This window comes from Roseococcus sp., from assembly GCF_965227005.1.
GTDB lineage: Bacteria > Pseudomonadota > Alphaproteobacteria > Acetobacterales > Acetobacteraceae > Roseococcus.
This window is the reverse complement of the sequence record NZ_CBDDFJ010000037.1, coordinates 1-55,713: the sequence shown is the minus strand read 5'-3', so window position 1 is coordinate 55,713 and position 55,713 is coordinate 1. Positions and strand designations below refer to the sequence as shown.

Annotated in this window: 52 protein-coding genes, 1 tRNA gene and 2 pseudogenes (1 of these 55 only partly in view); 25 read left to right on the top strand and 30 right to left on the bottom strand. The window is 70.6% G+C overall.

Annotated elements, in window-relative coordinates; all coding sequences use genetic code 11:
- Positions 1-696: the end of a murein biosynthesis integral membrane protein MurJ gene (murJ, locus tag ACO057_RS19990; protein ID WP_421994751.1), read on the top strand. The gene continues 834 nt to the left of window position 1, outside the view; the window shows 696 of its 1,530 coding nt (coding positions 835-1,530); its start codon lies beyond the left edge, outside the window; its stop codon occupies positions 694-696.
- Here the strand turns inward: murJ and ACO057_RS19985 are convergent, their stop codons facing one another.
- A complete protein-coding gene (locus tag ACO057_RS19985; protein WP_421994749.1) occupies positions 697-1,170 on the bottom strand; it encodes a protein-tyrosine phosphatase family protein in 474 nt (157 codons plus the stop codon).
- Positions 1,167-2,627, bottom strand: a complete 1,461-nt coding sequence (locus ACO057_RS19980) for an N-acyl-D-amino-acid deacylase family protein (RefSeq protein WP_421994747.1) — start codon at positions 2,625-2,627, stop codon at positions 1,167-1,169. Before ACO057_RS19980 ends, ACO057_RS19985 begins: the two co-directional genes overlap by 4 nt.
- 119 nt (positions 2,628-2,746) lie before the next feature.
- Here ACO057_RS19980 and ACO057_RS19975 point away from each other — a divergent pair, with 119 nt between their 5' ends.
- Complete coding sequence (locus tag ACO057_RS19975) at positions 2,747-4,330, top strand: ABC transporter substrate-binding protein (RefSeq protein WP_421994745.1); 1,584 nt, start codon at positions 2,747-2,749, stop codon at positions 4,328-4,330.
- 50 nt (positions 4,331-4,380) lie between these two features.
- On the opposite strand, the gene ACO057_RS19970 is transcribed toward ACO057_RS19975, so the two are convergent.
- Positions 4,381-5,094 (bottom strand): PEP-CTERM sorting domain-containing protein, encoded by a 714-nt coding sequence (locus ACO057_RS19970; RefSeq protein WP_421994743.1) that lies wholly within the window; start codon positions 5,092-5,094, stop codon positions 4,381-4,383.
- A 257-nt stretch (positions 5,095-5,351) separates the two neighbouring features.
- Between ACO057_RS19970 and trpS the strand changes: the two genes are divergently transcribed.
- Complete coding sequence (gene trpS, locus ACO057_RS19965; protein WP_421994741.1) at positions 5,352-6,353, top strand: tryptophan--tRNA ligase; 1,002 nt, start codon at positions 5,352-5,354, stop codon at positions 6,351-6,353.
- Between the two features lie 69 nt (positions 6,354-6,422).
- Entirely contained in the window at positions 6,423-6,752 is a 330-nt protein-coding gene (locus ACO057_RS19960) for an SMR family transporter (RefSeq protein ID WP_421994739.1), read from the top strand.
- A gap of 12 nt (positions 6,753-6,764) precedes the next feature.
- Here the strand turns inward: ACO057_RS19960 and ACO057_RS19955 are convergent, their stop codons facing one another.
- The gene (locus ACO057_RS19955) at positions 6,765-8,285 is read right to left on the bottom strand and encodes a bifunctional metallophosphatase/5'-nucleotidase (RefSeq protein WP_421994737.1); all 1,521 of its coding nucleotides are present in this window, start codon (positions 8,283-8,285) and stop codon (positions 6,765-6,767) included.
- A 124-nt stretch (positions 8,286-8,409) separates the two neighbouring features.
- On the opposite strand from ACO057_RS19955, the gene ACO057_RS19950 reads away from it, so the two are divergent.
- From ACO057_RS19950 to ACO057_RS19935, 4 genes are read left to right on the top strand one after another with little or no spacing between them, the layout of a single operon-like run.
- Positions 8,410-9,351, top strand: a complete 942-nt coding sequence (locus tag ACO057_RS19950) for a sulfite exporter TauE/SafE family protein (RefSeq protein WP_421994735.1) — start codon at positions 8,410-8,412, stop codon at positions 9,349-9,351.
- Positions 9,348-10,094: a TIGR02186 family protein gene (locus ACO057_RS19945; RefSeq protein WP_421994733.1), complete on the top strand. Its 747-nt coding sequence runs from the start codon at positions 9,348-9,350 to the stop codon at positions 10,092-10,094. Before ACO057_RS19950 ends, ACO057_RS19945 begins: the two co-directional genes overlap by 4 nt.
- Positions 10,094-10,585 (top strand): universal stress protein, encoded by a 492-nt coding sequence (locus ACO057_RS19940; RefSeq protein ID WP_421994731.1) that lies wholly within the window; start codon positions 10,094-10,096, stop codon positions 10,583-10,585. Before ACO057_RS19945 ends, ACO057_RS19940 begins: the two co-directional genes overlap by 1 nt.
- 2 nt (positions 10,586-10,587) lie before the next feature.
- Positions 10,588-11,589 carry a DUF2891 domain-containing protein gene (locus ACO057_RS19935; protein ID WP_421995544.1) on the top strand — a complete coding sequence of 334 codons (1,002 nt, stop codon included), beginning with the start codon at positions 10,588-10,590 and terminating at the stop codon, positions 11,587-11,589.
- Positions 11,590-11,677: 88 nt separating this feature from the next.
- Here ACO057_RS19935 and ribA read toward each other — a convergent pair whose 3' ends face one another.
- A complete protein-coding gene (gene ribA / locus ACO057_RS19930) occupies positions 11,678-12,838 on the bottom strand; it encodes a GTP cyclohydrolase II (protein ID WP_421994729.1) in 1,161 nt (386 codons plus the stop codon).
- 176 nt (positions 12,839-13,014) lie between these two features.
- On the opposite strand from ribA, the gene ACO057_RS19925 reads away from it, so the two are divergent.
- Positions 13,015-13,695 carry a winged helix-turn-helix domain-containing protein gene (locus tag ACO057_RS19925; RefSeq protein ID WP_421994727.1) on the top strand — a complete coding sequence of 227 codons (681 nt, stop codon included), beginning with the start codon at positions 13,015-13,017 and terminating at the stop codon, positions 13,693-13,695.
- A gap of 94 nt (positions 13,696-13,789) precedes the next feature.
- On the opposite strand, the gene ACO057_RS19920 is transcribed toward ACO057_RS19925, so the two are convergent.
- The 7 genes from ACO057_RS19920 to ACO057_RS19890 all read right to left on the bottom strand — a co-directional run bounded on the left by ACO057_RS19920 (position 13,790) and on the right by ACO057_RS19890 (position 20,967).
- Positions 13,790-14,239 carry a helix-turn-helix domain-containing protein gene (locus ACO057_RS19920; RefSeq protein WP_421994725.1) on the bottom strand — a complete coding sequence of 150 codons (450 nt, stop codon included), beginning with the start codon at positions 14,237-14,239 and terminating at the stop codon, positions 13,790-13,792.
- Positions 14,240-14,480: 241 nt separating this feature from the next.
- Complete coding sequence (gene lnt / locus ACO057_RS19915) at positions 14,481-16,004, bottom strand: apolipoprotein N-acyltransferase (protein ID WP_421994723.1); 1,524 nt, start codon at positions 16,002-16,004, stop codon at positions 14,481-14,483.
- Between the two features lie 60 nt (positions 16,005-16,064).
- A complete protein-coding gene (locus ACO057_RS19910; protein ID WP_421994721.1) occupies positions 16,065-16,952 on the bottom strand; it encodes a hemolysin family protein in 888 nt (295 codons plus the stop codon).
- Complete coding sequence (gene ybeY / locus ACO057_RS19905) at positions 16,952-17,377, bottom strand: rRNA maturation RNase YbeY (protein WP_421994719.1); 426 nt, start codon at positions 17,375-17,377, stop codon at positions 16,952-16,954. Before ybeY ends, ACO057_RS19910 begins: the two co-directional genes overlap by 1 nt.
- Before the next feature lie 79 nt (positions 17,378-17,456).
- A complete protein-coding gene (locus ACO057_RS19900) occupies positions 17,457-18,536 on the bottom strand; it encodes a PhoH family protein (protein ID WP_421994717.1) in 1,080 nt (359 codons plus the stop codon).
- On the bottom strand, positions 18,533-19,927 hold the full coding sequence (miaB, locus tag ACO057_RS19895) for a tRNA (N6-isopentenyl adenosine(37)-C2)-methylthiotransferase MiaB (protein WP_421994715.1): 1,395 nt from the start codon (positions 19,925-19,927) through the stop codon (positions 18,533-18,535). Before miaB ends, ACO057_RS19900 begins: the two co-directional genes overlap by 4 nt.
- Before the next feature lie 167 nt (positions 19,928-20,094).
- Positions 20,095-20,967 (bottom strand): lysophospholipid acyltransferase family protein, encoded by an 873-nt coding sequence (locus ACO057_RS19890; protein ID WP_421994713.1) that lies wholly within the window; start codon positions 20,965-20,967, stop codon positions 20,095-20,097.
- A 148-nt stretch (positions 20,968-21,115) separates the two neighbouring features.
- Between ACO057_RS19890 and ACO057_RS19885 the strand changes: the two genes are divergently transcribed.
- Entirely contained in the window at positions 21,116-22,045 is a 930-nt protein-coding gene (locus ACO057_RS19885; RefSeq protein WP_421994711.1) for an NAD(P)-binding domain-containing protein, read from the top strand.
- Positions 22,046-22,169: 124 nt separating this feature from the next.
- Here ACO057_RS19885 and ACO057_RS19880 read toward each other — a convergent pair whose 3' ends face one another.
- Both ACO057_RS19880 and ACO057_RS19875 read right to left on the bottom strand, forming a co-directional pair.
- Positions 22,170-22,820 carry a DUF938 domain-containing protein gene (locus tag ACO057_RS19880; protein WP_421994709.1) on the bottom strand — a complete coding sequence of 217 codons (651 nt, stop codon included), beginning with the start codon at positions 22,818-22,820 and terminating at the stop codon, positions 22,170-22,172.
- Positions 22,817-23,830, bottom strand: a complete 1,014-nt coding sequence (locus tag ACO057_RS19875; protein ID WP_421994707.1) for an NAD(P)/FAD-dependent oxidoreductase — start codon at positions 23,828-23,830, stop codon at positions 22,817-22,819. Before ACO057_RS19875 ends, ACO057_RS19880 begins: the two co-directional genes overlap by 4 nt.
- Positions 23,831-23,919: 89 nt before the next feature.
- Between ACO057_RS19875 and tsaE the strand changes: the two genes are divergently transcribed.
- The 6 genes from tsaE to trxA are packed head-to-tail and all read left to right on the top strand — an operon-like array spanning position 23,920 to position 32,849.
- Positions 23,920-24,357: a tRNA (adenosine(37)-N6)-threonylcarbamoyltransferase complex ATPase subunit type 1 TsaE gene (tsaE, locus tag ACO057_RS19870; RefSeq protein ID WP_421994705.1), complete on the top strand. Its 438-nt coding sequence runs from the start codon at positions 23,920-23,922 to the stop codon at positions 24,355-24,357.
- A complete protein-coding gene (locus ACO057_RS19865) occupies positions 24,354-25,298 on the top strand; it encodes an aminoglycoside phosphotransferase family protein (protein ID WP_421994703.1) in 945 nt (314 codons plus the stop codon). The genes tsaE and ACO057_RS19865 overlap by 4 nt, the downstream gene beginning before the upstream one ends.
- Complete coding sequence (locus ACO057_RS19860; protein ID WP_421994701.1) at positions 25,295-26,020, top strand: nucleotidyltransferase family protein; 726 nt, start codon at positions 25,295-25,297, stop codon at positions 26,018-26,020. The genes ACO057_RS19865 and ACO057_RS19860 overlap by 4 nt, the downstream gene beginning before the upstream one ends.
- Entirely contained in the window at positions 26,017-29,022 is a 3,006-nt protein-coding gene (gene addB, locus ACO057_RS19855) for a double-strand break repair protein AddB (RefSeq protein WP_421994699.1), read from the top strand. The genes ACO057_RS19860 and addB overlap by 4 nt, the downstream gene beginning before the upstream one ends.
- Positions 29,019-32,465 (top strand): double-strand break repair helicase AddA, encoded by a 3,447-nt coding sequence (gene addA / locus ACO057_RS19850; protein ID WP_421994697.1) that lies wholly within the window; start codon positions 29,019-29,021, stop codon positions 32,463-32,465. Before addB ends, addA begins: the two co-directional genes overlap by 4 nt.
- A 54-nt stretch (positions 32,466-32,519) precedes the next feature.
- Positions 32,520-32,849 (top strand): thioredoxin TrxA, encoded by a 330-nt coding sequence (gene trxA, locus ACO057_RS19845; RefSeq protein WP_421994695.1) that lies wholly within the window; start codon positions 32,520-32,522, stop codon positions 32,847-32,849.
- Positions 32,850-32,897: 48 nt separating this feature from the next.
- Here the strand turns inward: trxA and ACO057_RS19840 are convergent, their stop codons facing one another.
- The 3 genes from ACO057_RS19840 to ACO057_RS19830 all read right to left on the bottom strand — a co-directional run bounded on the left by ACO057_RS19840 (position 32,898) and on the right by ACO057_RS19830 (position 35,963).
- Positions 32,898-33,866, bottom strand: a complete 969-nt coding sequence (locus tag ACO057_RS19840; RefSeq protein ID WP_421994693.1) for a Bug family tripartite tricarboxylate transporter substrate binding protein — start codon at positions 33,864-33,866, stop codon at positions 32,898-32,900.
- 76 nt (positions 33,867-33,942) lie between these two features.
- Entirely contained in the window at positions 33,943-34,950 is a 1,008-nt protein-coding gene (locus ACO057_RS19835; RefSeq protein ID WP_421994691.1) for a Bug family tripartite tricarboxylate transporter substrate binding protein, read from the bottom strand.
- Positions 34,947-35,963, bottom strand: coding sequence for a Bug family tripartite tricarboxylate transporter substrate binding protein (locus tag ACO057_RS19830; protein ID WP_421994688.1), 1,017 nt, complete (start codon positions 35,961-35,963; stop codon positions 34,947-34,949). The genes ACO057_RS19835 and ACO057_RS19830 overlap by 4 nt, the downstream gene beginning before the upstream one ends.
- 173 nt (positions 35,964-36,136) lie before the next feature.
- Here ACO057_RS19830 and ACO057_RS19825 point away from each other — a divergent pair, with 173 nt between their 5' ends.
- The 5 genes from ACO057_RS19825 to ACO057_RS19805 all read left to right on the top strand — a co-directional run bounded on the left by ACO057_RS19825 (position 36,137) and on the right by ACO057_RS19805 (position 41,601).
- Complete coding sequence (locus tag ACO057_RS19825; protein ID WP_421994686.1) at positions 36,137-37,897, top strand: glucan ABC transporter ATP-binding protein/ permease; 1,761 nt, start codon at positions 36,137-36,139, stop codon at positions 37,895-37,897.
- A gap of 137 nt (positions 37,898-38,034) precedes the next feature.
- Positions 38,035-38,472: a CBS domain-containing protein gene (locus ACO057_RS19820; RefSeq protein ID WP_421994684.1), complete on the top strand. Its 438-nt coding sequence runs from the start codon at positions 38,035-38,037 to the stop codon at positions 38,470-38,472.
- A gap of 188 nt (positions 38,473-38,660) precedes the next feature.
- On the top strand, positions 38,661-39,629 hold the full coding sequence (locus ACO057_RS19815) for a TRAP transporter substrate-binding protein (RefSeq protein ID WP_421994682.1): 969 nt from the start codon (positions 38,661-38,663) through the stop codon (positions 39,627-39,629).
- A gap of 13 nt (positions 39,630-39,642) precedes the next feature.
- Positions 39,643-40,176: a TRAP transporter small permease gene (locus ACO057_RS19810; RefSeq protein ID WP_421994680.1), complete on the top strand. Its 534-nt coding sequence runs from the start codon at positions 39,643-39,645 to the stop codon at positions 40,174-40,176.
- A gap of 3 nt (positions 40,177-40,179) precedes the next feature.
- A complete protein-coding gene (locus ACO057_RS19805; RefSeq protein ID WP_421994678.1) occupies positions 40,180-41,601 on the top strand; it encodes a TRAP transporter large permease in 1,422 nt (473 codons plus the stop codon).
- 31 nt (positions 41,602-41,632) lie between these two features.
- Here the strand turns inward: ACO057_RS19805 and ACO057_RS19800 are convergent, their stop codons facing one another.
- Complete coding sequence (locus tag ACO057_RS19800; protein WP_421994676.1) at positions 41,633-41,821, bottom strand: twin transmembrane helix small protein; 189 nt, start codon at positions 41,819-41,821, stop codon at positions 41,633-41,635.
- A 177-nt stretch (positions 41,822-41,998) separates the two neighbouring features.
- Between ACO057_RS19800 and ACO057_RS19795 the strand changes: the two genes are divergently transcribed.
- On the top strand, positions 41,999-44,293 hold the full coding sequence (locus tag ACO057_RS19795) for a mechanosensitive ion channel domain-containing protein (protein WP_421994674.1): 2,295 nt from the start codon (positions 41,999-42,001) through the stop codon (positions 44,291-44,293).
- Positions 44,294-44,296: 3 nt separating this feature from the next.
- Here the strand turns inward: ACO057_RS19795 and ACO057_RS19790 are convergent, their stop codons facing one another.
- Positions 44,297-44,599 (bottom strand): AzlD family protein, encoded by a 303-nt coding sequence (locus ACO057_RS19790; protein WP_421994672.1) that lies wholly within the window; start codon positions 44,597-44,599, stop codon positions 44,297-44,299.
- A gap of 3 nt (positions 44,600-44,602) precedes the next feature.
- On the bottom strand, positions 44,603-46,294 hold the full coding sequence (locus ACO057_RS19785; protein WP_421995542.1) for a transglycosylase domain-containing protein: 1,692 nt from the start codon (positions 46,292-46,294) through the stop codon (positions 44,603-44,605).
- A 421-nt stretch (positions 46,295-46,715) separates the two neighbouring features.
- On the opposite strand from ACO057_RS19785, the gene accD reads away from it, so the two are divergent.
- Positions 46,716-47,588, top strand: a complete 873-nt coding sequence (gene accD, locus ACO057_RS19780; RefSeq protein WP_421994670.1) for an acetyl-CoA carboxylase, carboxyltransferase subunit beta — start codon at positions 46,716-46,718, stop codon at positions 47,586-47,588.
- A pseudogene (locus tag ACO057_RS19775) lies at positions 47,588-48,891 on the top strand (bifunctional folylpolyglutamate synthase/dihydrofolate synthase). The gene accD and the pseudogene ACO057_RS19775 overlap by 1 nt, the downstream one beginning before the upstream one ends.
- Here the strand turns inward: ACO057_RS19775 and ACO057_RS19770 are convergent.
- The 8 genes and pseudogenes from ACO057_RS19770 to ACO057_RS19735 all read right to left on the bottom strand — a co-directional run bounded on the left by ACO057_RS19770 (position 48,884) and on the right by ACO057_RS19735 (position 54,663).
- Positions 48,884-49,750 carry an SH3 domain-containing protein gene (locus ACO057_RS19770; protein WP_421994668.1) on the bottom strand — a complete coding sequence of 289 codons (867 nt, stop codon included), beginning with the start codon at positions 49,748-49,750 and terminating at the stop codon, positions 48,884-48,886. The pseudogene ACO057_RS19775 and the gene ACO057_RS19770 sit on opposite strands and share 8 nt — an antisense overlap.
- Before the next feature lie 40 nt (positions 49,751-49,790).
- Positions 49,791-50,162, bottom strand: coding sequence for a DsrE family protein (locus ACO057_RS19765; RefSeq protein ID WP_421994666.1), 372 nt, complete (start codon positions 50,160-50,162; stop codon positions 49,791-49,793).
- Positions 50,159-50,956 carry a HesA/MoeB/ThiF family protein gene (locus ACO057_RS19760; RefSeq protein WP_421994664.1) on the bottom strand — a complete coding sequence of 266 codons (798 nt, stop codon included), beginning with the start codon at positions 50,954-50,956 and terminating at the stop codon, positions 50,159-50,161. Before ACO057_RS19760 ends, ACO057_RS19765 begins: the two co-directional genes overlap by 4 nt.
- A gap of 16 nt (positions 50,957-50,972) precedes the next feature.
- Positions 50,973-51,410, bottom strand: coding sequence for a dUTP diphosphatase (gene dut, locus ACO057_RS19755; RefSeq protein WP_421994662.1), 438 nt, complete (start codon positions 51,408-51,410; stop codon positions 50,973-50,975).
- On the bottom strand, positions 51,407-52,588 hold the full coding sequence (coaBC, locus tag ACO057_RS19750; RefSeq protein ID WP_421994660.1) for a bifunctional phosphopantothenoylcysteine decarboxylase/phosphopantothenate--cysteine ligase CoaBC: 1,182 nt from the start codon (positions 52,586-52,588) through the stop codon (positions 51,407-51,409). The genes dut and coaBC overlap by 4 nt, the downstream gene beginning before the upstream one ends.
- A 20-nt stretch (positions 52,589-52,608) precedes the next feature.
- The gene (locus tag ACO057_RS19745) at positions 52,609-53,445 is read right to left on the bottom strand and encodes a DMT family transporter (RefSeq protein ID WP_421994658.1); all 837 of its coding nucleotides are present in this window, start codon (positions 53,443-53,445) and stop codon (positions 52,609-52,611) included.
- Positions 53,446-53,520: 75 nt separating this feature from the next.
- A pseudogene (gene folD / locus ACO057_RS19740) lies at positions 53,521-54,359 on the bottom strand (bifunctional methylenetetrahydrofolate dehydrogenase/methenyltetrahydrofolate cyclohydrolase FolD).
- A 1-nt stretch (position 54,360) separates the two neighbouring features.
- Positions 54,361-54,663 (bottom strand): YggT family protein, encoded by a 303-nt coding sequence (locus tag ACO057_RS19735; protein WP_421994656.1) that lies wholly within the window; start codon positions 54,661-54,663, stop codon positions 54,361-54,363.
- A gap of 174 nt (positions 54,664-54,837) precedes the next feature.
- On the opposite strand from ACO057_RS19735, the gene ACO057_RS19730 reads away from it, so the two are divergent.
- Positions 54,838-54,913 (top strand) — tRNA-Ala (locus tag ACO057_RS19730).
- Positions 54,914-55,002: 89 nt separating this feature from the next.
- On the opposite strand, the gene ACO057_RS19725 is transcribed toward ACO057_RS19730, so the two are convergent.
- Complete coding sequence (locus ACO057_RS19725) at positions 55,003-55,233, bottom strand: hypothetical protein (protein ID WP_421994654.1); 231 nt, start codon at positions 55,231-55,233, stop codon at positions 55,003-55,005.
- A gap of 58 nt (positions 55,234-55,291) precedes the next feature.
- Positions 55,292-55,576 carry a hypothetical protein gene (locus ACO057_RS19720; protein WP_421994652.1) on the bottom strand — a complete coding sequence of 95 codons (285 nt, stop codon included), beginning with the start codon at positions 55,574-55,576 and terminating at the stop codon, positions 55,292-55,294.
- Between the last annotated feature and the right edge of the window lie 137 nt (positions 55,577-55,713).

Genomic DNA, 55,713 nt, shown 5'->3' with positions numbered 1-55,713 from the left:
GGCGCGGCGGTCGCCACGGCGCTGCTGCCGCTGCTGGCGCGGCAGATCCATGCGGGCCAGCCGCTCTCGGCCCATCGCAGCATCAACCGCGCCATCGAGATCTCCCTCGCTCTGGCGGTTCCGGCGGCGGTGGCGCTCGCCCTTCTGGCGCTGCCCATCCTGGAAGCGCTGTTCCAGCGCGGCGCCTTCGGGCCGGAGGAGGCGCGGCTCACCTCGCATGCGCTGGTCGCCTATGCCTTCGGCCTGCCGGCCTTTGTGCTGGTGAAGGTCTTCGTGCCCGGGTTCTTCGCGCGCGGGGATACCGCCACCCCGGTGAAGATCGGCATCTTCTGCGTGGTGCTGAACCTCGCTTTGAACCTCGCGCTGATGGGGCCGCTGCAGCATGTGGGCGTGGCGCTGGCGACCGTCATCTCGGCCTGGGTGAATGCGGGGCTGCTGGCCTGGCTGCTGTCGCGGCGCGGGCAGCTGCATTGGGACCATCGCCTGCGCCGCGTGGCACCGCGGCTGCTGCTGTCGGCCGCCGTGATGGGCGGGGTGCTGTTCGGGCTGAAGCTCGTCTTGTCGCCGGGGCCCGGCCTCGTGGGCGTGGCGCTGCTTGGCGCGATCTGCGCCGTGGGCGGGGCGGCGTATTTCGCGGCCGCGCAGCTCTCGGGCGGGATGAACCTGCGCGAGCTGCGGCGCCTGATGCGCCGGTAGTCAGACCAGGCCGATAAAGGCGCGCTGCCGCGCCGTCTCGGGATGCGAGCCTGCGGCCGTGACCCGCGCCAGCGCCTCGGCGCGATCCAGGCCCAGGGTCAGCAGCAGGCATTGCGCGGCCATGCCGGTGCGCCCGATGCCGGCGGCGCAATGCAGCACGATCCGCTCGCCCTGGCGCAGCAGCGCGGCGGTTTGCGCGATGCAGGCCACGAAGCCGGCCGCATCCTCCGGCACGCCGAAATCCTCGATCGGATGGGCACGCCAGATCCAGGGCAGATCGCCCGAGGCCAGCAGCGCCGCATAGTCCGGCGCCTTCGCGGCGATCTCCGCGTCACCGGCCAGGCAGAGCACCTGGCCGATCTTCGCGGCGGCCGTCGCCGCCAGAAAATCGCCCAGCGGCGCCGCGCGTCCCGGCATGGCGGAGAGCCACAGCCCGCCGGGAACCTCCGCAAGCGCCACCGGGCGCAGGGTCATGCCGCGACGGGCACGCGCTGCAGCAGGCGCCCGGCCGGCGTGTCGCTCGCCCCCTTCGCATGGGTGTAGACGGACCGCCCGTTCACCCAGGTCTCGACGATGCCGTCGGCGCATTGGCGCGGCTCGGCGAAGGTCGCGCGGTCCTTCACGGTGGCCGCGTCGAACATCACGAGATCCGCATAGGCGCCCTCGGTCAGCGTGCCGCGCTCGGCGATGCCGAAGACCTTGGCGGTGCGCCCGGTCATCTTGTGCACGGCGGTCTCAAGGTCGAAGAGGCCGAGCTCGCGGCTGTAATGGCCGAGCACGCGGGGGAAGGTGCCCCAGAGGCGCGGATGCGGGTGCTTGGCGAGCGGGCCGCCATCGCTGCCGATCATCGACAAGCGGTGCGCCATGATCCGCTGCACGTCGTCCTCGGACATGTTGTGGAAGACGCCGCCGGCCGGCAGCAGCCGGTTCGCCGCCTCCTGAAGGTCCACGCCCCATTCCGCCGCGATGTCCTTCAGCGCGCGGCCGGCCATCTCCGGATGCGGCACCGAGCTCGCGACGGTGATCGGCACGTCCGGGCGCGGCTTGCGCGCGGCGAGCGAGGTGGAGGCCGCCGCGTAAGGATAGACGTCGAAGGCCACGGGATACTTCGCGGCGTGCTGCTCGATCAGCGGCAGGGTCTGCACCGAGCGACCGTGATTCTCCGGCTGGGCGCATTTGTGGTGGCTGATGACGACCGGCGCACCCACGGCGGCGCCGATCTTCAGCGTCTCCTCGATGCTCTCCAGCACATGGTCCGCCTCGTCGCGCATATGGGTGACGTAGAGGCCGCCCGTCGCGCGCAGCGCCTCGGAAACGGCGATGACCTCGTCGGTCGGGGCATGCTTGCTGGGCGGGTAGAACAGGCCGGTGGACAGGCCCGCCGCGCCCTCGCTCAACGCCTCGGCGAGCTGCTTGCGCATGCGCTCGGCCTCCTTGTCCGTCGCCGGACGATCGAGGTCGCGCCCCATGGCGCCCACGCGCAGCGACATGTGCCCGATCAGCGCGAGCGTGTTCACCGCGGAGGGCTCAACGCGCAGGCGCTCGGCATATTCGCCGAAGCTGCCGAAGCGCCACCATTCCAGCTCGCCCACGGAATCCAGCGGGGCGGGCGGGCGCTCGCTCATGGTCACGGGGGAGAGGCTGATGCCGCAATTGCCGACCACGACCGTCGTCACGCCCTGCGAGGTCTTGCAGAGCATGCAGGCCGGACCGCAGAGCACAGCCTGGTCGTCATGGGTGTGCGCGTCGATGAAGCCGGGCGCCACGACGCGGCCTTCGGCCATCACCTCGCGGTCCGCCGACATGGCCGAGAGATCTCCGATGGCGGCGATGCGATCGCCCTTCACGCCGATATCGCCGCGGCGGCGCGGGGCGCCCGTGCCGTCGATCAGGGTGGCATCACGGATGATGAGGTCGCAGCGCAGGGCCATGAGAGTCCGTCTCGATAGGGATTCATGATGATGCGTCGTAGGAAAGCGCGACGAAACCCCTCCCGGGATCGGCCGGCTTGCGGCAGTTTGCCAACGTCAGGCTCAGGAGACCGATCCCCATGACTACCCGCCGCCAACTGCTCGGCGCCACCGGCGCTCTCGTCGCCGCGCCCAGTGTCGTGGGAGCCCAGGGAGCATCCTCGCGCCTGCTGCGCTTCGTGCCGCAGGCCGACCTGACCGTGCTGGACCCCGTGTTCAACACCGCCACCGTGACGCTGGTGCACGGCTTCATGGTCTTCGACACGCTCTACGGCCTCGATGCCAATTACAACGTGCGGCCGCAGATGGCCGCCGGCCACGTCATCGAGGATGACGGCCGCACCTGGGTCATCACGCTCCGCGAAGGCCTGCGCTTCCATGACGGCGAGCCGGTGCGCGGCCGCGACTGCGTGGCCAGCATTCGCCGCTGGGCCGCGCGCGACATGTTCGGGCAGGAGATGCTCGCCAATCTCGACGAGCTGACCGCGCCGAGCGACCGCACCATCCGCTTCCGCTTCAAGCAGCCCTTCCCCCTGCTGGCCGAGGCCCTCGGCAAGGTCACGGCCGCGATGCCGGCCATCATGCCCGAGCGCCTGGCCCAGACCGACCCTTCGCGCGCGGTGGCGGAGATGGTGGGCAGCGGGCCCTTCCGCTTCGTCCCCGAGGAACGCATCTCCGGCACGCGCGTCGTCTATCGCAAGTTCGATGGCTATGTGCCCCGCCCCGACGGCGTCGCCAGCCGCTCGGCCGGCCCGAAGATCGCGCATATGGATCGCGTCGAGTGGCACGTCCTGCCCGACCCCGCCACGGCCGCCGCCGCCCTCCAGCAGGGTGAGGTAGACTGGCTGGAATACGCGCCAAACGACCTGCTGCCGCTGCTGCGCCGCTCACGCAACAACGTCGTGAAGGTGACGGATGACAGCAGCATCAGCGTGCTGCGCTTCAACCACCTCCATGCGCCCTTCAACAATCCGGCCATTCGCCGCGCGACGCTCAGCGCGCTCGACCAGTCGGCCTATATGACCGCCGCCTTCAGCGCGGACAGCAGCCTGTGGCGCACCGATGTGGGCCTCTTCCTGCCCAACACGCCCATGGCGAACGACGCCGGCATCGACGTGCTGCGTGGCCCGCGCGACATGGACAAGGTCAAGCACGACCTCGCCGCCGCCGGCTATAACGGCGAGAAGGTCGTGGTGCTGCAGCCCATGGACATGGCCTATCTGAAGGCCATGGCCGACGTCGCGGTGGACATGTTCCGGCGCGCCGGCATGAACGCGGAGGCCTACTCGGCGGACTGGGGCAGCATCGTGCAACGCCGCGGCTCGCGCGAGCCGGTGGAGCGCGGCGGCTGGAGCGTGTTCATCACGGGCTTCAGCGCGGCGGGGCTGATCAATCCCGTGGCCAATCTCGGCCTGCGGGCCACCGGCAGCCGGGCCTGGTTCGGCTGGCCGACCAGCGAGCCGCTGGAGCGCCTGCGGCAGGAGTGGATGGCCGCCCCCGACCAGCCCGCGCAGCAGGCGGTCGCGCGGCAGCTCCAGACGCAGTTCTTCCAGGACGTGCCCTATATGCCGCTCGGGGAATACTACCGGGTCATCGCCCATCACCGGAGTCTGCTGGACATCCCGGAGGGTCTCTCGACCTTCACGGGCGTCCGCCGGGCCTGACGCCGGCAGGCCGGAGGTTCCCGCCAGGAAACCTCCGGCCCTCTCGCAGGTCAGGCCTTGGTGGCGGCCTTGCGGCGACGAACCCAACCCAGCCCGAACAGGCCCGCGCCGAGGAGCGCCAGGCTTGCCGGCTCGGGGACCGCGACGGTCAGGATCGAGGGCGTGCCGTTCTGGCGGCTGTAGTACAGGGTGTAGTTGCCGCCCGTGAGGGTGAAGAAGTCCGTCACCTGGCTGGTCGGGCCGGAAACGCCGCCGGCCACCTGCACGCCATCCTTGAAGAGGCTGATGCCGTCGTCATGGGTGATCGTCAGATTGGTGCCGGCCGCCATGGCGCCGAGGGTGATCGTGTACAGCGAGCCATAGAGATAGCCGGCGACGCTGCCACTGGAACCGAGGAAGCTGCTCAAGTTGGAGAAGTTGGCGACGGTGACGCCGCCGGAAACGACCGGCCCGCCGCCGACATAGTTGTAATTCGAGATCCCGCTGGCGTTCGAGCCGAAGAACGCGCTGTTGGTGTCGCCCGGGGGATTCGAGGGCGAGTTCTGCGCCGCCGTGTTCACGAAGTTGAGATCGCCCGTATAGGTGAAGCTCGCGGTGGCCGGCGAGCCACTGAAGGGCGTCGAGCTCGGCAGGGTCGAGAAGCCCGATCCGCCCGTCAGGCCGGTCGTCACGGTGAAGGCATAGGACGGCGAGGCCTGGGCAGTGCCGGCATGCGCCACGAAGAGGGCGGCGCCGGCCATCAGGGCCAATTTGAAGGATCGCATTGTCGTCTCCATCGGTGAAAGCCTTTGGAGAGAAAGCAATCGTTATGCCACGTAAATTATCTTTTTAAATCATGGTATTATGTAGGATCATCGCGACGGCTCGCCCGTTCCGTAAAAACAGCCGACATATTTCGCCCGCCGGCTTTGGGTCTCCGGCGATCTCGCCTGAGGCTTCGGCCTTCGCCCGTCCGGCGGGGTTGACGTGGCCGCTGGGGCGCGCAAACCCTGCGCCCCCGCCCCATCACACAGGTTTCGTCATGCAGCGCGTCTTCTCCGGCATTCAACCCTCTGGCGTGCCCACCTTGGGCAACTACCTGGGCGCGATCCGGAACTGGGTTCCGATGCAGGACCAGCATGAGTGCCTTTTCTGCGTGGTGGACATGCACGCCATCACCGTCTTCCAGGAGCCCGCCCAGCTCCTCGCCCAGACGCGCGAGATGGCCGCGACCCTGCTGGCCTGCGGTCTCGACCTCGCCAAATGCACCCTCTTCGTCCAGAGCCATGTGCCGGCCCATGCCGAGCTCGCCTGGATCTTCAACTGCGTGGCGCGGCTTGGCTGGCTGAACCGCATGACACAGTTCAAGGACAAGGCGGGCAAGAACTCCGAGGCGATGTCCTCGGGCCTCTATGTCTATCCGAACCTCATGGCGGCCGACATCCTGGTCTACAAGGCGACCTCGGTGCCGGTCGGCGACGACCAGAAGCAGCATCTCGAGCTCGCCAACGACATCGCCCAGAAGTTCAACCACGATTACGGCGTGGAGTTCTTCCCGCGCATCGAGCCGCACATCATGGGCGTCGCCGCGCGCGTGATGTCGCTGCGCGACGGCTCGAAGAAGATGAGCAAGTCGGATGCCTCGGACCAGTCGCGCATCAACCTCAACGACGACACCGACACCATCCGCAGCAAGATCAAGCGCGCCAAGACCGATCCCGAGCCCTTGCCGGAGAACGTGCTGGGCTTCGAGGGCCGCGCCGAGGCGCGCAACCTCGTCGGCATCCTGGCCGCGGTGACGGGGACGACGCCGGACGCCGTGCTGCGCGAGCATGGCGGCAAGGGCTTCGGTCCCTTCAAGGACGTCCTGGCGGATGCGCTGATCGCCCATCTCGAGCCGATCCGCACGGAGATGCTGCGCTTCCTGGAAGACCTGCCGACGCTGGATGCCGAGCTGCGCAAGGGCGCGGAAAAGGCGGAGGCGATCGCACGGCCGATCGTCACCGAGGCGAAGCGGATCGTGGGCTTCCTGCCGAGGGCGTAGCCCTTCGGCGCTCCCGGGCGCGGCAAGCCGCGCCCGGGGCGGCCCTGACGCGCGATGGGGGAGGCGCCCGTGAACTATCTCTATCTGGCCGTTGCCATCGTGGCCGAGGTCATCGGGACGACCTTCCTGAAGACGTCAGACGGATTCACGAAGCTCGGCCCCAGCCTGGTTTGCGCGGCGGCCTATCTGCTGGCGTTCTTCTGCCTGTCCCTGACGCTGCGGACGATCCCGACGGGCATCGCCTATGCCATCTGGTCCGGCGCGGGCATCGTGCTGATCGCAACGGTGGCCTGGCTTTGGCAGGGGCAGAAGCTGGACGTGCCGGCCATCGTCGGGATGGCCCTGATCATCGCCGGGGTGCTGGTGATGAACCTGTTTTCGAAAAGCGCCGCCCACTGATCCGCCGCGGGCCTATCCACCCAGCGCCCGCTCCACCGCGTCGCTGAGCAGGGGGCCGTCGTCCCTGGCCTCCAGCGCGGCCTCGGCGAAGAGCGCGAAGCCGTCGCCGCCACGGCGGAGGAAGTCATTGGTCGCGACCAGATAGGCGCGCTCGGGATCGAGCGGCTTCCAGCTGCCATCGGCCTCGCGCACCTCGGCGCCCGTCACGCGCTGCCCGACGGGCCGCCGGGCATCCAGCGTGAAGCGCAGCCCGGCCAGTTGCGGGAAGCGCCCCGAGCCATCGGGCAGCCGCGACAGCCCGTTTTCCAGCGCGGCCCGGATCGTCGTGCCGCGCAGGCGCATGCGCGCCACCGAATTGCCGAAGGGCAGCACGGTCAGCAGATCGCCCAGCGAGATCTCGCCCGCCGGCAGTCCGGCCCGCAGCCCGCCGCCGTTCTGCCAGCCGATCTCGGCCTCCACGGCCTTGCGCATGGCCTCGGCCACCATCTCGCCCAGGGCGCAGGGGGCGAGATAGCAGCCGCGATTGTCCAGCGCCTCGGGCAGCCGGCCGATCACGCGCCGGCGCAGCGCCTCCAGCGGCTCGGCGAAGCGCGCGACGATGGCCGCGACGGCCGGATCCTCGGCGATATCGCCCGACATCTCGCGCATGCGCTGCTGGTGCGTGGCGATGCGCCCATCGGCGGCGAGGTCGAGGTCGAAGCGATCGAGATAGCGCCCGAAGGCCTGGGCCTGGGCGATCAGCACCGGCCGGTCCTGCCCGTCGACTACTTCGGGCGGGGCGACCAGCCTGTGCGAATGCCCGCCCAGGATCACGTCCACCCCCGCGATCTCGGCGGCCAGGCGCCGATCCGCGCCAAGGCCGAGATGCGACAGCAGCACCACCGTCGCCGGCCCCTCGCGCCGCGCTTCCCAGACGGCGCGGTTGGCGGCCTCCAGCGGATCGGTGAAGCGGATGTTCGGGCCGGGCGCGGAGAGCGTCGGCGTATCCGGCGTGGTCAGGCCCACGACCACGACGCGCAGGTTCTCGCGCCGGAAGGCGATGGTGGGCGCCAGCTTGCCGGCCAGGGCCGGCTCCTGCGTCACGTCGATATTGGCGCAGAGCACCGGGAAGGGCACGGCCGCCAGATAGGCCGCGAGCTTCTCCGGCCCCAGGTCGAATTCGTGGTTGCCGAGGGTGAAGGCCTGCACCCCCCACTCCTTCTGCACCGCGGCCTCGGCCAGGCCTTCGTGCTGGGTGAAGAAGAGGCTGCCGAGGAACTCGTCCCCGGCCTCCAGCAGCAGCGAGGCGCGTCCCGCCGCCCGTGCCCCCTCGCGCGCCTCGGCGATGGCGGTCGCGATGCGCGCCGAGCCGCCGAAGCAGGGTTCGCCGGCGCGGCAGGCCGCGGCCGAGGCGGCGATGGGTTCGTGGCGCGAATGGAAATCGTTGAGGTGAATCAGCGAGACCTGCGTCGCGGCCTCGGCGGAAGCGCGCAAGGCCGGCACGGGAAAGGCCGGGACGGCGAGCAGCGCTGGGAGCGATCGACGGCTGAACATGGCGGCCCTCTTCTGCGCCACTTGTGCCCAGAAGGCCACAGGAGGCCTGGAAAGATCGCATCACGCAAGATGATCCCGGACGGGTCCGGACCTGCCCTTGCGATGCCACTTTTCCCGGTGAAGGGTGGCCCCGTCCATCACTTGGTTCCGCGCTTTGCAGGTCTATCTGCCCATTGCCGAGATGAGCGTGGATGTCCTCCTTCTGGTGGGCGTCGGCTTCAGCGTGGGCTGGCTTTCGGGCCTCTTCGGCGTGGGCGGCGGCTTCCTGCTGACGCCGATGCTGATTCTGTTGGGAATTCCCTCCACCGTCGCCGTGGCCTCGGGCGCCAACCAGACGCTGGGCGCCTCCGTCTCGGGGCTGATCGCGCAGGCGCGGCGCGGCAATGTCGACTGGCAGATGGGCGGCGTGCTGGTGGCGGGCGGCCTCCTCGGCAGCGTCGCCGGCGTGCAGCTCTTCGCGCTGCTGCGCCGGCTCGGCCAGGTGGATGCGGCGGTCGCGCTGTTCTACGTCGTGGTGCTCGGCTCCGTCGGCCTGCTGATGGTGATGGAGAGCGTGCGCGCCATCTTCCGCCGGCGCCGCAAGGGCGCGGCGCATCGTCTGCACAACCACAGCTGGGCGCATGGGCTGCCCTTCAAGATCCGCTTCCGCAAGAGCCGCCTCTACATCTCCGTGATCCCGCCGCTGGGCGTCGGCTTCCTGATCGGCGTGCTCTCGGCCGTGATGGGCGTGGGCGGCGGCTTCATGCTGGTCCCGGCCATGATCTACATCCTGGGCATGCCGACGGCGGTGGTGATCGGCACCTCGCTGTTCCAGGTCGTCTGCGTCACCGCGATGGTGACCTTCCTCCAGGCGATCCAGGTCGGCGGCGTGGATATCGTGCTGACCCTGCTGCTGCTGCTGGGCGGCGTCGCGGGGGCGCAGTTCGGCGCGGCGATGGGCGGCAAGCTGCGCGGCGAGGAGACGCGGGCGCTGCTGGGCGCCCTGGTCCTGGCCGTGGCGGCCTCGCTGCTGTGGGACCTGCTGCGCGAGCCGGCCCAGCTGTTCAGCGTCGGGCCCGCGCTGTGAGGGCCTGGCTTCATCTGCTGGCGGTGATCGCCGGCCTCTTCCCGGCCCTGGCCTTCGGCCAACCCTCCGAACTCGTCGCACGCCTCTCCACCGAGCGTGTCGACATCACCACGGCCTTCGTCGGCGAGAGCATCCTGGTCTTCGGCAGCACCGAGCAGCCGCTGGGCCCCGGCGGCGACGAGGTCATCGTCATGGCGCGCGGCGCCTCGGGCCCCTTCGTCGTGCGCCGGAAGGTGAGTGTGCTCGGGCTCTGGCTCAACGGCCCTTCCGCGCGCTTCGAGGAGGTGCCGGTCTTCTACGCCATCGCCGGGACGCGGCCGCCCTGGCAGCTCCTGCCCGAGCAGCTTCGGCAGGAGCAGGGGATCGGCATCGATTCCATTCCCCTCCAGTTCACCGGCGCGCGCGGTCCGGGCTTTCGCCGCGCGCTGGTGGAGCTGAAGCGCAACTCGCGCCTCTGGCAGGAGGACCCCTCGCCCATCGAAATCGCCGGCTCGCGGCTGTTCAACTTCCGGTTGTCCCTCCCCGCCACGGTGCAGCCGGGACAATATGCGGTCCAGGTGCTGCTCATCCGGGCGCGGCGGATCGTGGCGACGGAGGAGCTCTCCTTCTTGGTGGAAAGGTCCGGATCGGCCGCGGAGATTGCGAAGGTCGCGCAAGGCCAGCCGGTGATCTACGCTCTGCTCTGCATCCTGGCGGCGGCTTTCGCCGGCTGGGCGGGCAGCGTGATCTTCCGGAGGGGTTAATGAGCGAAACGACGGCCGAGCGCGCCAGGCGCGACCGCGTCTTCCTCGTCGTGGTGGATGACAGCCCGGAGCGCGCGGTGGCGCTGCGCTATGCCGCGCTGCGCGCCGCGAAATCCGGCGGGCGCGTGGCCCTGCTGCGCGTGGTCGAGCCGGTGGGGCAGTCTGAATGGGCCGGCATCGGCGCATTGATGGCGCAGGAACGGCTGGAGGAGGCCGAATCCACGCTGGCCGGACTGGCCGCGCAGGTGCGCGAGATCACGGGCGGCATCCCCATGCTCATCACCCGCGAGGGAAATACGGCGGACGAGCTCCTGGCCCTGCTGGCGGAAGATCCGCGCATCTCGATCCTGGTGCTGGCATCGGCCGCGGACAGCAAGGGGCCGGGGCCGCTCATCCAGGCGCTGACCGGGCGGCTGGGCGCGAAGATGACGATCCCGATGACCGTGGTGCCCGGCAACATGTCCGAGGCGGAACTCGACCGGGTCACGTGACGATGCTGACCCTGGAGCTCGCGGAGCGCTTCGCCGTCATCGCCCTGGGCCATGTGCGTCGCGAATATCCCAACAAGCCCGACCACGTTCTCAATGGGCCGGCCGATGCCCGCACGCCGTCGGATCTGCACCCCATCTTCCACGGCAGCTACGACTGGCATTCCTGCGTGCACAGTCACTGGATGCTGGCGCGGCTGCTGCGGCGCTTTCCTGAGCTGCCCTCGGCCCCGGCGATCCGCGCCCTGTTCGACGTGCAATTCGTGCCGGCCAAGGTCGCGGCCGAATACGCCTATCTGGCGATGCCTTCGGCGCGCGGCTTCAAGCGGCCCTATGGCTGGGCCTGGCTGCTGAAGCTCGCCGAGGAGCTGACCTGGCAGGACGACCCGAAATGGGCACGCGAACTCGCGCCCCTGGCCGCGATCTTCGCCCAGCGCTATCGCGATTTCCTTCCGCTCGCGACCTATCCGGTGCGGGTCGGCACGCATTTCAACACCGCCTTCGGCCTGCGGATGGCCGCCGACTACGCCGCCGCCGCCCAGGACGGGGCGCTGTCCGGCCTGCTGCTGGAGACGGCGCGGCGCTGGTACGGCGAGGACGCCGCCTGCCCCGCCTGGGGCGAGCCGAGCGGCGACGACTTCCTGTCCTCGGCGCTGATCGAGGCCGAATGCATGCGCCGCCTCCTGCCGGCGGAGGAGTTCGGCCCCTGGTTCGACCGCTTCCTGCCGGACCTCGCCTCGGGCCTGCCGGCGACGCTGTTCCGTCCGGCAACTGTCACCGATCGCTCCGACGGCAAGCTCGCGCATCTGGACGGGCTTAATCTCAGTCGAGCCTGGTGCTGGCGCTCGCTGGGGCTGGCGCTGCCGGCGGGCCATGCTCGCCGCGCTCCGGCCCTGGAAGCGGCCGCGCGGCACCTCGCGGCCGGCCTGCCGCATATCGCCGGGGACTATATGGGCGAGCACTGGCTGGCCAGCTTCGCGACCCTGGCGCTCGACGACGAGGCCTGACGCAGCGCGGGCGCCCGACGAAAGCGCTGAACTGTTGTTTTTCGAGAATTTTTACTCGATCAGGCGAAACAGCCTGATCGGGTCTTCTCTAGAACATGTGTCCGAAGCGCTCCGCCTTGGTCGCCAGGTAGCGGTCGTTCACGCCATTGCCGGCGAAGATATGCTGCTCGCGGCTGACGACCTCGACGCCGCAGGCCGAGAGCGCCGAGATCTTGTCGGGGTTGTTGGTCAGCAGCCGCACGCGCGGCACATCCAGCAGCCGCAGCATGGTGGCGGCCACGAGGAAGTTCCGTTCGTCGGCGCCATAGCCGAGTGCCCGGTTGGCATCGAGCGTGTCCAGTCCCTGATCCTGCAGCGCATAGGCGCGCAGCTTGTTCACGAGGCCGATGCCGCGCCCCTCCTGAGCGAGATAGATCAGCACGCCCGCCCCCACCTCGGCCATGCGCCGCAGCGCCCCGCGCAGCTGGGGGCCGCAATCGCAGCGGAGCGAGCCCAGCAGGTCCCCGGTGAAGCATTCGGAATGCAGCCGGACCAGCGGCGCCTGCCCGGAGGCCAGGACGGCGGCCGGGTCGCCGACGATCATCGCCAGGTGCTCGATGCCGCCATCGGCCGCGCGGAAGGCTGTGATGCGGGTCTCCGGCGCGTCCTCGAGCGGCACGCGGGCCTCGCCCACGACGCGCAGGGTGGTCGCGGCCGTCTCGGGATAGGCGAGGATCTGGGCGGCGGTGACGCTGAGGAGGCCGGGCACGTCCCGATCAGGGACCGGCGCGGCGACGAGGGCCGGAAGCAGGCGGCCAAGCTTGCACAGCGCCATCGCGGCGGCCGCCAGCGGCGGTTGCGGCGCCAGCTCCGGGGTCTGGCCATCGAGGAGCAGCAACTCGGCCGTCGGATCGGCGAGGCCCCGCAGGCGCTCGGGCGCGATCAGGGCGGCGGGCAGCCGCAGCGCCACGACGCCCTCCTCGGGCGCGCTGAGCGGAACGGGGCGGAGGAGCACGGCGGCCGCGCGAACCGGCGAGAGCAGCAGCACGGGCGGGACGCCGGCCAGGGCGGCGATTTCGGCGAGGCCGGGGGTGCTGACCGTCTCGGCGGCAGCCACGGCCAGGGCCTGGCCGAACGCGTCGCGGAGAATCACGGGCGTGCCGCGCCGGAGCTCCGACACGGCGCGATGGACAGCGCGCAACGCCAGTATCTCTGCCGCGGGGGGCTTGAGGGCCTGGCTGACCGCGGCCTGATTGGCATTACTTGTCATGCAGCATTGATCCTGGAGCGCTTCCACATACGAATCAAATGTGGCCATTGGATGCAGTCGCGCAGGGGGAGGGGCTAAAGTTTCTCAACCGGCGAGCCATGTGCGAGTTGCGCCGAACCTTTCCCCGGCCTCCGGGCGGGTGCTATGCCTCAAGCGCCGGTAACCGATGGGCCTGTATGCCTGGTCGAAAACTCCTGATCGTCACGACGGATGCCGCGCTCGCCGCGCTGTTGCCGCTCCAGCTTGCCCAGGGCACGAATTTTTCCGCAGAGACCGCCTCTCCCGAAGCCGGGCAGCTCAAGCTGGCCGGGGCGGCGGGCCGCATCGACGCGACGCTGCTGGATGCCGCCGCCCTGCCCGGCCCCTCCCATTGGGGGCCGCTGCTGCGCGAGGCCGGCGGTGGGCGGCCCGTGCTGCTGCTGGGCCAGGCGCCGGAGGAACTCACCCCGCAGGTCCTGCCGGCCGGCATCAGCGCGCGCGTGCCGCGGCCGGTGCGCCTGCCGGACCTCGTGGCCCGGCTGCACGCGCTGCTCGCGACCTTCGAGGCCTCGCCGGACGCGGCGATCCCGCTCGGCGGCTACGCCTTCCATCCGGCGGCCAAGCTGATGCTGGGCCCGGACGGCAAGCGCATCCGCCTGACGGAGAAGGAGGCGGCGATCCTGCTCTATCTGCACCGCGCGGGCGGGCGGGCGGTCGCGCGGGCGGAACTGCTGGGCGAGGTCTGGGGCTATTCCAGCGCCGTCACGACCCACACGCTGGAGACGCATATCTACCGGCTGCGGCGCAAGATCGAGCCCGAGCCCCAGGCGGCGAAGCTGCTGCTGACGGATGAGGGCGGGTATCGGTTGGGCGGGTAGCGCCACCGGCCGCTTCAGCTCCCGGCCCGGCGCATCGGTCGCCCGGCGTTTGAGGGCGCAAAAAGCCTCCCTTCTGAATCAATCGCTCCGCGATTTAATCAGAAGGCGTCATCGCCTTGATCAGGTCGAAGACCCGCTTGCGCACCGCCGGATCGGAGATGCGGTAATAGGCGCGCACCAGTTCGAGCGTCTCGCGCCGGTGGAGCGTGTCATCCTCGAAGCCGTCCTGCGCGTCGGCGAAACCGGAGACGCGGCGGGCGAAGCCCTGGCTGCCGCCGACCGTGCCGGGCATGTCGTCGAAGAAGAAGCTGATCGGCACGTCGAGAACGCGCGACAGGTCGAAGAGCCGCGAGGCGCCGATGCGGTTCACCCCGCGCTCGTATTTCTGCACCTGCTGGAAGGTCAGACCCAGCGCCTCGCCGAGGCGTTCCTGGCTCATGCCGAGGAGAGTGCGGCGAAGACGAACCCGCGAGCCGACGTGAACGTCGATCGGGCTCGGGCGATGTTCCTTCTCGGCACGCTCGGTGTTTTCGCCAGTCGGCATCGCTTCTCTCATACTGACACTCATCCCACCCGCTTCTTTCGGCTTAGGCCGTTCTCACCAGATCCCTAAGCTGACGGCCTGCATCGGGTTGCATTCCTATGCATTGATCGCCTGAGATACGGCGGAAGACTGCGCCGCAGGATAGCTCCGCGTGTACCGCAGCCCATACCGACCAAGCCGAGTAGCGTCAATATTTTTCCTAATTCTCAATAAATGAATGACCTCTATCCGAGGCCCGCTCTCAAGCAGAAGGCCGCCGCCGGCGCAGGACTTCCGAAAGGAGAAGCGCGATCATGCCGAGGAATAAGGGAATCCAAATCCCGCCCCGGGCAAAAAGGGTCGGCGCAAGGGGTGGAGGAAGCGCCGTCTCGATCGTGCCGGTCGCGCCCAGACCCATCCTCGCGACCTCCCGCCCCGAGGCGTCGAAGACCGCGGAAATGCCCGTCTGCGCCGCGCGTACCATCGGCAGCCCCTCCTCGACCGCCCGCATCCGGGCCGAGGCGAGATGCTGGAAGGGGCCGGTGGAGACCCCGAACCATGCGTCGTTGGTGATGTTGAGCAGCCAGGCGGGCCGCTCCGCGCCCACCACCCGGCCGGAGAAGATCACCTCGTAGCAGATGAGCGGCCCGGGCGCCGGCAGTCCATGCGGCAAGACGAGCGCGGCGGGCCCCGGCCCCGCCGAGAAATCGATGCCGCCGGTCACCATGCGGATCGGCAGCAGCCCCCCGAAGGGCATGTATTCCCCGAAGGGCACCAGATGCGCCTTGTCGAAGAGGCCCACCACCTCGCCCTCGGGATCGAGCGCCACGAGGCTGTTGTGCAGGCTCGACAGCTGTCCCTCCGCGTTCCAATCGGCCCGCACCGTGCCCGCGAGCAGCATCCCGCCCGGCGGCAGGGCCTCGGCGGCGAGGCGCCGCGCATCGGGATCCTGGGCGAGCAGGAAGGGGCTCGCCGTCTCGGGCCAGACCACCAGCACGGGCTGGCCGGGATGGGCGGCGGCCGAGGCGCGGGCGGCCCCGGCGGAAAGCGTCAGGTAGCGGTCGAAGATGGGCCGGCGCTGCGAGGGATCCCACTTCAGGTCCTGCGCCACATTGCCCTGCACCAGCACCACGCGCACCGGCGTCTCGGCGGCCGGGTTCGCCTGGAGCCGCCAGGCCCCGAAGCCCATCCAGAGCGCGAGCACCGCGAGCCCGCCCAGCCCGGCGGCGCGGCTTCGCAGGACCGGCAGGCCGGCGAGGCCGATGGTCAGCAGGGAGAGGCCATGCACCCCGATGACGCTGGCCAGTTGCATCGGCTCCGGCCGGAAGGCCCAGACGGTGCCGGCGAGATTCCAGGGAAAGCCGGTGAAGAGCCAGCCGCGAAGGAACTCCGCCAGGACCCAGGCGCCGGCGAAGCCGATCACGCGCGGCCAGCCCGGCCCTGCCCGCCAGGCGAGGAGCGCGGGGATCACGGTGTAGATCGCCATGGGCAAAGCGAGGCCGGGCGCGGCCAGCGGCACCAACCAGAAGAATTTCGCGACATCGGTCAGGATCGCGTGGGTGACCCAGTAGAGCCCGGCGAGCTGGTAGCCGAAGCCGAACCAGAACCCCAGCCAGGCCGCCTGCCGCCAGCCCGTCGCCCGGCCGAGCAGCGTGAGGAAGGCCGGGATGGTGAAGAGCAGGACCGGCAGGGCGTAGACCGGCGGCAGCGCCAGCACGGAGGCCAGCCCCAGCAGGAAGACGGTCAGCCGGGGCCGGGCGGAAAGGCGGGCGAGGAGCGATGCCATTCTTCCGCTATAGCCTGGATCGGTGGCGCCCGGCACGCCACCCGGGCGCCTCGATGCGTCCTATTCCGCCGCCTGCGCGCCGTCCGAGGCCGCCGGCCGCCGCACGCGCAGCCGTCGGATGCGCCGCGCATCCGCATCCAGCACGCGGAATTCCAGCCCCGAGCTATGGGTGAAGATCTCGCCGCGCGCCGGCACGCGGCCGGCCAGGGTCAGCACCAGCCCGCCCACCGTGTCGATATGCGAGCCGCCCCGCTCCTCGTCAGTGAGGATGGGGCCCATCTTCTCCTCGAAGGCCTCGATCTCGGTGCGCGCATCCACCTCCAGCACGCCCTCGGCGCGCTCGATGATCTGCGGGGCCATGATCTCGTCGTGCTCGTCGGCGATGTCGCCCACGATGGTCTCGACGAGGTCCTCGATGGTCACGAGCCCGTCGATGCCGCCATATTCGTCCACGACCAGCGCCATGTGGATGCGCGCCTCGCGCATGCGCAGCAGCAGGTCGAGCACGGTCACGCTCGGCACCACCAGCAGCGGCTTGCGCAGGATCGAGCGCAGGTTGAAGGGCGCCTGTCGGCCGACCGCGGCGAAGATGTCCTTGATGTGGACCATGCCCAGCACGTCGTCGAGCTGGCCCTGGAAGACGGGATACCGGCTATGGCCCTCGCGCTGCACGGAGGCCAGCGCCTGCTCCAGCGTGAGGTCATAGGGCAGCGCGACGATATCGGCGCGCGGCACCATCACGTCATAAGCGGTCGCGCCCCGCAGCTTCAGCACGTTGCCGAGCAGGGCGCGCTCATGCGGGCCGAGGGTGCGGGCGTCGGTCTCGAGCTCGTCCGGCGCGTCGATCAGCTCCTCGACGCGATCGCGCAGGCTCTCCTCGCGCTTGCCGAAGAGGCCGCGCAGGCGGCGGATCACGTCGTGATTCCTGGGATGGTGGTCCGAGGGCATCAGACCACCACGCCCCCGTCGATCCAGCGCGTGCGCCAGGGATTGGGCAGGCCCAGGCGGTGCATGATCCGGGCCTCGGCCCGCTCCATCACCACCGCGTCGCCGGCCACGAGATGGTCGTGGCCCAGCAGGTGCAGCACCCCGTGCACGATCAGATGCGCGTAATGCGCCGAGAGGCGACGCCCCTCGGACTCCGCCTCGCGCCGCACCACGCCGAGCGACAGCGCCAGGTCGCCCAGCGTCAGGCTGCCATAGGGCGCGGGGAAGGACAGGACGTTGGTCGCCTTCTCCTTGCCGCGAAATCCGCCGTTGAGCCGGCGGATCTCGGCATCGTCGGTGAGGAGGAGGGTGAGATGGCCGGTGGCGCCCTGGTCGGCCAGGGCAGCCTCGACGGCACGGCGCGCGAGCGCCTCGGCACGGGGCACAGCACCCCTCCAACCGGGCGCCGCGAAGACGATCTCGACATCCGAAAGCCCGGCAGCGGCAAAACCACTGTCGGGCAGACTACTTCCCGGCGACATCCAACTCCTTCCCAGCGGCGCGCCCCGTCCCCGGTTGGGGTCTGGAAGGGCGGCCGCTCTCTGCACGTCCATACGCCGTCACGATCCGGCCCACGAGCGGATGTCTTACCACATCGCGCTCGTCAAAATGGGTGAAACCAATTCCCGGCACATCACGCAAGATGGAAATCGCTTCTACCAGCCCCGACTTCTGGCCGGGGGGCAGATCCACCTGGCTCGGATCGCCCGTGATGGCCATCCGCGTCCCCTCGCCCATGCGGGTCAGGAACATCTTCATCTGGGCGGCGGTGGTGTTCTGCGCCTCGTCCAGGATGGCGAAGCAATGAGCCAAGGTGCGGCCGCGCATGAAGGCCAGCGGCGCGATCTCGATCTCGCCGGCGGCCAGACGCCGGGCCACCTGCTCGGCCGGCAGCATGTCGTGCAGGGCGTCGTAGAGGGGGCGGAGATAGGGGTCGACCTTCTCCTTCATGTCGCCGGGCAGGAAGCCCAGCCGCTCGCCCGCCTCGACGGCCGGACGGGAGAGCACGATGCGGTCCACGCGTCCCGCCTGGAGCAGCGCCACGCCCTGCGCCACGGCCAGATAGGTCTTGCCCGTGCCGGCCGGGCCGACGCCGAAGACCATCTCGTCGCGCGCCAGCATGTCCATATAGGCGGACTGCGCCGGGGTCCGGGGCCCGATGGCCCCGCGCTTGGTGCGGATCTGCGGGATGTCCTGAAGCGGCAAGCGGGGGTCCTGCTCCATCTCGCCCTCGGCCATGCGGATGGCGGCCTCGACCTCCGAGGCGGTCAGGGACTGGCCGCGCTCCAGCCCGCGCCAGAGCCCGCGCAGCACCTGCTCCGCCATTTCCGTCCGCTCGCTCGTGCCGGTGATGGTGAGACGATTGCCGCGGCTCGCCAATCGGACCCCGCATCGCTGCTCGATCCGCGCCAGATGCCGGTCATGCTCGCCATAGAGCAGGGGCAGAAGGGCATTGTCCTCGAATTGCAGCGTGACGCTGCGTTGCTCGGACGGGGGCGGGCCCGGAGGCCCGGAGCGGCTGCGGAGGGCGAGGGCGTTGCTCAAGCGGCGTTCTTCTCCTGTTGCAAGGCGTGAAGCAGCTCCCCGTGCAGGGAGTAGGGTTGGCCGGCGAGAATTCGCACCGGCACGATCTGGCCGAGGAGGGAGGCGTCCCCCGCGACGTGAACAGGCTGCAGCCAGGGGGTGCGGCCCGAGAACTGCCCCGGCTGGCGCCCGGCCCCGGTGAAGAGAACGGGCACGGTCTGGCCGGTCTTGGACGCGTTGAAGGCGGCCTGCTGCTCGATCAGCAGGGCCTGAACCTCCTGCAGGCGGCGGTCCTTGGTGGCCTCATCCACACGATATGGGGCCCCTGCGGCCGGCGTGCCAGGACGCGGCGAATACTTGAAGGAGAAGAATTGCGCGAAGCCGACGCGGCGGATCAGCGCCATCGTCGCCGCGTGGTCCTCGTCCTTCTCGCCGGGATGGCCGGAGATGATGTCGGTGGAGAAGGCGATGTCCGGCCGGGCCTCGCGCAGCCGGTCGACGAGGCGGATGTATTCCTCCGCCGTATGGCCGCGATTCATCGCCTCCAGCATGCGGTCGGAGCCGGACTGCACGGGCAGGTGCAGGAAGGGCATGACGGCGGGAATGTCGCGATGGGCGGCGATCTGCGCCTCGTCGATGTCGCGCGGATGGGAGGTGGTGTAGCGCAGCCGATCCAGACCGGGGATCTCGGCCAGCGCGTAGAGCAGCCGCGCCAGTCCCCATTCCCGGCCATCGGGCCCCTCGCCGTGATAGGCGTTCACGTTCTGGCCGAGCAGCGATATCTCGCGCGTGCCCTGCGCCACCATGCGCCGCGCCTCGGCGAGCACGGCCTGGGCCGGGCGGCTGTATTCGGAGCCGCGCGTATAGGGGACGACGCAGAACGAGCAGAACTTGTCGCAGCCCTCCTGGATGGTCAGGAAGGCGGTGACGCCCTGCGGCGCGGAGGCCTCCGGCAGGTGGTCGAACTTTTCCTCGACGGGGAAGTCGGTTTCGACCACGGCGCGCGCCGCGCGGCCGGCGCGGGCGACCATCTCGGGCAGCCGGTGATAGCTCTGCGGCCCCAGCACGATGTCCACCCAGGGCGCGCGGATGACGATCTCCTTGCCCTCGGCCTGGGCGACGCAGCCGGCCACGGCCAGCACCATCTCGCCGCCGGCGGCCTGCTTCTTCTCCTTCATGCCCCGCAGGCGGCCGAGCTCGGAGAAGAGCTTGTCCGTCGCCTTCTCGCGAATGTGGCAGGTGTTGAGGATAATCATGTCCGCGCCCTCGGGCGCGTCCACCGGCTCATAGCCGAGCGGCGCCAGGACATCCGCCATCCGGCCGGTGTCATAGACGTTCATCTGGCAACCCCAGCTGCGCAGGAAGAGGCGCTTCTTGGCGCCGAGGGCTGCCGGGGGGGTCGAATGCGTCATGAAAATCCCTCGCAGGCCGTCGCGGGGACGGTCCAGGGGGAGGGAATGCGGACACTGAGCCGCGTGGTCAAGAAGAGCGGCCCCGTTCCAGCGTAACGGGAGGGCGTCTCATGGAAGGAACGGTCCCAGAGGGCGGCCGCGTCGGTCAAGCGATAAGCGAGGAAAGGTCAGGCGACATCGCGGTTCTGGCGCAACGCCGCCGCCGTCTGCGTCACCGAGCGCCCGACCCGTGCGGCCAGCGCCTTGCGGTCCGGCACGACCTCCGGAGGAAAGCCCTCGTCGAGCACGACGCTGACCCGCGTGCCGGTCCGGCGCAGCAGCTGCCAGGCGTGGCTGCCCGTCTCCATGTCGCCGTACCAGGCGAAGAGCGGGCGGTCGCGCCGGCCGACGGGCAGGCCGCCCAGGCGGTCATAGACGACCGTGACCGGCTTGATCCAGGCCGCGGCGCTCGCCACCGAGAAGAAGGAGGAGCGGAAGGGCAGCACGCGGGTGCCGTCGCTGGTGGTGCCTTCGGGGAAGAGGATCAGGCTCTCGCCCTGCTCCATCCGCAGGCGCAGATCCTGCGCCTCGGTGCCGGTGCGCCCGCGGCTCCGGCTGACGAAGACCGTGCGGCCGAGCTTCGCCACCCAGCCGATCAGCGGCCATTCCGCCACCTCGGACTTGGAGACGAAGCGCGCGTCCAGGGTCGCACCCAGGACCAGGATGTCGAGCCAGGAGGTGTGGTTGGAGACGTAGAGCGTCCGCGCCAGGGCCGAGGGCGCCCCGAGCACGCGCAGCTTCATGCCGATGAGCCGGCACAGCGTGCGGAAATAGAACCGCGCGAAATGGTTCTTGGCCGGGCCGGAGAACTGGATCAGCACGGCCTGGACCGGGATGCAGAACAAGGTGAAGAGCACCACGCAGGCGAGGCGCCGCGCCGCGCGGAAGCGGCCGCCCAGGGGCCGGTCCCCCAGCACGTCGTTCCAGAGATGGCCGGGCATGCGGGGCGTGAAGCGGAGCGGCCTGCCGCGCTTGGCGGCGACGGGACCGGTCGCAATCATGGGGGATGCTGCGGCGTCTGTGCTCATGCCGCTTCGCTATATGCGGTTCCGCAACAGGGCAATGACGACATGGCGAATCCTGTGTGACAGAGATGGACCGGACCGATTCCGCTAGGCAGTCTGGCATGGATCAGGGGGTTTCGTGGGCATGAAGGTCGCCATTCTGGGCGCGGGGGCGGCCGGCAGCGCGATGGCGGCGATCGCATCGAGCCGTGGGCATGAGGTCACGCTGTGGTCCCCGCGCGGCGGGGGCACGCGCCATCTCGTCGAGGGCATCAAGACGCGCGGACTGCTCAAGGGCAGCTGGAAGCTCCGGATCGCGGCGGATATCGGCCGCGCGCTCGACGGCGCGGAGGTCGTGATCGTGGCCCTGCCCGGCGACGTGCTGCCGCAATTCCTGCCTCGCATGGCCGCGACGCTGATGGGCCACCCCGAGGTCCTTCTCGCGCCGCCCGGCGCGCTGGCGCCCCTGGTCCTGCACGGGCTGCTGGCCTCGCGCGGGGTTTCGCTGCGGGTCGGCGCCCTGCCGGTGCCGCCCGTCGCCGCGCGGCGCGACGGCGACGGCGCCATCCACATCACCGCGGTCCGCCCTCGGATCTGGGCGGGCGCCCTGCCCGTCCCGGCCATGCCGCGGATCGCGGAGACGCTCGGCGCGCTCTTCGGCCTGCCCGTCGAGCCGCTGGCGGATGCGCTGGCGGCAGGCCTGGCGGAGCCCACGCCGCTGATCGGCGCGGCGCGGCTCCTGGCCCCGGCGAGCGTGGCGCAATCCATGGGCCGCCTGCTGCTGGGCCTGGCCGCCGAGCGCGACGCCCTGGCCCAGGCCTGCGGGCGCGGCCAGATCCCCAGCATCGCCGCGATGGTGACCGAGCAGGGCGGACTGCCCGAGGCATTGCCGCCCTTGACGGAGATCGGCGCGGGCCTTGCCTTCCTGGACGCGCTCGGCCGCGCGACCCGCCAGCCGACGCCCCTGGCCACCGCCGCCCTGCAGATGCTGGAGGGCTCGACCGGTCAGAGCTTCTCGCCCCATCCGGTGATGCGCGAACTAGATGCCGAAAGCCTGGCGCGCCTGCTGGGCTGAGAGCCCGTTTGGGAATTCCGGCGGCGGAGGAATCGCGAGGGATTTTCCGTGGCTGGAAGGCGCCGGACGCGGAAACGTCCCGCGAGACCGACCCGCAGGAATTCTCAAACGGGCTCCGGAGCCTTCAGAGCCGGCGGAAGACGACCGTCAGGTTGTTGGCCGGCATTTCCACCACCCGGTCGAGCGCGAAACCCTCGGCCGCGCGGGCCACCTCCTCCAGCGCGCGGATGCCCCATTCGGGGTCGCGCGCGCGCAGGCTCGCATCGAAGTCGAGATTGCCCTGGGCCGTCGGGACGCCGGCGCGCAGGAAGGGGCCGTAGAGGACCAGCGGCGCGCCCGGCGGCAGCAACTCCCGCGCGCCGCGCAGCAGGCCGAGGCCGGCTGCCCAGGGCGCGATGTGGATCATGTTCGCGCAGAAGATCGCGTCCACGGCCGCGATCGGCCAGGGCCGGCTCGCGGCGTTCACCGCCAGCGCCAGGCGGATATTCGGCAGGCCGGACGCCTGCGTCCAGGCGTCGATGCTGGCGCGCGCGCCCTCCTCCGGGTCGCTCGGCTGCCAGGTCAGGCCGGGCAGCGCGCCGGCGAAATGGACCGCGTGCTCGCCGGAGCCGGACGCGATCTCCAGGACGAGGCCTTCGGGCAGGACCCCGCGCAGCACGTCCAGCAGCGGGTCGCGGTTGCGCGCCACCGCCGGGGCGAAGCGGCGCGCGTCCTTTTCCAGCGGCCGATTCAGACCTTCAGGCCCCGCCTTCCGGTCACCGGACGCAGCCGTCACACCGGCACGCCCTTGCTGGTCGAGTATTCGAAGTGCAGCGCCTCGCCGGGGAAGACGCGCGGGTGGATGGCATGCGCCGCCATCGCGGCCTCGGAGAAGCCCTGGAGGATGAGCTTCAGCTTGCCCGGATAGGTCGCCATGTCGCCGATCGCGTGGATGCCGGGGATATTGGTCGCGCAGGTCGATTGCTCGACCTTGATGTGGCTGTGATCCAGCCCGAGACCCCAATCCGCGATGGGGCCGAGCTCCATGGAGAGGCCGAAAAAGGCCAGGAGGTGATCGGCCTCGACGCGCTTTTCCTCGCCCTTCAGCGTGGCCAGCACCACGGCATCGAGCTTCGATCCGTCGCCCTCCAGCCCATGGAGCTGATAGGGGATCGCCATCTCGATCTCGCCGCGCGCGGCGGCGGCCTCCAGCTGGGCGGCCGTCTCGGGCGAGGCGCGGAACTTCGGGCGGCGATGCACGACGACGACCTTGGCCGCTACGTCCTTCAGGCTCAGCGCCCAGTCCACCGCGGAATCGCCGCCGCCGGCGATGACCACGCGCTTGCCGCGGAATTCCTCGCGCTTCGTGACCATGTAGCGCACGCCGCCGCTGGCCTCGTAGCCCGGCAGGCCCTCCAGCGGCGGGCGGTTCGGGCCGAAGGCGCCGGCGCCGGCGGCGATGATGACCGCCTTGGCCGTCACGATGCGGCCGGTGCTCGTCGTCAAGGTGAAGCCGGTGGCGGTGGGCGTCAGGCTCTCCACGCGCTGGTTCAGCAGGTAGTGGGGCGAGAAGGGCGCGGCCTGGTCGGCCAGGCGCGCGATCAGCTCCGCGCCGGCGATCGAGGGATGGGCCGGGATGTCGTAGATCGGCTTCTCGGGATAGAGCGCGGCGCACTGGCCGCCGATCTCCTCCAGCGTGTCGATCACCACGCTGCGCATCTTCAGCATGCCGCATTCGAAGACGGCGAAGAGGCCGCAGGGGCCCGCGCCGATGATGGCCACGTCGGTGTCGATGATCTCGCTCATGGCCTTGGGCATGCCTCGCTTTGGCCGGACCGTCCAGCCTTTGCCGCATGGTTTGCTGGTTGCCGTGGCGAACGGCAAGATGGGGGGACATGGAACTGATTCTCCCCGACCTCGCCGCCACCGAGGCCCTCGCCGCACGCCTGGCCGGGCTGGCGCGGCCAGGCGATGCGCTGCTGCTCGAAGGCCCTCTTGGCGCGGGGAAATCCGCCCTGGCCCGCGCCTTTCTCCGCGCGGCGGCCGGCGATCCCCTGCTGGAGGTGCCGAGCCCGACCTTCACGCTCGTCCAGACCTACGATCTGCCTGGCGGAAAATCCGCGCATCACTTTGATCTCTATCGACTTTCCGGCCCCAGCGGGCTCGTGGAGCTGGGCTGGGACGAGGCGCGCGAGGGCATCGTGCTGGTGGAATGGCCGGATCGCCTGGGCTCCTTCACGCCTTCGGACGCGCTGCGCGTCACCCTGACGCCCGGCGAGGACGAGGATTCCCGCTCGGCCCGCCTCGAAGGCTGGGAGGGCCGCCTGGCATGAGCGCGCCCTTCCTCGAGGCCAACGGCTTCGGCGCGACCCATCGGAAGCTCATGCAGGCCGATGCCTCCAAGCGTTACACCCGCCTGACCGGCGGACCGCGCGGCGCGCTCCTGATGGAGACGCCCGATGCGGAATACCTGGCCGCCTTCCTGCGCGTCGCGCGGCATCTGGACGCCGTCGGCGTGCCCGCCCCGGCCGTGCTCGCCGTGGAGGCCGCCGAAAACCTCGCTTTGGTCGAGGATCTCGGCGCCGCCAGCATGGCCGAGGTCCTGGATGCGGGCGCGGAGGCCCTGCCGCTCTACCTCGCCGCCGCCCGGACGATGGCGCAGCTGCACGCTGCCCCGCCGCCCCAGGGCCTGCCCGCCTGGGATGCCGCGGCCATGTCGCGCACCGCCGCCGCGACCTTCCTGGACTGGTGGTGGCCCGCCGTCCTCGGCGCGCCGCCCTCCGATGCGGTCCGCGCCGGGCTCGATGCCGCGATCCGGGAGATGCTGGCGCCCTTCGCCGCCTCGGGCATCGTCCATCGCGACTTCTTCCCGGCCAACCTCATCCCCACATCGCGCGGCATGGCGCTGATCGACTTCCAGGACGCGGCGGTGGGCAATTCCATCTACGACCTCGTCTCGCTGGTCGAGGATGCCCGGCGCGATGTGGCGCCCGCCCTGCGCGAGGCGGTGATCCGCGAATACCTCGCCCACCGCCCCGATGTGGACGCCGCTCAGCTGCGGGCCGCCATGGCCGTGCATGGCGCGCAGCGGCATCTGCGGGTGGCCTCGCTCTGGGTCCGGCTCGACCGACGCGACGGCAAGCCGCATTACCTCGCCCATGGGCCACGCTGCTGGGCGCTGCTCGATCGCGCGCTGGAGCACGAGGCCACGGCCCCGCTGAAGCGCTTCCTCGACGCCCATGTCCCGCACGCGCTCCGAAGGAATCCCGCATGAAGCGCGCCATGGTTCTCGCCGCCGGTCTCGGGCAGCGCATGCGCCCGCTGACGGCCGAGACCGCCAAGCCCCTGTTGCCGCTGCTCGGCCGTTCCCTGCTCGACCATGCGCTGGACCGGCTGGCTCTGGCCGGGGTGGAGGAGGCGGTGGTGAACGCGCATTGGTGCGCGCCGCGCGTCGCCGAGGCCTTGGGCGCGCGCGGAGGTGCGTCGCCGCGCCTTCGCCTCCAGCTGGAGCCCGAATTGCTGGAGACCGGCGGCGGCGTCCGCCTCGCGCTGCCGCGCCTGGGCGAGGCGCCCTTCGCCGTGGTGAATGGCGATGCCTATTGGCTCGACGGACCCACCCCCGCGCTGACGCTCCTCGACCAGTATTTCGACCCGGCGCGCATGGACGCGCTGCTGCTGCTCATCCGCACCTCGCGGGTGGAAGGCGCGGTCGGGCGCGGCGACTTCTTCCTGGACGGCGCGGGGCGGCTGCGCCGGCCGGAGGGCGCCGAGATCGCGCCCTTCATCTATGGCGGCGTGCAGGTGATGGCGCCGGCCCTGGTCGCGCCCGAGCCGGAGGGCCGGTTCAGCCTCAACCGCTGCTTCGACCGCGCCATCGCGGCCGGCCGCCTCTTCGGCCTGGTGCATGACGGCGAGTGGTTCCACCTCTCCACCCCGGCCGACCTCACCCGGACCGAAAGACGGCTGAGGAACGGGCGCTTCGGTCAGCGGCTTTGAAGCTCTTTTCCATCGCGCCGGGCCTGCCGTTCCTTCCCACCCTGGCGCGGGGCGCGCTGGCGCGGCTGGGCACCGGCGAGCGCCTGGCGGCGGCGACGATCCTCCTGCCCACCCGCCGCGCCGCCCGCGCCTTGCAAACGGCCTTCCTGCGCGAGGTCGATGTGCCGGCGCTGCTGCTGCCGCGCATGCGCGCTCTGGCCGGCCTCTCGGTCGAGGATGCGGATGAGCTGGCCTTGCCGGCCCTGCTGCGCCTGCCGCCGGCCGTGGACCCGCTGCGCCGCCAGGCGGTGCTGGCGAGCTTCGCGGCGAAGCGCCCGCCCTCGCGCGGCGGCCCGCCGACGGCGGAACACGCCTGGGCGCTCGGCGCCGAGCTCGGCAAGCTGCTGGACGAGATCGCGCTCGAGGAAGCCGAGGAGATTCCGGACGATCCGGAACTGCTCGAACACCGCTGGCTGGAGCGGCTGGACACGCTGGTGCCCGAGGCGCTGGCCGTGCACTGGCAGATCACCACCATCTTCCTGCGCGCGGTCGTCGAGGAATGGCAGGGCTGGCTGCACGGCAACGCGCTGCTCGACATCGGCGTGCGCCGCGTCCTGGCCCTGCGCGCCCAGCGCGACGCCTGGGAGCGCGAGCCGCCCGAAGGCGTGGTGATCGCCGCCGGCATCGGCATGGGCGGCACGGTGCCCGCCGCGGCCGACCTGCTGAAGACCATCGCGACCCGCCTGCCGGAAGGCGCCGTCGTGCTGCCCGGCGAGGATGCCGCCACTGCCTCCATCCCCTTCGAGGAACTCTTCGAGGCCCCCACCCATCCCTTCGCCGGCCAGCGCCGCATGCTGCACCGCATGGGCGCGACCATGGCCGATGCCGAGCCCTGGTCGGGTGAGGATGCGGGCGAGCGCGCGGCCCTGCTCGGCACCGCGCTGCTGCCGGCCGGGCATCTGGTGCCCTGGCAACATCGCGACCCGGCCCGCTGGAAAATCGCGCTGACCGGTCTCTCGCGCATCGAGGCGAGCGACAGCCAGCACGAGGCCGCCGCCATCGCGCTCGCCCTGCGCGGCGCGCTGGAAATGCCCGGTGCGCGGGCCGCGCTGATCACGCCCGATCGCGACCTCGCGCGGCGCGTCGCGGCGGAGCTGCCGCGCCACGGGATCCTCGCCGATGATTCCGCCGGCCAGCCGCTCTCCGACACGCCGCCGGGCGTCTTTCTTCGGCTGATCGCGCATCTGGCGGCGGGGGAATGCGGGCCGGTCGCGTTGCTCTCGGTGCTCAAGCATCCGCTCTGCGCCGCCGGCATGGACCGCGCGGAATGGCTCTCCGCGGCGCAGCTGCTGGAGCGCAAGGTTTTGCGCGGCCCCGCCCCGGCGGCGGGTCTGGCGGGGCTGCGCCTGGCCATCGCCGGGCTGCGCGATGACGAGATCGCCCCGCGCATCTCCCCGCTGCTCGACGCGCTGGAGACGGCGCTCGGCCCCTTCCAGTCGCTGCCCCGCGCCCTCCTCCGCCCGCCGGCCGACCTGCTGAACGAGCACCTGGAAGCCGCAGAGGCCCTAGCCAGCACGCCCGAGCTCCCCGGCGGGCTGCGCCTCTACGCCCAGGCCGAGGGCGAGGCCCTGGCGCGCCACCTCGCCGCGCTGGGCCCCGCCATGGCCGAGCTGCCGCCGATCTCGCCCGCCGAATGGCCCTCGCTCTTCGAGGCGGCGCTCGCGCAAGGCACCACGCGGGCCGCGCGCATCTCGCGCGGGCGTCGCGACGCCGCCCATCCGCAGGTGGAGATCCTGGGCCTGTTGGAAGCGCGACTGCTCGACTTCGACTGCGTGATCCTGGGCGCGCTGGACGAGACCATCTGGCCCCAGGCGAGCGACCCCGGCCCCTGGATGAGCCGCCCCATGCGGCGCGAATTCGGCCTGCCCTCGCCGGAGCTGCGCATCGGGCGCGTGGCCGCCGACTTCTTCCTCGCCGCCTCCTCCGCGCGCCAGGCGGTGCTGTCGCGCGCGGCGCGGCGCGGGGGCACACCCAGCGTGCCGGCGCGCTGGCTGACGCGGCTCGACACCTTCCTCGCCGGACAGGAGCGCGGGCTCGGCCTGGCCGGAAATCCCTGCGCGGATTGGGCGCCGCTGCTCGACCAGCCGGCGAAGGTCGTGCCCTGGTCGCGCCCCGCGCCCCGCCCGCCCGCCGAGGCGCGGCCGCATCGCCTCACGGTCAGCGACGTCGCGACCCTCATCGCCGATCCCTATGCCTTCTATGCGCGGCGCATCCTGAAGCTTTCCCCGCTCGACCCGCTGGAGCAGGAGCCCGGCGCGGCCGATTACGGCAACCTGATCCACACCACGATCCATCACTTCCTGACCGAGCTGCCGCCCGTCTGGCCCGGAGAGGCCGCCGCCACGGCGATTTGGGACGACGCGGCCGAAGGCGCGCTTGCCGGCGCCGCGCTGCGCCCGGCCATCGCCGCGCTCTGGCGGCCGCGCCTGGCGCGCATCGGCGTCTATCTGCGCTGCATGGAGGCGAAGCAGCGCCCCGGCCTCCTCGCCACCTGGGTGGAGCGCGTGGCCAAGCTGGACCTCGAGCGCCCGGGCGGGACCGTGACACTGGAGGCGCGCGCCGATCGCGTGGACCGCCGCTCGGACAACACCCTGCGCATCCTCGACTACAAGACCGGCACCGTGCCCTCGGCCAAGCAGGTCCGCGCCGGCACCGCCCCGCAATTGCCGCTAGAGGCCCTGATGGCCGAGCAAGGCGCCTTCAAGGGCGTGCCGGCGGGCACCGTCGCCTCGCTGGAATATTGGCGCGTGACCGGCGCGGCCGAGCCCGGAGAGGTCATCGTGCCGAAGCTGGAAATTCCCGACGCCATCGCCCAGGCGCAGCGCGCCCTGCACCGCCTCGCCGACGACTTCCTGCTGGGCGACGCGCCCTTCCTCGCGCATCCGCATCCGGGCCGTCAGGCGTCGCCCGACTACCAGCATCTGGCGCGAACGGCCGAATGGTCGCTGGAGGGCGAGGAATGAGCATCGCCCTCACTGCTCGCGAGATCGCGGGGCACAGCCAGTCCCAGGCCTCCGACCCGCTGGTTTCGGCCTTCGTCACGGCCTCGGCCGGCTCGGGCAAGACCAAGCTGCTCACCGACCGGCTGCTGCGCCTGATGCTGGGCGGGGCGCGGCCGGAGCGGCTGCTCTGCCTCACCTTCACCAAGGCCGCCGCCGCCGAGATGGCGACGCGGCTGAACCAGCGCCTCGGCCAATGGGCCGTGGCCGAGCCCGCAGCGCTCGCCGCTGATCTGCGCGCGCTGTTGGGCCATCCGGCGAGCGAGGCCGAGACGGCCCAGGCCCGCGCCGCCTTCGCCAAGGTGCTAGAGCTGCCGGGCGGCATGCGCATCGCCACGCTGCACGCCTTCGCCCAGTCGCTGCTGCGGAGCTTCCCGCTGGAGGCCGGCCTGCCGCCGGGCTTTTCCGTGCTGGAGGAGATGGACGCCACCGTGCAGCTCGCCACGGCACGCGAGGCGGAGCTGCTGATCAGCCCTGCCTTGGAACACCTCGCCGCGCTGAGCAGCGCGAGCGGCCTCGGCGGGCTGATGGCCGAGCTGCGGCGTGCGGAGCCCATGCTGCAATCGGGACTCACGGCGCTGGGCGGCCTGCCCATGCTGCTGGCCGAGATCGCGCAGCGCCTCGACATCGATCCCGATGCCGACGACGCCTCAATGCTCCGCGCCGCCGCCACCCCCGTCGACGAGCACGACCTGTCGCGCGCCGCCGCCATGCTCGCGCTCGGCAGCGAGAAGACCGACGCCCCGCGCGGCGCCGCGATGAAGGCCTGGCTGGCGCTGGACCGTGCCGGCCGGGAGGCGCTGCTGGAGGACTGGATCAGCATCTTCGTCACCGGCGACGGCACGCTGCGCAAGAGCTTCGCGACCAAGTCCACCGGCGCGAATCAGGGCCACATCCAGACCCTCTGCGAGGCGGAGGGCGAGCGGCTCCTCGCCTTCCTGGCCCAGCGCCAGGCCGTTGCCCTGCTGCGCGCCACCGAGGCCGCGCTGGTGCTGGGCCTGCCCGTGCTGAAGCGCTTCGAGGCGGCCAAGCAGCATATCGGCCGGCTGGACTATGACGACCTGATCGCCGCGGCCCGGCGGCTGCTGGAGAATCCCGGCGCGGCCTGGGTGCTCTACAAGCTCGATGGCGGGCTCGACCACGTGCTGCTGGACGAGGCGCAGGACAGCAATCCCGAGCAATGGGGCATCGCCCGCGCGCTGACGGGCGAGTTCTTCGCCGGCGAAGGAACGCGCGGCGACGGCCCGCCGCGCACCATCTTCGCCGTGGGCGATGTGAAGCAGTCCATCTACGGCTTCCAGGGCGCCGATGCGGGCGGCCTGCCGCGCGCCGAGCGCGAGTTCCGCGCGACCATCGACGCGACGAAGTTCCGCTCGGTTCCGCTCGAGGTCTCCTTCCGCTCGGCCCCGCCCGTGCTCTCGCTGGTGGATGCGGTCTTCGCCGAAGGTCCGGCGCGGGAGGGCGTGATCGAAGAGGGGCAGGTGCTGCGCCATTTGCCCGATCGCGAGGGCGCGGCCGGGCTGGTCGAGCTCTGGCCGCTCCAGGCCCAGGGCGCGCGCGCCGAACCGCCGGACTGGGCCGTGCCCGATGCCGCCACGGGCGAGACCGGCGCGGACGCCCGCCTTGCCGCCGCTTTGGCCGCGCGCATCGACCACATGATCCGCCACGAGCGCCTGCCCGCGCGGCACGAGGGCGACCCCGGCCAGGGCCGCCGCATCCGCGCGGGCGACATCCTGATCCTGGTGCGCCGGCGCAACGCCTTCCTCGGCCATCTCGTCCGGGCGCTGAAGGAGCGCGACGTGCCCGTCGGCGGCGTGGACCGCATGCTGCTCGTCGGCCAGCTCGCCGTGCAGGACGTGCTGGCGGTGCTGGACGCGATCCTGCTGCCGCAGGACGAGCTGCAGCTCGCCGCCGCGCTGAAATCGCCCATCCTCGGCCTCGACGACGATCAGCTCTTCGCCCTCGCCAATGACCGCCCCGGCTCGCTCTTCGCCCGACTGATGGCCGAGCGCGGCTCGGACACGCCCATCGGCCAGGCCGCCGATCTGCTGGCCTCCCTGACCGCCCGCGCCGACCATCTGCCGCCGCACGCGCTCATCGCCGAGATCCTGGGCGAGCGCGGCGGCCGCGCGCGACTGCTCGCCCGCCTCGGCCCCGACGCCGCCGATCCGCTGGACGAGCTGCTGACCGCCGCCATGGCGCATGAGCGGCTGCATCCCGCCTCGCTCCAGGGCTTCCTGCACTGGATGCGCCGCGCCAGCGCCGAGGTGAAGCGCGAGCCCGACACCAGCGCCGACCTGGTGCGCGTCATGACCGTGCACGGGGCCAAGGGCCTCCAGGCGCCCATCGTCATCCTGCCCGACACCACCAGCGGTCCGCCGCAAACGGCCGGGCTGCGCTGGACCGAGGAGGACCTGCCGCTCTGGGCGCCGCGCAAGGGCGGCTTCGCGGCCCCGGCCTATGTGGAGGCCGACGCGGCGCGGGCCGAGCGCGAGGCGCGCGAATCCAACCGCCTGCTCTACGTGGCGTTGACCCGCGCGGAGGACCGGCTGCTCGTCTGCGGCTGGCACGGCGCGCGGCTGCCCGTGGCCGGCTGCTGGTACGAGAAGGTCGCGGCGGGCTTTCATCGCCTCAAGGGCATGGCCGCGCAGCGCTTCGAGCCGGAACTCTGGGGCGCGGATCCCGCCGGCTTCGGGGAGGGCCCGCTGCTGCGGCTGGAGACGGCGCAGACCGATCCCCGCCGCAACGAGGCGCGACCCGAGGCCAGCCTGGCGGCGACCCTGCCGGCCTGGGCGCGCATCCCCGCTTTGCCGGTCGAGGCGCCGGAGATCGCCACCCCCTCGCATATGGAAGACACGGAGGTCGATCTGCCGGCCGCCGCCCCGCACGCCCCGGGCGATCCGCTGGGCCGGCGCTTCCGGCGCGGCAATCTGATCCACGCGCTGCTGCAATCCCTGCCCGACCTGCCGCCGGAGCGGCGCGCGGCGGCCGGGCGCGCCTATCTGGCCCGGCCCGGCCAGGGCCTCGACGCCGCCCAGGTGGAGGATATCCTCGCCGAGGCGCTGGGCGTGATGGTCAATGCGCAGATCGCCCCCGTCTTCGGCCCCGGCAGTCTCGCCGAAACGCCGCTCGCGGGGCGGATCGGCGGGCGGCTGATTCTCGGCCAGGTGGACCGGCTGCTGGTCCTGCCGGACAAAATCCTGGTGCTGGACTTCAAGACCAACCGCCCGCCGCCGCTCGACCCCGAGGCCGCCCCGCCCGCCTATCTGCGGCAGATGGCGGCCTATCGGGCCGTGCTGCGGGCGGCCTTCCCCGGGCGTCCGGTGGAGTGCACCCTGGTCTGGACCTATGGTGCCCGCACCATGCCCCTGCCCGCCGGCCTGCTGGATCGATTTGCGCCAGCTTGACCAAGCGGCAGGGCGACACGACTTTCTGATCCGATTGGAATCGAGGAACCCCCGATGAGCGAACTGACCAAGGCCGTGAGCGACGACAGCTTCAAGCAGGACGTGCTGGAGTCCAAGGGCGCTGTGCTGGTGGATTTCTGGGCCGAATGGTGCGGCCCCTGCCGCATGATCGCCCCCATCCTGGACGAGCTCGCCCAGGAATATCAGGGCAAGCTGACCATCGCGAAGGTCAATATCGACGAGAATCCGATGACGCCGAACAACTATTCGGTGCGCGGCATCCCGACGATGATCCTGTTCCAGGACGGCAAGCCGGTGGACACCAAGGTTGGCGCCATGCCGCGCAGCCAGATGAAGGACTGGATCGCCTCCAAGATCGCCTGAGCGATCATGGGGTGAGGGGGCGGCAAGGCCCTCTCACCCCCCTTCGCGCTATTCGAGGCGGATATTTGCCGCCCGGACCACGCCGCCCCACTTCTCGTTCTCGGTGGCGATGAAGCGGTCGAACTCCGCGCCGCCCATCTGCGAGGGCATGGCGCCGAGTTCGCGGAACTTCGCGACCGTCGCGGGCTCGCGGCAGATTTCCTGCACGGCCGCCTCCAGCCGCGCGACCGCGGGACGCGGCGTGCGGGCCTGCACCTGCAGGCCGAACCAGGCCACCGCCTCGAAGTCCGAAACGCCGCTTTCGGAGACGGTCGGCACCTCGGGCATGCTGAACCAGCGCTCCTTGCTCGTCAGGGCGACGACGCGCAGCCGGCCCTCCCGGATATGCGGGATATAGGCGGGCAGGTTGTCGAAGGTGAGCTGGATGCGGCCGGCCAGCAGGTCGGGCATCAGCGCGCCCGTGCCGCGATAGGGCACATGGCCCATCTCCGTGCCGGTCCGGAACTTGAAGTACTCGCCGCAGAGATGGCCCGAGGTGCCGTTGCCCGGCGTGCCGTAGTTGAGCCCGCCCGGATCGCGCTTCGCGACGGCGATCAGGTCCTGGATGGTGCGCACCGGGCTGTCCGGCGGCACCACCACCGCATTGACCACGAGGCTCGCGAGCGCGACCGAGGTCAGGTCGCGCACGGGATCGAAGGAAAGGCGCGGATAGAGGAACTGGTTGATGCTGGCCGTTCCGATCGTGCACATCAGCAGCGTGTGGCCGTCGGCCTCGCCCTTGGCCACGACCTCGGTGCCGATATTGCCGCCCGCGCCGGGGCGGTTCTCCACCACGCAGGGCTGGCCGAGCAGCTGCCCCAGCCGCTCGGCGACGATCCGCGCCGTGACGTCGGTGGCGCCGCCGGCGGTGAAGGGAACGATGATCCGCATGGCGCGGGTCGGCGCCCAGGAGGCCTGGGCGGAAGCGGCGGCGGGCAGCAAGGCGGGAAGCGCAAGCGCGGTGCGGCGGGACAGCATCGAGGGCATCTCTCCGGAAGGGTTGCCGTCGAGATATCCCCGACCTCGCGATCAGGCCACCGCCAATCGTCGCATGTCAGCTGGCCGTCAGCTGGGCCTTACGGATGACCTCTCCCCATTTGGCGATCTCGGCGGCGACGAAGGCCTCGAAGGCGGCGGGCGTGGTGCCCCCCTCGGGCGTCAGGTTCGGCCCGTCCGCGCCGAATTCCGCGAGCCGCGCGCGGAAGGCCGGATCGCGCGTGATGGTGTCGACCTCCGCGCCGATGCGCTCGATCGCCGCGCGCGGCACCCGCGCCGAGGTCTGCACGCCGAACCAGGCCGTCGCCTCGAAGCCGGGGATGGTGTCGGCGATCACCGGCACGTCGGGGACGACACTCGCGCGGCGGGCGCTGCTCATGCCCAGCGCCCGGACCAGGTTCTCGCGGATGAAGTTGAGCGAGGAGGGAATGTTGTCCATCCCGCAATCCACGCGCTCGGCCATCAGCTCGGTCAGCATCGGCCCCGAGCCGCGGAAGGGCACGTGGACGAGGCGGATGCCGGTGATCTGGCTCAGCAGCTCCATGCAGACATGCGGGCTGCTGCCGATGCCGGCGGTGCCATAGGTGATCTCGCCCTGCCGGCCACGGGCGAATTCGAGGAACTCGGGCATGGTGCGCACGGCCATGCGGTTGGCGACCATCAGCACATTGGGCATGCGCGTGACGAGGCCGACGGAGGCCATCTCGTCCGGTCGCCAGGGCATGCGCGCGCCATAGACGGAATAGTTCATCGAGCCCGTGCCGATGGTGGTGAAGAAGAGCGTACCGCCATCGGGCTCGGCCCGCACCACGCTCTCGCCGGCGATGTTGCCCCCGGCCCCGGGGCGGTTCTCGACCACCATGGGCACACCGAACTTGGCCGCCAGCTTCTCGGCCGCCATGCGGCCGATCAGATCCGTCGTGCCGCCCGGCGGGAAGGGGATGACGAGGCGCATGGCGCGCGTCGGCGCCCAGACGCTCCCCGTCCCTCCGCTCTGCGCGCAGGCGATCGCGGGCGCGAGGAGGCCGGCGGCGAGGACCGCGCGCCGGGGTGTGAGGCGGCTCATGCCCCTTCCACCGTCGCGCCCGACCGGCGGACGGCATCCGTCCATTTGACGATCTCGTTGCGGATGAAGGTGTCGAAGTTCTCCGGCGTGCTGCCGCCGCCCGGCGCCAGATCGGCGCGCATGCCGCCGAGATCGGCGAATTTCGCCCACATGGCCGGCTCGGTGAGGATCGCTTCCACCTCGCGGTTGATGCGCTGGATCGCCGCCGTGGGCATGCGCGCGGGGCCGACAAGGCCGAACCAGGCCGTGGCCTCGACGTTCGGCTGGCCCGCCTCGGCCGTCGTGGGCACGTTGGGCAGCTGCGGGCTGCGGGTGGCGGTCGTCACGGCCAGCGGGCGCAGGCGACCTTCGCGCAGGTGGTTGATGACGCTCGGCAAATTATCCACGCCGACCTCGACGCGCCCGGCGATGATCTCCTGCATCATGGGACCGGCGCCGCGGAACGGCACATGCGTCAGGTCGAGGCCCGCCGCCAGCTTCAGCAACTCGCCCGTCATGTGCAGCGAAGTGCCGACGCCGCTGCTGCCGATGTTGAACTTGCCCGGATTGGCCTTCACCAGGGCCACCAGCTCGGCCAGCGTGTTCACCGGCAGCGAGGGCGTCACGAAGATCGCGTTGGGGACGCGGATGACGAGGCTGATTCCCGCCAGATCCTCCGGCTTGTAGGGCATCCGGGGGCCGTAGAGCCCGTAGTTGATCGCGCCCGAGCTGATGGTCTGCATCAGCAGCGTGTGGCCATCGGGATCGGCCTTGGCCACCACATCCGCGCCGACATTGCCGCCCGCGCCCGGTCGGTTCTCGATGACGACCTGCTGGCCGAGGCGCTGCGACAGCGGCTCGACCAGGAGGCGCGCGGCGATGTCGGTGGTGCCCGCGGGCGTGAAGCCGACGACGAGGCGAACCGGACGCGTCGGCGACCATGTGCCCTGCGCACGCGCCGGCAGATTCGCGAGGATGGGGGCAGCGAGGCTGGCCGAAAGAAGGGTCCGGCGTGAAGGGCGCGAAAAATCCATGCGAACGTCTCCATTTTATAGCTTTGTCGAGGAGATTGGACCGCGGTGCCCGATGGTTCAAGCAGGGATGATGCGGCCATGCCGCTGGATGGGCTGTCGCAACACTGGCAAGGGTTGCGCGGTGCCCTATGGTCGCTACAGGCAGTGTTCTCAGCCGTTCAGGATCGAGGCCGATGGCGTTTCTGCATCTCTACGGACGCGTGCTCGCGCTGCTGCGCGCCGACAAATGGGTGGCCTATGGTCTGACCGCGGCCGCCATCGCGCTGGCCGGGCTGCAATTCCTGGAGCCGGTGCTCTTCGGCCGCGTCATCGACCTGCTGTCCAAGACGGACCGGATGGAGGTGGCGGACGTCTGGGCCGCCGCCTACACCCTGCTCGCCATCTGGGCGACGGTGGGCCTGTCCTCCATCGGCGCGAATGTCGCGGTGTCGCTGCTGGCGGACCGCATGGCGCATCGCAACCGCCTCATCATGATGTCGCGCTACTTCCAGCATGTGCTCGCGCTGCCGCTGGAATTCCATGGCGACGTGCAGTCCGGCCGGCTGATGAAGGTGATGCTGGTCGGCTCGGACAACCTCTTCGGCCTCTGGCTCGCCTTCTTCCGCGAACATCTCATGACCGTGGTGAGCGCGCTGGTTCTGCTGCCGCTCACCATGGTGCTCAACTGGCGGCTCGGCCTGCTGCTGATCGGCCTGGTCGTCGTCTTCACCGCGCTGACCGCCTTCGTCATCCGCAAGACGCAGACGGCGCAGATGAAGGTGGAGGAGTTCCACACCCAGCTCGCGGGCTCGGCGCAGGATGCGCTGTCCAACGTGGTGGTGGTGCAGTCCTTCACCCGCCTCAACAGCGAGGCGAAGATGTTCGGCGACATCATGCGCCAGGTGCTCGACCACCAGTTCCCCGTGCTCAACTGGTGGGCGGTGGTGAGCGTGCTGACGCGCGCCTCCAGCACCATCACCGTCATCGCGATCTTCATGCTGGGCACAATGCTGCACCTGCAGGGTAAGGCCACCGTCGGCGACATCGTGAGCTTCATGGGCTTCGCGACGCTGCTGGTCTCGCGCATGGAAGGCGCGGTCGGCTTCGTGTCGCACATGCTGTTCCAGGCGCCCTCGCTGCGGCAGTACTTCAAGGTGCTGGACACGATGAGCACCGTTCCCGAGCGGCCGGGCGCAAAGGATATCGGCCGCGCCGTGGGCGAGGTGCGGTTCGAGGGCGTCGGCTTCTCCTACCCCAATAGCGGCCGCATCCTCAGCGGCATCGACCTGGTGGCCCATCCCGGTCAGACCGTGGCCCTCGTGGGCGCCACGGGCGCGGGCAAGACGACCTCGATGCAGCTGATGCAGCGCCTGTGGGATCCGACCGAAGGGCGCGTCACGCTGGACGGCACGGATCTTCGCGACATCACGCTGGAGAGCCTGCGCCACAACATCGGCGTCGTCTTCCAGGAGAGCATGCTCTTCAACCGCTCCATCCGCGACAACCTGCTGGTCGGCCGCGCGAACGCGACGCAGGAGGAGGTCGAGCGGGCCTGCCGCATGGCCGAGGCGCATGAGTTCATCATCCGCCAGCCCAACGGCTACGACACCATGGTCGGCGAGCGCGGCACGACGCTCTCCGGCGGGCAGCGGCAGCGGCTTTCCATCGCCCGCGCGCTGCTGAAGGATCCGCCGGTGCTGATCCTCGACGAGGCGACCAGCGCGCTCGACGCGGCGACGGAAGCCAAGGTGGCCAAGGCGCTGCGCGCGCTGATGTCGGGACGGACGACCTTCATCATCGCGCACCGGCTCTCCACCGTGCGCGACGCCGATGAGATCCTGGTCTTCGACATGGGTCGCATCGTCGAGCGCGGCAGCTTTGCCGAGCTCATCGCGATGAACGGGCGCTTCGCGGAGCTCGTGCGCACCCAGTTGACGGGCACCTCCTCGGGCTGAGCGCCGGAAGAAATATTCCCAGGGCTTCCAAAGCTCTGCCGCGGTGCAGCAGAGCTTTCCATTGCACCCGAGGCCGGCGCGGGAGCAACCTTGCATCGAGGCAATTCGTTGCCCAGTGAGGACCAAGGAGGAAGCTCATGCTGATCCAGAACATCTTGCGGGGAAAAGGCAGCCAGATCATCGCCGTGCGGTCGGGTGACTGCGTCGCCTCCGTCACCCGAACCCTGGCCCAGCACCGGATCGGCGCGGTTCTGGTGACCGAACTGGACGGCGCCGTTCTCGGCATCGTCAGCGAGCGCGACATCGTACGCGCCATGGCAGGCATCGGCGAACCGGTGATGAACATGACGGCGGGGCAGCTCATGACGCGCGTGCTCCACACGATCACGCCCCACAGCACGGTCCAGCACGCGCTGCAGATGATGACCGACCATCGCGTCCGGCACCTGCCCGTGCTCGATGCCCAGGGCGCCCTGGCCGGCATGATCTCGATCGGGGATCTCGTGAAGGCGCGCATCGCCGAGGCGGAGCAGGAAACGGAAGAGCTCAAGATTTACGTCGCCACCGCGGGCTGAACCCGCCGCCGCGCGGGACGGCGCCCGCCCCGGATGATGCCACAACCGGCTGGCGTTTGCCCGCGACACAGGCAGATCGCCGTCCGGACCCTTGGTGATGGCAGCAAGCCCGGCATTTGGCGGGCTTGCATCCACGCGGGACCTCGGTCGATGATCCGGGCGCGATAAATCCCGGAGAGGCACGTCCCATGTCCATGAACCGCCGCGCCCTGCTGGCCGCCGCGACCGCCGCCCCGCTTCTGCCCCGCCTCGCCTCGGCGCAGACGCGGTGGCAGATGGCCACGGCCTATCCGGAAGCCAACTTCCACACGCGCAACATCCAGTCCTTCCTGGCCGACCTGAACACGGCCGGCATCGGGGTGCAGTTGCATGCCAATGCGGCGCTGCTGCCCCAGGGCCAGATCAAGCGCGGCGTGCAGACCGGCCAGGTGCAGCTCGGCGAAATCCTGCTCTCCGCCTATGGCAATGAGGACGCCTTCCTCGAGGTCGACAGCATCCCGGCCCTGGTGAGCAACTACGCCGACGCCAAGCGCCTGTCGGACCTGGCGAAGCCCTATGTCGAGGCGCGGTTGAACCGGCAGGGCATCTCGCTGCTCTACATGACGCCCTGGCCCCCGGGCGGCTTCTACTCCAACGCGCCGCTCGCCTCGCTGGAATCCCTGCGCGGCACCAAGTTCCGCACCTTCAACGTCATGACCAACCGCTTCGCCACGCTGATCGGCGCGAGCCCGACCCTGGTTCAGCAGGCGGAGTTGCCGCAGGCCTTCGCCACCGGCGTCGTGAACGCGATGGCCACCTCCGCGCAGACCGGCGTGGACACCCAGGCCTGGGACTATTGCCGCGTCTTCACCCCCGTCGGCTTCACCTTCACGCGCAACGCCATCATGGTGCAGAAGCGGGCCTTCGACGCGCTTCCCGCCGCAACGCAGGCCGCCATCCGCGCCGCCGCGGCCGCCGCCGAGACGCGCGGATGGCGCATGAGCGAGGAGGCCACCGCCTCCACGGAAGCCACCCTGCGCCAGCGCGGCCTCACCATCGGCCAGGCGACGCCCGAGCTGATGGAAGGCATGCGTCGCATCAGCGCGCAGATGACCGAGGAGTGGATCTCGCGCACCGGCGAGGATGGGCAGAAGCTGATCGCGGCCTATCGCGCCTGAGGCGGTTCACATCATGCGCCGTGCGCTGGACGCCCTCTATTCTGCCAGCGCGGGCCTTGCCGCGCTGTCGCTGTTCTCAATCTTCCTGGTGATGATGGCGCAGGTCGCCCTGCGCGAGACCAACCGTCAGTTCCCCGGCGCCGACGACCTCAGCGCCTATCTCTGCGTCGCGACCACCTTCTTCGCCCTCGGCGCCACCTTCAAGCGCGGCGAGCTGATCCGCGTCGGCATGGTGCTCGACCGGCTCGGCCCGGGCGCGCGGCGCGTCATGGAGATGATCGTCCTGGCGATGGCGGCCGTGCTGGTCGGCTATGTCGTCTTCTGGACCGCGCAGGACGTGATGTTCTCCTGGGAGATCGAGGAGGTGGCGCAGGGCACGGTGCCCTTCCAGCTCTGGATCCCCAAGCTGGCCATGCCCCTGGGCTCGGGCATCCTGCTGATCGCCATCATCGACGAGCTGGTCGCCGTGGTGCGGGGCGCGATCCCCTCCTACGTGCGGGCGGCCGAGGAACGGGCCGCCGCCGGCGACTTCTCGGCGGAGGTCTGAGCCATGGAACTTCTTCCCTTCGCGCTGCTGCTGCTCGTCCTGCTCTGCGTCTTCCTCGGCATGGGGCTGTGGATCTCCATGTCGCTCGCCGCCGTGGGCTATGTGGCCATGGCGGCGGCGCACCCCTCGCCCGGCCTCTTCCTCGCCTCCTCCTTCTGGGAGGCGACGGGCTCCTGGACGCTGGCCGCTTTGCCGATGTTCGTCTGGATGGGCGAGATCCTCTTCCGCACCAAGCTCTCCGAAGAGCTGTTCAACGGCCTCGCCCCCTGGGTGCGGCGCATTCCCGGCGGCCTTCTGCATGTGAACATCCTGGCCTGCGGCATCTTCGGCTCGGTCTCGGGTTCCTCGGCGGCCACCTGCGCCACCGTCTCCAAGATCGCGCTGCCGGAGCTCAAGCGGCGCGGCTATGACGAGGATGTGGCCATCGGCTCGCTGGCCACGTCCGGCACGCTCGGCATCCTGATTCCGCCCTCGATCATCATGGTGGTCTATGCCGTGGCGGCCGAGGTCTCGATCGTGCGGGTCTTCATCGCCGGCTGCATCCCCGGCCTGATCGTGATGATGCTGTTCAGCGCCTATATCGCCGGCTGGGCCATCATGAACCCGAAGAAGCAGCCGCCGCCGGAGCCGCGCCTCTCCTTCGCGGAGAAGATGCGGCAGAGCGCCAAGCTGATCCCCTGCGCCGTGCTGATCGTGGTCGTGATCGGCACGATGTTCGTGGGCTGGGCCACCGCCACCGAGGCCGCGGCCTTCGGCGTGCTGGGCTCGCTGCTCATGGCCGCGGGGCGCAAGCCCGGCTACGCGCTGCTGGGGCTGGACGTGCTGGCCTGGGCGTTCGGGATCATCCCGCTTTCGCAGGCCTGGCCGATCGCCTTCTTCGCGCTGCTCGGCATCGCCGCCGGCGAAAGCTCGCTGACCTGGCAGAGCTTCACCGACAGCGTGAAGGGCGCGACGCGCCTGTCCTGCATGATCATGTTCATCCTGGCGGGCGCGGCCTTCCTGACCAAGGCGATGGCGCTGACCGGCATCCCGGCGGCCCTGGCCGAGGGCGTCGCGCACATGAACCTCGGCCCCTATGGGCTGATCGCCATCCTGACCGTGGTCTATGTCGTGCTGGGGACCGCGCTCGACGGCGTGTCGATGATCGTGCTGACCACCTCCATCGTGATCCCCCTGGTGCAGCAGGCGGGCTTCGACCTGGTGTGGTTCGGCATCTTCATCGTGCTGCTCGTGGAGATCGCGGAGATCACGCCCCCGGTGGGATTCAACCTCTTCGTCATGCAAACCATGACAGGAAAGGAACAATTCGAGGTCGCCAAGGCCTCGATGCCCTTCTTCCTGATGCTGGTGCTGACGGTGATTCTCGTCACGCTCTTCCCCGTGACCCTGGTGACGGGCCTGCCGGACTGGCTGCTGAGCCGGTAGCCGTATCGAGAGGGGCCTTCGGGCCCCTCTTCTACTTCCAGATCAGCATCAGGATGGCGAAGAGGGCCAGCGTCAGCCCCTGCAGCAGCACGCGGTAGCGCATCAGCTTCTGCGAGGTCTCGCCGGACACGCCGCGCGCCATTCCGATCATGCCGGCGACGAGCACGCCGAGGGTCGCGGCCATGGAAGCCGCCACGAGAATGGTGAAGAGGGTCTTCATGCCGCCATTGTGCTCCCGATCGGCCAAAGCGCAACCAGCGCTGCCACATGGGTGCCCAGAAGTGGCCCCATGAGACGACGGATGAACGGACGATCGAGTCTTCCCGGCGCCTGGATGGGCGTCGCATTCTGCGGCGCGAACTTGACCTCGGCCCTGCGAGGTCCAAAACCCGGGGTCATGCTCGGTCGCCTCCTGCCTTTCCTCTTCCTGCTCCTGGCCCTTCCGGCCCTGGGACAGACACCCGCCCCCGCGCCGCCGCCCGCCGAAGCCGCGGCGCCGGCTTCCGTCGCGGCTTCGCCTCAGGCCGAGCTGGGCTCCCTGCTGGCGATCCTGCGCGATGAGAACCGCCGCGCCGCCCTGATCCGGGCGCTGGAGGCCACGCCGGGCGTGGCGGCGCCCGCAGCCGCCCCTTCCCCCGCTCCCGCTCCCGCTCCCGCTCCCGCCGCCGCGCCTGCCGTCGCCCCCGCGCCCGCAGCGGCCCCGCCGGCAGCCGCCGACCCGGCCCTGGTCCCGGCCGAGATCGTCACCGGCGTCAGCCAGAGGCTCGTCGCCTTCCTGGAGAACACCCTCGCGCGCCTCTCGGCCGCGACCGAGCTCAGTGCGGTGGGCGACTGGTTCAGCCGCCTGACCTATGACGAGCGCCTGCAATCGCAGGTCCTGAACCTCGCCTGGAAGCTGGCGCTCGTCCTCGTCGGCGGCGTCGTGGTGGAGCGGATCCTGCGCTTCGTCACCCGCCGGCCGCACCGGATGCTCCAGGCGCGCGTCGCGGCGGTGGACGGGCCCATGCGCCGCTTCCGCAGCCTCCCCTATCTGCTCGCCCATCTCGCGCTCGACATGCTGCCCATCCTGGGCTTCGGCCTCTTCGCCATCGCCATGGTGGATACCTTCGCGCTCTGGCCGTCCAACCGGCTCATCATGGAGCAGGTGGTCTTCGCCTATATGACCGCGCGCGCCATCATGGCCGTGGGCCGCCTATTCTTCGCACCCAACGCCACGCGGCTGCGGATCGCCGCCTGCGACGACGAGACGGCCGCCTATGCCATGCTCTGGCTGCGCCGACTCGCGCTGACCGGCGTGCTTTTCTACACCATCGCCGAGACCGCGATGCTCTTCGGCCTGCCCTATGGCGCGCATCAGACCATCTGGCGCTTCGGCCTGCTGGTGCTGACCCTGCTGGCGGCCGTCGTGGTCCTGCAGAACCGCAGCGCGGTCGCCGGGCTGCTGGACGCGCCGGCCCTGGCCGAGGGCGAGCAGCCCGCCGCCGGCCGCCGCCTGATGCGCGCGCTGCGCAACCGCGTGGCCCTGGCCTGGCACGTCATCATCATCCTCTGGCTGCTCTCCGCCTGGGCGGTCTGGGCGATGAGCATCGACCGCGGCTTCGAGCGCCTCTTCGGCGCCTCGCTGACCACGGTCGCCATCATCGCGGGCGGCAAGATCCTGGACGAGGGCCTGCGCCGGCTGCTCGACTGGCTGTTCCGCGTCAGTACCGAGCTGTCCGGCAAGTATCCAGGCCTGGAGGCCCGGGCCAACCGCTACCTGCCCGCGCTGCGCAGCATCGTCTCGACCATCATCACGGCCTTCGTCTTCGTGCTGCTGCTGGAGGCCTGGGGCCTGCACTCGCTGTCCTGGTTCCAGACCGGGCGCTGGGGCGGGCGGCTCGTCTCGGGCGTCTCGACCATCGGGATCACGGTGGTCGTCGCGCTCGTGGCCTGGGAGTCGGCGAATTCCGCCATCCAGCGTCAGCTCAAATCCCTCCCGAAGGACGGCCAGGCCGCCCGCAGCGCGCGGGTGCGGACCCTGCTGCCCATGCTGCGGACCGCCATCGCGGGCGTGCTGCTCGTGGTCGTCGGCATCACCACGCTGACCGAGGTCGGCATCAACGTCGCCCCGCTGCTGGCCGGTGCCGGCGTCGTCGGCCTCGCCGTCGGTTTCGGCAGCCAGACGCTGGTGCGCGACGTCATCACCGGCATCTTCCTCCTGCTGGAGGATGCGGTGACGGTGGGCGACACGGTCACGGTCGGCGGGCTGTCAGGCACGGTCGAGCAGCTCTCGATCCGCTCGATCCGGCTGCGGGCGGTGGATGGGTCCATTCATATCGTGCCCTTCAGCTCGGTCTCGACCGTGACGAACCAGACGCGCGACTTCGGCTACGCCGTCGTGGACGTCGCGCTCGACTATTCGGTGGACACCGACAAGGCGGTGATGATCCTGCGCCAGGTGGGCGAGGCCATGCGCGACGACGAGGCCTGGGCGCCGCAGCTGCTCGCGCCGCTGGAGGTCATCGGCGTCGACAAGATGACCGATATGGGCGTCTTCCTTCGCGCCCGGATCATGACGCCGCCCGCGCGGCGCTGGGCGGTGGGGCGCGAGCTCAACCGGCGGATCAAGCAGCACTGCGACTCGGCCGGGCTGCGGCTGTTCTCGGCGAAATTGCCGCCGGCGCCGCCCCCGCCCGAGGCCCTGCCCGCCTGACCGTCAGGTGGTCTGGCGCATCAGCCAGATCACCGCGACGCCCGCGCCGATGGCCAGCATGTAGCTGCGCGTGCCGATCATCACGCCCACCACGCCCGCCGCGGCCAGGAGCTGCACCGGCCCGCCGATCACCAGAGCGGGGATCACGAAGGCCACGAAGATGCAGCCCGGCATGTGGCCCAGCATCGCCGTGACGAAGGGTGTCGGCCGGAAGGCGCGCAGCAGCGCATAGCCGCCGGCCCGCAGCAGGTAGGTGGAGAGCGCCATCCCCAGGATGGCCAGCAGCACGTCCCAGCGGAGCGTCATCCGCTAGGGCGCGGCCCGCGCCGTCTCGACGATCTCGCGGAACAGCCGGGCCGGCAGCGTTCCCCCCGAGATATCGTCCATGCCGACATTGTTGTCATTGCCGAGCCATACCCCGATCACCAGCGGCCCGGAAGGAAGCTGCACGAAGCCCAGGAACCAGGCGTCGCGGAAGTCCTGGGTGGTGCCCGTCTTGCCGCCCGTGGCCAGGCCCGGAACCGCCGCCTGGCGGCCCGTGCCATAGCGCGTCACGGAGGACATCATCTGGCGCATCTGCTCGGCATTGGAACTGGAGATGACCTGCGGCATCTCGGCCCGGGGTGTGGCGATCACCCGCCCCTCGGCCTCCACGCGGCCCATGCCGAAGGGCGTCACCCGGCGCCCGCCATTGGCCATGGCGGCATAGGCGGCGGCGAGGTCGATCAGCGTGACCTCCCCGGTGCCCAGCGCGATCGAGCCATCGGTGGGGAAGCGCCCGCGCATACCGAGCCGCCGGGCCACCTCCGCCACCGACCGCGGCCCACCGCCCATCTGCATCACGCGCACCGCCGCCGTGTTCACCGATTGCGCGAAGGCCTCCTCCAGCGTGATCGACCCGCGCGAGCGCCAATGGCCGTTGGAGGGCGACCAGCGGCCGCCCCCCAACGGCAGATCGCTGACCGAATCGCCCGGACTCGCGCCGCGCTCCAGGGCAGCGAGATAGACCAGCGCCTTGAAGGTGGAGCCCGGCTGGCGCCGCGCATTGGTCGCGCGGTTGAAGGGCGAGCGCTGGAAATCCCGCCCGCCGGCCATGGCGCGGACCGCGCCCGTCTGGGCCTCCATGACGATCACCGCGCCCTGCCCCACCCGCGCCTGGCGGCCCCGCCCGTCGAGGAGGGCGCCCAGGCGCGTTTCCACGGCATTCTGCCAGAGCGGATCGAGGGTGGTGCGGATCACGAGGTCGGCGCTGCCGGGGAAGGCCTCGGGGATGTCCTCGAAGATCCAGTCGGCGAACCAGCCGCCATTGCGCGAGGGGCGCGGCGGGATGCTCATCTCCTCGGCCGCCCGGAGCTCCTGGTCCTCGGTGATGGCGCCCATGTCGCGCATGGCGGCCAGGACGTCGCGCGCGCGCGCCATCGCGCCGTCGGGGTTGGAGCGCGGATTGTAGCGCGAGGGTGCCTGGGGCAGGCCGGCTAGGATCGCCGCCTGGGGGATCGTCAGCCGCCGCGCCGAGACGCCGAAATACAGCCGCGCCGCCGCATCCACGCCATAGGCCCCGCCGCCGAGATAGACGCGGTTGAGATAGATCTCGAGCAGCTGGTCCTTGCTGAAGCGGTACTCCAGCCAGAAGGCCAGCAGTGCCTCCTGCACCTTGCGCCGCGTGCTGCGGGCCGGGCTCAGAAACAGGTTCTTCGCGAGCTGCTGGGTGAGGGTGGAGCCGCCTTGCACCACGTCGCCGGCCGAGAAGTTACGGTAAAGCGCCCGGATCAGACCGATTGGATCGAGTCCGAAATGGCTTCGGAAGCGGCGGTCCTCGATGGCAAGCAGCGCGGCGGGGACATAGGCCGGCATGTCGCGCAGGCGCATCGTCTCGCCATAGAGGTCGCCCTGGGTGCCGAGGGGGCTGCCGTCGCCTGACTGGAGGGTGACGCTCGGGCGGCGCTTGTGCTCCAGCGCCGAGTCGGTGCGGGGCATGTCCCAGGTGAACCACAGGAGCACGGCGGCCAAAGCGAAGGCGCTCCAGATCGCCAGGATGACGCCCAGGCGAAGGAGCAGCCCGCCGAGACTCCGGCGGGCCGTGGACTCGGCTCGGGCCTTGGGCCCGCTGGTTTTTGGCCCGCTCGGGGGGGGCCGTCTTTCGAGCCGGGGGGCAGCTCGAGGGCTAGCGGCCGCGGAACGCGACCTTGCGGCCGCCACTCGAGGCATGGACCCTCTTTAGCATCCAACCGCGACGAAGCCATCACGTCGTGAAGCTTGACCCCGCCTCCAAGCGCCGTCATGTCAGACGCGACATCATGACGCATGAGCCCGGCCGCGACAGCGGCCGGCGCGCCGCGACCGCCCCCCATCCGGGTGCGCCCTCCCAGGGCGTGACGCCAAGCGGCGGGGGCCGGTGCCCGGCGACTGAGGGCAAAAGACGATGAACTGGATTTCCGAGTGGGCGCTGCCCAAGATCAAGACGCTTTTCGGCTCTCGCGAGGTGCCCGAGAACCTCTGGCACAAGTGCCCCTCCTGCGAGCAGATGATCTTCCAGACGGATCTGACCAAGAATCTCCGCGTCTGCCCCCATTGCGGCCACCACATGCGGCTCTCCGCGCGCCAGCGGCTTGAGGCCACGCTGGACGAGGGCTGGCAGAAGATCGAGCTGCCCAAGGCCCCGGCCGATCCCCTGCGCTTCCGCGACCAGCGCCGCTACTCCGATCGCCTGCGCGACGCCCAGGTCAAATCCGGCATGGATGACGCCGTGCTGGTCGGCCACGGGGCCATCGAGGCCCAGCGCGCCGTCGTCGCGGCCTTCGAATTCGCCTTCATGGCGGGCTCCATGGGCGCCGGCGTGGGCGAGGCCATCGTGACCGCCGCGCGCCTGGCCGTGCTGCAGGACGCGCCGCTGATCGTCTTCGCCAGCTCCGGCGGCGCGCGCATGCAGGAAGGCGCGGTGAGCCTGATGCAGATGCCCCGCACCGTGATCGCGACGCAGATGGTGAAGGATGCCGGCCTGCCCTTCATCGTCGTCATGTGCGACCCCACGACCGGCGGCGTCACCGCCAGCTTCGTCATGCTGGGCGACATCCAGATCGCCGAGCCCGGCGCGCTGATCGGCTTCGCCGGCGCGCGCGTCATCGAGCAGACGGTGCGCGAAAAGCTCCCCGAGGGCTTCCAGCGGGCGGAATACCTGCTGGAGCACGGCATCCTCGACATGGTGGTGAAGCGCAGCGAGATGCGCGAGACGCTCGGCCGCCTGATCCGCCTGCTGAGGGACGCCGAAGGGGAGGCCGTGCCGGCGGCCGCCTGATGCCTCGCTCGGAAGTGATCATCGACCGGCTGCACGCGCTGCATCCGGTCCTCATCGATCTCAGCCTCGGCCGGCTGCAGAAGCTGCTGGCGAAGCTGGGCCATCCGGAGCGGCGGCTGCCGCCCGTGGTCCATGTCGCGGGCACCAACGGCAAGGGTTCCACCTGCGCCTTCCTGCGCGCCATCGGCGAGGCCGCGGGCCGGCGCGTGCATGTCTATACCTCCCCCCCATCTGGTGCGCTTCCACGAACGCATCCGCCTGGCCGGGCACCTCGTCTCCGAGGAATTCCTGGTCGCCGCGCTGGAGGAAGTGGAGGAGGTGAACGGCACCGATCCCATCACCGTCTTCGAGATCACCACCGCCGTCGCGATCCTGCTGTTCAGCCGCGTCCCGGCCGACATGCTGGTGCTGGAGGTGGGCCTGGGCGGGCGCTTCGACGCGACCAATGTGGTCCAGAACCCCGCCGTCACGGCCATCGCCAGCATCTCCATGGACCACATGGATTTCCTGGGCGACACGCTGGAGAAGATCGCCTTCGAGAAGGCCGGCATCATCCGTTCGGGCGCCCCCTGCGTCACCGGGCGGCAGGATCCGGTCGCGCTGGGCGTGATCTCGGCCTGTACGGCCGCCCTCGGCGCCACGCTGCTGGCCCGCGACTCCCGAGTGGCGGATCCACCCGGCCGAGGGCGGCCACGTCTACGAGGACGCGAAGGGCCGGCTGACCCTGCCGCCCCTGGGCCTGAAGGGGGCGCACCAGCCCGACAATGCCGGGATCGCCATCGCGGCGATGCGCGCCTGGAACCCGATCTGGCTGACCGACAAGGCCATCGCGCTCGGCGTCGCAAATGCCGAATGGCCGGCGCGACTGCAGCGTCTGCACGGTGCCCTGGTGCCGCCGCCTTCCTCGGGATCGCCCTGGGAGGTGTGGCTGGATGGCGGGCACAATGCCGGCGCGGGCCTGGCGCTCGCGGAATCGCTCCGCGATTGGGACGACCGACCGGTGCACCTCGTGGTCGGCATGAAGCAGGGCAAGACGGCGGAGGGCTTCCTCGCGCCGCTCCTGCCGATCGCCGCCAGCGTCACGGCCGTGCAGGAGCCGGGGCAGCACCTGGCGATGTCGGTCGAGCAGATCGTCGCGGCCAGCGGCGGGGTGGCGCGGCCGGGGCCGGATGTGCGCTCGGCCCTGGCGCGGATCGTGGCGGAAGAGACGCCGGGCCGGATCCTGATCTGCGGCAGCCTCTACCTCGCGGGCGAGGTCCTGAAGCTCGACCAGGAGCTCGACGGGGCGCTTCCCGCTACTTGATTTCCTCGTCGGGCATCACGCCGAAGATGTCCGCCCGCTTGATGTAGCCGCGCCGGTCCTGGATCTGCACCTCGCACCAGGCGCTGCCCCCGTCGCAGGCCCGGATACGGCCGATGACGCCGGGGCGCAGCCGCGCGACGGAGGCGCCGCCATCCTCGGGGCGCCGGCGGAGCTGGATCTCGGTCGTCGCCTCGCCGCGAACGATGAAAGTCCGGCGGCCCGGCTGCAGGTTGGAGGCGGCGAGCCACCCCTCGGTCCCGTCCGGATCGCGGATGCGGCGCCACTGGTCGTGCTCGCGGATGATCTGCACGGGCAGGTCGGCGCGCTGGTAGCGCCACTCCACCGGGAAGCGTCGGTCGGGACCGACGCGCAGGTTCACATCGTTGGAGCGCAGCGCGGCGAAACGCGGCATGGGCAGGCCGGTGACGCTGCCGATGGTCGCCTGCGGCTCGGGCGGCGCCGGCGTGGCCTGGGCCGCAGCGGAGGCGGCCGCGGCGGCAGCGGCCGCAGCAGCGGCGGCCGTGGCAGCTTGCGCGGCGGCGCGGCGCTGCGCCGCCGTCTGCGGAGGCGTGGCCGGACGCTGGGCCTGCGGGCGAGCGGGCCGCGCGGCTGGTGTCGGGCGCGCGGACGTCGCGGGGCGCTGGGCCTGGGCCGGACGCGCGGGCGTCGTGGGACGCTGGGCCTGGGCCGGCCGGCCAGTCGGTGAAGAGGTCGCCGGGGCGGCGGGAGGCGTCGCCCCGGAGGCGCGCGGGGGCGCAAGCGTCTGCGAACCGCCAAGGCTGGACTGGGCGGCGACATCAACCGAGACGCCGACGGCAACGGCGACCGCGAGTACCGCGATGGAAAAACGTGCCCTCATGACGTCATCGATGCCGCGCTTGTCCGTGCCGGGTCAAGAGTCAGAGCGAAATCACCTGCCCGGACCCGACCGCGCCCAGGAAGGTCACGATGCCGGCGACCTCGACCGCCTCAGCCAGAGGCGCCTTTTCGAGCGATTCCGCGCGCAGCCCCGCCTCGCAGACGATCATGCGGATGCCGAGGGCGTGGGCAGCCTCCATTAGCACCGCGACGGTCGCGACGCCGGCCTGCGCAAGCTGTTCCTCCCGCGCATCCGCCTCGAGCGGCGCGTCCTTGAGCAGCAGGCGGCAGCCGGCATTGGTGGCGAAGATCGTCACCGGTCGGCCGATCGCGGCGGCGGCCGTGGCCAGCATCAGCGCGTAATGGCCGCGCTCATGCCCGCCGGAGAGGAGCAGAATCCCGAGCGGATTCACGAATGGGCCGAAAGGTCGTGGATGGTCGCGCTCTCGCCGCAAAGAGCGCATTCCAGGTCGCGCCGCAGCTTCACCGTGCGGAAGCGGGCGTCCAGCGCATCCCAGAGCAGCAGCCGGCCGGACATGTCCTCGCCGATACCCATGATGACCTTGAGCACCTCGGTGGCCTGGAGCGTGCCCATCACGCCGACCACCGCGCCGAGCACGCCGGCCTGCGAACAGGTCGGGACCAGGCCTTCCGGCGGCAACTCCGGGTGGAGGCAGCGGTGGCAGGGGTGCGGCGGGCCCTCATGGGCGCGAAAGACGGAGAGCTGACCCTCGAAGCGGAGCACCGCCGCGCTGACCAGGGGCTTCTTCAGCAGGTGGCAGGCATCACCCAGAAGGAAGCGCGTGGGGAAATTATCCGTGCCGTCGCAGATCACGTCGTATTGGGGAATCAGCTCCTCCGCGGCGGCGCGGTCCATGCGGCGGGTATGGAGCTCGATCCGCACGTCGGGATTGAGGTCGCGCAGCGCGGCGGCGGTGCTGTCGGTCTTGTTCTGGCCGATGCGCGAGGTGGTGTGCGCGATCTGGCGCTGGAGGTTGGAGAGCTCCAGCGCGTCATGATCGACGAGGCCGAGCGTGCCGACGCCCGCCGCGGCGAGGTAAAGCGCCAGCGGCGAACCCAGCCCACCCGCGCCGACGAGCAGCACGCGGGCCGCGCGCAGCTTCGCCTGGCCGATCGCGCCCACCTCCTTGAGGATGATATGGCGCGAGTAGCGGTTCAGCTCGTCGTCGGTGAAATCGAGGTCCATGCCGGGAATATGGGGATTACTTGCGGCCCGTCGAGCCAAAGCCGCCCGCTCCGCGCTGCGTCTCCGGCAGGACCACCACCTCTTCCCACACTGCCCGCGTCACCGGCGCGAAGACGGCCTGGGCGATGCGGTCGCCGCGCGCGATGGCGAAGGCCTCGGAACCGGTGTTCAGGATGATGACGCCCACCTCGCCGCGATAATCCTCGTCCACCGTCCCCGGGGAGTTCGGCAAGGTGATGCCGTGCTTCAGCGCCAGGCCGGAACGCGGGCGCACCTGCATCTCGAAGCCCTCGGGCAGCGCGATGCACAGGCCCGTCGGCACCAGAGCGCGGCCGCCGGCGGGGATGGTCATGTCCTTCGCGGCCAGCAGGTCCATCCCCGCCGCGCCGGAGGTGGCATAGGTCGGAAGCGGCAGGCCCTCCGCATGGGCAAGCCGCTGAACCAGAACCTTCATTCAAAAAACTCCGCAACGCGGGCCGCGAGCTTCGCGGCCACTTCTTCCTTGGGCATTTTCGGCCAGTCCTCCACGCCCGAGGCGCTCACCAGGTGCACGGTGTTCTCCCCGCCGCCGAAGACGTCGCCGGACACGTCATTGGCCACGATCCAGTCGCAGCCCTTCCGCGCCAGCTTCTGCCGCGCATGTTCCACGACGTTCTCGGTCTCGGCCGCGAAGCCGATGACGAGCCGGGGGCGCACGGCATGCTTCGCGACGGTCGCCAGGATGTCGGGGTTCAGCGCCATGGTCAGCGTCGGCGCGTCCGCGCCCGGCTCCTTCTTCATCTTCTGGCCCGCCTCCTGCGCCACACGCCAATCGGCGACGGCGGCGGCGAAGATGGCGGCATCCGCCGGCAGGGCCGCCTCGCAGGCGGCCAGCATGTCGCGGGCCGATTCGACGCGCTTCACCGCCACGCCGGGCGGCGCGGCGAGCACCACCGGCCCGCTCACCAGCGTCACCCGGGCGCCCAGGGCGGCCAAAGCGGCGGCTATGGCATAGCCCTGCCTGCCGCTGCTGCGGTTGGAGATGTAGCGCACGGGGTCGATCGGCTCCTGCGTCGGGCCGGCGGTGACGAGGACGTGCTTCCCCTGGAGCGGTCCCTCGGCGAAGAGGGCGCGGATGGCGGCGGCCATCTCCTCGGGCTCCGCGAGCCGGCCGGGGCCGCTCTCCGGCTCGGCCATCGCCCCCTCGCCCGGCCCGACGAAGCGGACGCCGCGCGCGGCCAGCAGCGCCACATTGGCCTCCGTCGCCGGATGCGCCCACATGGCCGGGTTCATCGCCGGGGCGGCCAGCACCGGCGCGCGGGTGGCGAGCAGCACGCAGCCCGCCAGGTCCCCCGCGAGGCCCTGCGCCATCTGCGCCAGCCGGCTCGCCGAGGCGGGCGCGACCACCACCGCATCGGCCCAGCGGGCGAGGCGGATATGACCGATCTCGCTCTCGGCGGCCCAGAGATCGTCGGAGACGTGCTCGCCCGTGATGGCGGCCAGCGATTCGCGGGTCACGAAGCGCGCCCCGCCCGCCGTCAGCACCGCGCGCACCGTGGCGCCCTCGGCGCGCAGCAGGCGGACCAGCATCAGCGCCTTGAAGGCGGCGACGCTGCCGGAGACGATCAGGAGGATCTTGCGGCCGTGGAGCATGGATGGAGCCTAGGCCAGGATCAGCGCGCGCGGAACATCAGCAGCAATCCGGCCAGGGTGATCGCCCCGCCCAGAAGGTCGCCCCAGGCCAGGCGCTCGCCCAGAAGCGCCCAGCCGATCAGCGCGGCCACGGGCGGCGCCATGAGCTGCAGGGCCGCCGCATTGGCCGCCCCGAAGCGCCGGATCACCACGAAGAACAGCGCATAGCCCACCATCCCGACCAGCAGCGAGACATAGAGCAGCGCGCCCAGCGCGGCCGGCGTCACCTGCGTCGGCATCGATCCGCCCCAGCCGAGAACCAGTACGGCGAGCACCGCCATGCCGACGAGCGTCTGCACGAAATTCGTGGCCCAGGGGTCCACCCGGTCGCGCGCCGGGGCGAAGGCCAGCACCCCTACCGCCTGCAGCAGCGCGCCCAGCAATGCCGTGCCCAGGCCCCAGGCCTCGGCCGTCTCGATTCCATCGGCCGAACGCAGCAGTCCGAGCGTCGCGACGCCCAGCCACCCCAGGCCCAGGCCCACCCAGCCCATCGGCGCCAGGCGCTGGCCGAGCAGCCGTCCGCCCATCGCGACGAAAAGCGGCGAGCTCGCGGAAAGCAGCGCCACCAGCCCCGAGGGCACATGCGCCGAGGCCACCCAGGCGCAGGCCAGATAGCCGCCCATGCCGAAGGCCCCCATCGCCGCCACGCGCCAGCGATCCGCGCCCTGGGGCAACGGCGCGGCGCGCAGGCGCACCACCAGCCAGAGCAAAGGCACGACGGCGACGAAGCGGATCAGCAGCGCCCAGAGGGGCGACCACTCCAGCGCGATGACGCGCGCGGCATTGAAGGCCGAGCCCCAGAGCAGGACATAGGCCACGGCGAGGAGGAGGTTGATGGGGAATCGTCCGGCGTTTCATCCATCCTGCGGCGGGGCGCGGATGGCGTCGAGGCGCTAGCCGCGACGGGCCAGCGCCGCTTCCAGCGTGTTCTCCAGCAGGCAGGCGATGGTCATGGCCCCACGCCGCCCGGCACGGGGGTGATGGCTGCCGCGCGCGGCAGCGCCTCGGCAAAGGCCACGTCGCCCTTGAGCTTGCCGTCCGGCATGCGGTTGATGCCGACATCGATGACGATGGCGCCCTCGCGAATCCAGTCGCCGCGGATCAGCTCCGGGCGGCCCACCGCGGCGATGAGGATATCGGCGCGCCGGCACTCGCCTGCCAGATCGGCCGTGCGGGAATGGGCGATGGTCACGGTGCAGTCGGCCGCCAGCAGGAGCTGCGCCATGGGCCGCCCCACGATCTGGCTGCGCCCGACCACAACGGCCCGCGCGCCGGGAAGCTTCGCCTTCGCCTCGGCCAGCAGATGCATGGCCCCGCGCGGCGTGCAGGGCACCAGGCCGGGCAGGCCGGAGGCCAGCTTGCCGGCGTTGATGGGGTGGAAGCCGTCCACATCCTTGGCCGGGTCGACGGCGGCGATCGCCATCTCGGAGCGGATGTGCCTGGGCAGCGGGAGCTGGACGAGGATGCCGTCCACCTCGGGATCGGCGTTCAGCGCGGCGATCTCGGCCAGCAACTCGGCCTCGGTGGTCGCCTCGGGGAGATGGCGCGTGCGCGAGGCGAAGCCGGCCTGGGTGGCCGCGCGGTCCTTGTTGCGGACATAGACCCCGCTCGCCGGATCCTCGCCGACCCGGACCACCACGAGGCCCGGCTTGAAGGAGAGGAGCGCGGTCCGCTCCGCGAGCTTGCCGCGCAGCCGTTCCGCCAGAGCCTTGCCGTCGAGGATCTGGGTCATCTCAGAAATACAACCCGCCGCGGATAAGGTAGCCCTGGACCGCGCTCACCAGCAGCATGCAGGCCTGGACCAGCAGCAGCACGATGAGCGGCGAGATGTCCACGCTGCCGAGGTTCGGCATGCGGTTGCGCACCGGGCGCATCACCGGCTCGGTCACGCGATAGAAAAAATCGCAGAGCGACCAGACCAGGCGGTTGCGCGTGTCCAGAACGCCGAAGCCTGTCAGCAGGGACAAGATCGAAGCGATCAGGATGGCCCAGAAAAACAGGGTCAGGCCGGCCTGAAGCAAAAAGAAGAGGGGCATCGAGGATCATCGCGGGGCGGCGCTCCGGTTGCGACGGCGTCAAGCGCCCTTGTCGCGGATGGCCGCCGACTGGGCAACCCCGGAATGCGGCGGAGGCCCGCTTGACACCCCCGCGATCATCCCGCAAAACCCGCCGCCTCGGGCACATTTACTTCGTGTCCGTCGGTGTGATGCGGGGCTGTAGCTCAGTTGGTAGAGCGCGTCGTTCGCAATGACGAGGTCAGCGGTTCGATCCCGCTCAGCTCCACCATCACCCTTCCCTTAGCGCCTTGAATCACTCACTTTCTAATTCGGCGCCAGAGGCTCGACCCAACAGCTGACCCAACACCGGGTTTCAGCTCAACGGCAGTTCACCACGGGCCCTGTCTGGAAGCAGTTCGTGATGGCGTTCCGCGGCTGGTAGATTTGGGCCTGCGGCATGTACATCGGCTGCAGCTGCGCCGGCTGCCCGAAAGCGCCAGGCCGGCCCATTTCGTTGAGTTGTGCGTTGAGCGCGGCCATCTCGGCCGGCGACGCATTACATCCGGCTAGAGCCACCGTCGCCAGAAGCAGGGCCACGAGCTTGAACATTGTCGAAATCTTTCCGGTTGGTTGCGGGTGGCACCATGTCCCGCAACCAACCCGTGCGTCAATTCATGGCATTTGCCCAAGGATTGAGACCCAGGGCCCGGACACCCATGCCCGGCCCGACGGAGTAGGGCAGCCCGCCGCCCCAGGCCTTCGAGATCAGGTTGTCGTCGAGCACCGAGCCGAAGTCCGGCAGGAAGAGGTTCCCCAGCACGGCATGGACCGGGTTGCGCCGCAGCAGCGCGAGGGCGACCTTCACCGAGCGGATCTTGAAGTTGTAGAACCAGAGAAGGCCGAGATCCTCGAGCGTGCCGCGGAAGCGCCCCGGCAGCCGATCGTAGTTCACGAACTCCTCAGTGATCCGCCCCCAACGCAAGCTCCTGGCTCTCCCCCTTCTTCTTGGTCAGGTGGTCGTAGAGCATCGCCTTGGCCAGGAAGTCGCCATAGTCCACGGCCTTCTGCAGGCCCTGGAAGAGTGCTGTG

Coding starts and splice junctions, on each gene's coding strand:
- dut (WP_421994662.1), bottom strand. CDS start 51,410: ATGAAGGTTCTGGTTCAGCGGCTTGCCCATGCGGAGGGCCTGCCGCTT.
- ACO057_RS19815 (WP_421994682.1), top strand. CDS start 38,661: ATGTCCATGAACCGCCGCGCCCTGCTGGCCGCCGCGACCGCCGCCCCG.
- ACO057_RS19820 (WP_421994684.1), top strand. CDS start 38,035: ATGCTGATCCAGAACATCTTGCGGGGAAAAGGCAGCCAGATCATCGCC.
- ACO057_RS19985 (WP_421994749.1), bottom strand. CDS start 1,170: ATGACCCTGCGCCCGGTGGCGCTTGCGGAGGTTCCCGGCGGGCTGTGG.
- ACO057_RS19760 (WP_421994664.1), bottom strand. CDS start 50,956: ATGGACCTCGATTTCACCGACGACGAGCTGAACCGCTACTCGCGCCAT.
- trpS (WP_421994741.1), top strand. CDS start 5,352: ATGCAGCGCGTCTTCTCCGGCATTCAACCCTCTGGCGTGCCCACCTTG.
- ACO057_RS19920 (WP_421994725.1), bottom strand. CDS start 14,239: ATGCCGACTGGCGAAAACACCGAGCGTGCCGAGAAGGAACATCGCCCG.
- trxA (WP_421994695.1), top strand. CDS start 32,520: ATGAGCGAACTGACCAAGGCCGTGAGCGACGACAGCTTCAAGCAGGAC.
- ACO057_RS19970 (WP_421994743.1), bottom strand. CDS start 5,094: ATGCGATCCTTCAAATTGGCCCTGATGGCCGGCGCCGCCCTCTTCGTG.
- ACO057_RS19980 (WP_421994747.1), bottom strand. CDS start 2,627: ATGGCCCTGCGCTGCGACCTCATCATCCGTGATGCCACCCTGATCGAC.
- ACO057_RS19825 (WP_421994686.1), top strand. CDS start 36,137: ATGGCGTTTCTGCATCTCTACGGACGCGTGCTCGCGCTGCTGCGCGCC.
- ACO057_RS19725 (WP_421994654.1), bottom strand. CDS start 55,233: ATGTTCAAGCTCGTGGCCCTGCTTCTGGCGACGGTGGCTCTAGCCGGA.
- ACO057_RS19835 (WP_421994691.1), bottom strand. CDS start 34,950: ATGAGCCGCCTCACACCCCGGCGCGCGGTCCTCGCCGCCGGCCTCCTC.
- ACO057_RS19955 (WP_421994737.1), bottom strand. CDS start 8,285: ATGTTCAGCCGTCGATCGCTCCCAGCGCTGCTCGCCGTCCCGGCCTTT.
- accD (WP_421994670.1), top strand. CDS start 46,716: ATGAACTGGATTTCCGAGTGGGCGCTGCCCAAGATCAAGACGCTTTTC.
- ACO057_RS19830 (WP_421994688.1), bottom strand. CDS start 35,963: ATGGATTTTTCGCGCCCTTCACGCCGGACCCTTCTTTCGGCCAGCCTC.
- ACO057_RS19865 (WP_421994703.1), top strand. CDS start 24,354: ATGAGCGCGCCCTTCCTCGAGGCCAACGGCTTCGGCGCGACCCATCGG.
- lnt (WP_421994723.1), bottom strand. CDS start 16,004: ATGGCATCGCTCCTCGCCCGCCTTTCCGCCCGGCCCCGGCTGACCGTC.
- ACO057_RS19925 (WP_421994727.1), top strand. CDS start 13,015: ATGCCTGGTCGAAAACTCCTGATCGTCACGACGGATGCCGCGCTCGCC.
- ACO057_RS19810 (WP_421994680.1), top strand. CDS start 39,643: ATGCGCCGTGCGCTGGACGCCCTCTATTCTGCCAGCGCGGGCCTTGCC.
- ACO057_RS19890 (WP_421994713.1), bottom strand. CDS start 20,967: ATGATTGCGACCGGTCCCGTCGCCGCCAAGCGCGGCAGGCCGCTCCGC.
- ACO057_RS19800 (WP_421994676.1), bottom strand. CDS start 41,821: ATGAAGACCCTCTTCACCATTCTCGTGGCGGCTTCCATGGCCGCGACC.
- ribA (WP_421994729.1), bottom strand. CDS start 12,838: ATGACAAGTAATGCCAATCAGGCCGCGGTCAGCCAGGCCCTCAAGCCC.
- coaBC (WP_421994660.1), bottom strand. CDS start 52,588: ATGCTCCACGGCCGCAAGATCCTCCTGATCGTCTCCGGCAGCGTCGCC.
- ACO057_RS19940 (WP_421994731.1), top strand. CDS start 10,094: ATGAGCGAAACGACGGCCGAGCGCGCCAGGCGCGACCGCGTCTTCCTC.
- addA (WP_421994697.1), top strand. CDS start 29,019: ATGAGCATCGCCCTCACTGCTCGCGAGATCGCGGGGCACAGCCAGTCC.
- ACO057_RS19790 (WP_421994672.1), bottom strand. CDS start 44,599: ATGACGCTCCGCTGGGACGTGCTGCTGGCCATCCTGGGGATGGCGCTC.
- ACO057_RS19805 (WP_421994678.1), top strand. CDS start 40,180: ATGGAACTTCTTCCCTTCGCGCTGCTGCTGCTCGTCCTGCTCTGCGTC.
- ACO057_RS19840 (WP_421994693.1), bottom strand. CDS start 33,866: ATGCTGTCCCGCCGCACCGCGCTTGCGCTTCCCGCCTTGCTGCCCGCC.
- ACO057_RS19875 (WP_421994707.1), bottom strand. CDS start 23,830: ATGAGCGAGATCATCGACACCGACGTGGCCATCATCGGCGCGGGCCCC.
- ACO057_RS19795 (WP_421994674.1), top strand. CDS start 41,999: ATGCTCGGTCGCCTCCTGCCTTTCCTCTTCCTGCTCCTGGCCCTTCCG.
- ACO057_RS19910 (WP_421994721.1), bottom strand. CDS start 16,952: ATGCCCTCGGACCACCATCCCAGGAATCACGACGTGATCCGCCGCCTG.
- ACO057_RS19860 (WP_421994701.1), top strand. CDS start 25,295: ATGAAGCGCGCCATGGTTCTCGCCGCCGGTCTCGGGCAGCGCATGCGC.
- tsaE (WP_421994705.1), top strand. CDS start 23,920: ATGGAACTGATTCTCCCCGACCTCGCCGCCACCGAGGCCCTCGCCGCA.
- ACO057_RS19735 (WP_421994656.1), bottom strand. CDS start 54,663: ATGCCCCTCTTCTTTTTGCTTCAGGCCGGCCTGACCCTGTTTTTCTGG.
- ACO057_RS19975 (WP_421994745.1), top strand. CDS start 2,747: ATGACTACCCGCCGCCAACTGCTCGGCGCCACCGGCGCTCTCGTCGCC.
- miaB (WP_421994715.1), bottom strand. CDS start 19,927: ATGACGCATTCGACCCCCCCGGCAGCCCTCGGCGCCAAGAAGCGCCTC.
- ACO057_RS19935 (WP_421995544.1), top strand. CDS start 10,588: ATGCTGACCCTGGAGCTCGCGGAGCGCTTCGCCGTCATCGCCCTGGGC.
- ACO057_RS19770 (WP_421994668.1), bottom strand. CDS start 49,750: ATGAGGGCACGTTTTTCCATCGCGGTACTCGCGGTCGCCGTTGCCGTC.
- ACO057_RS19885 (WP_421994711.1), top strand. CDS start 21,116: ATGAAGGTCGCCATTCTGGGCGCGGGGGCGGCCGGCAGCGCGATGGCG.